This window comes from Agrobacterium sp. SUL3 (assembly GCF_001263295.1).
GTDB classification, from domain to species: domain Bacteria; phylum Pseudomonadota; class Alphaproteobacteria; order Rhizobiales; family Rhizobiaceae; genus Agrobacterium; species Agrobacterium tomkonis.
Map to the genome: position 1 here is coordinate 57149 of NZ_KQ414503.1, position 56817 is coordinate 113965.

Annotated in this window: 52 protein-coding genes and 3 pseudogenes (2 of these 55 only partly in view); 22 read left to right on the forward strand and 33 right to left on the reverse strand. The window is 58.9% G+C overall.

Translation table 11 applies throughout. The features are described 5' to 3' along the window. The 6 genes from AKG12_RS13035 to AKG12_RS13060 form a co-directional block, all read right to left on the reverse strand. A protein-coding gene (locus AKG12_RS13035) for a carbohydrate ABC transporter permease (RefSeq protein WP_052819128.1) crosses the window boundary here: on the reverse strand, positions 1–786 show its 5' portion. It extends 57 nt beyond the left edge of the window; only the first 786 of its 843 coding nucleotides appear in the window; it begins with the start codon at positions 784–786; the stop codon falls past the left edge of the window. Then, on the reverse strand, positions 776–1702 hold the full coding sequence (locus AKG12_RS13040) for a carbohydrate ABC transporter permease (protein WP_052819129.1): 927 nt from the start codon (positions 1700–1702) through the stop codon (positions 776–778). Before AKG12_RS13040 ends, AKG12_RS13035 begins: the two co-directional genes overlap by 11 nt. Positions 1703–1757: 55 nt before the next feature. Next, positions 1758–3017, reverse strand: coding sequence for an ABC transporter substrate-binding protein (locus AKG12_RS13045; protein WP_052819130.1), 1260 nt, complete (start codon positions 3015–3017; stop codon positions 1758–1760). A gap of 29 nt (positions 3018–3046) precedes the next feature. Further along, on the reverse strand, positions 3047–4657 hold the full coding sequence (locus tag AKG12_RS13050; protein WP_052819131.1) for an FAD-dependent oxidoreductase: 1611 nt from the start codon (positions 4655–4657) through the stop codon (positions 3047–3049). A 16-nt stretch (positions 4658–4673) separates the two neighbouring features. After that, entirely contained in the window at positions 4674–5717 is a 1044-nt protein-coding gene (locus tag AKG12_RS13055; RefSeq protein WP_052819132.1) for a LacI family DNA-binding transcriptional regulator, read from the reverse strand. A gap of 207 nt (positions 5718–5924) precedes the next feature. Then, the gene (locus tag AKG12_RS13060; protein ID WP_046801081.1) at positions 5925–6383 is read right to left on the reverse strand and encodes an Lrp/AsnC family transcriptional regulator; all 459 of its coding nucleotides are present in this window, start codon (positions 6381–6383) and stop codon (positions 5925–5927) included. 123 nt (positions 6384–6506) lie between these two features. Between AKG12_RS13060 and AKG12_RS13065 the strand changes: the two genes are divergently transcribed. Then, positions 6507–7790 carry a cystathionine gamma-synthase family protein gene (locus tag AKG12_RS13065; protein ID WP_052819133.1) on the forward strand — a complete coding sequence of 428 codons (1284 nt, stop codon included), beginning with the start codon at positions 6507–6509 and terminating at the stop codon, positions 7788–7790. 117 nt (positions 7791–7907) lie between these two features. Here the strand turns inward: AKG12_RS13065 and AKG12_RS13070 are convergent, their stop codons facing one another. The 5 genes from AKG12_RS13070 to ggt all read right to left on the reverse strand — a co-directional run bounded on the left by AKG12_RS13070 (position 7908) and on the right by ggt (position 14043). Then, positions 7908–8636, reverse strand: a complete 729-nt coding sequence (locus AKG12_RS13070) for an ABC transporter ATP-binding protein (RefSeq protein ID WP_052819134.1) — start codon at positions 8634–8636, stop codon at positions 7908–7910. Next, the gene (locus tag AKG12_RS13075; protein WP_052819135.1) at positions 8633–9502 is read right to left on the reverse strand and encodes an ABC transporter permease; all 870 of its coding nucleotides are present in this window, start codon (positions 9500–9502) and stop codon (positions 8633–8635) included. The genes AKG12_RS13070 and AKG12_RS13075 overlap by 4 nt, the downstream gene beginning before the upstream one ends. Next, positions 9499–10494 (reverse strand): aliphatic sulfonate ABC transporter substrate-binding protein, encoded by a 996-nt coding sequence (locus AKG12_RS13080; RefSeq protein ID WP_052819136.1) that lies wholly within the window; start codon positions 10492–10494, stop codon positions 9499–9501. Before AKG12_RS13080 ends, AKG12_RS13075 begins: the two co-directional genes overlap by 4 nt. A 152-nt stretch (positions 10495–10646) precedes the next feature. Continuing rightward, positions 10647–11972, reverse strand: coding sequence for an LLM class flavin-dependent oxidoreductase (locus tag AKG12_RS13085; RefSeq protein WP_052819137.1), 1326 nt, complete (start codon positions 11970–11972; stop codon positions 10647–10649). Between the two features lie 313 nt (positions 11973–12285). Continuing rightward, entirely contained in the window at positions 12286–14043 is a 1758-nt protein-coding gene (gene ggt / locus AKG12_RS13090; protein ID WP_052819138.1) for a gamma-glutamyltransferase, read from the reverse strand. A 282-nt stretch (positions 14044–14325) separates the two neighbouring features. Between ggt and AKG12_RS13095 the strand changes: the two genes are divergently transcribed. Further along, complete coding sequence (locus AKG12_RS13095) at positions 14326–15237, forward strand: HNH endonuclease (RefSeq protein ID WP_052819139.1); 912 nt, start codon at positions 14326–14328, stop codon at positions 15235–15237. Positions 15238–15362: 125 nt separating this feature from the next. On the opposite strand, the gene AKG12_RS13100 is transcribed toward AKG12_RS13095, so the two are convergent. Further along, positions 15363–15668: a hypothetical protein gene (locus AKG12_RS13100; protein ID WP_052819140.1), complete on the reverse strand. Its 306-nt coding sequence runs from the start codon at positions 15666–15668 to the stop codon at positions 15363–15365. A 209-nt stretch (positions 15669–15877) separates the two neighbouring features. On the opposite strand from AKG12_RS13100, the pseudogene AKG12_RS13105 reads away from it, so the two are divergent. From AKG12_RS13105 to gst, 4 genes and pseudogenes are all read left to right on the forward strand, one after another. Continuing rightward, a pseudogene (locus tag AKG12_RS13105) lies at positions 15878–16204 on the forward strand (DAK2 domain-containing protein); the annotation flags it as partial. Positions 16205–16242: 38 nt separating this feature from the next. Further along, complete coding sequence (locus AKG12_RS13110; protein ID WP_052819142.1) at positions 16243–16425, forward strand: hypothetical protein; 183 nt, start codon at positions 16243–16245, stop codon at positions 16423–16425. Between the two features lie 34 nt (positions 16426–16459). Further along, on the forward strand, positions 16460–16756 hold the full coding sequence (locus AKG12_RS13115; protein WP_052819143.1) for a hypothetical protein: 297 nt from the start codon (positions 16460–16462) through the stop codon (positions 16754–16756). Between the two features lie 237 nt (positions 16757–16993). Continuing rightward, positions 16994–17692, forward strand: coding sequence for a glutathione transferase, Atu5508 family (gene gst, locus AKG12_RS13120; protein ID WP_052819144.1), 699 nt, complete (start codon positions 16994–16996; stop codon positions 17690–17692). A 126-nt stretch (positions 17693–17818) separates the two neighbouring features. Here gst and AKG12_RS13125 read toward each other — a convergent pair whose 3' ends face one another. After that, positions 17819–18223, reverse strand: a complete 405-nt coding sequence (locus tag AKG12_RS13125; protein ID WP_052819145.1) for a VOC family protein — start codon at positions 18221–18223, stop codon at positions 17819–17821. Between the two features lie 27 nt (positions 18224–18250). After that, positions 18251–18586 (reverse strand): cupin domain-containing protein, encoded by a 336-nt coding sequence (locus AKG12_RS13130; protein ID WP_052819146.1) that lies wholly within the window; start codon positions 18584–18586, stop codon positions 18251–18253. Between the two features lie 148 nt (positions 18587–18734). Between AKG12_RS13130 and AKG12_RS13135 the strand changes: the two genes are divergently transcribed. Together AKG12_RS13135 and AKG12_RS13140 are read left to right on the forward strand one after the other, a co-directional pair. Continuing rightward, entirely contained in the window at positions 18735–19274 is a 540-nt protein-coding gene (locus tag AKG12_RS13135) for a MarR family winged helix-turn-helix transcriptional regulator (protein WP_046801066.1), read from the forward strand. Between the two features lie 113 nt (positions 19275–19387). Then, the gene (locus AKG12_RS13140) at positions 19388–21337 is read left to right on the forward strand and encodes an ABC transporter ATP-binding protein/permease (RefSeq protein WP_046801065.1); all 1950 of its coding nucleotides are present in this window, start codon (positions 19388–19390) and stop codon (positions 21335–21337) included. A gap of 33 nt (positions 21338–21370) precedes the next feature. Here the strand turns inward: AKG12_RS13140 and AKG12_RS31395 are convergent. After that, a pseudogene (locus AKG12_RS31395) lies at positions 21371–21481 on the reverse strand (Lrp/AsnC ligand binding domain-containing protein); the annotation flags it as partial. Positions 21482–21767: 286 nt separating this feature from the next. On the opposite strand from AKG12_RS31395, the pseudogene AKG12_RS13150 reads away from it, so the two are divergent. Next, a pseudogene (locus AKG12_RS13150) lies at positions 21768–22449 on the forward strand (DUF2161 domain-containing phosphodiesterase). A gap of 204 nt (positions 22450–22653) precedes the next feature. On the opposite strand, the gene AKG12_RS13155 reads toward AKG12_RS13150, so the two are convergent. From AKG12_RS13155 to AKG12_RS13170, 4 genes are all read right to left on the reverse strand, one after another. Further along, entirely contained in the window at positions 22654–23172 is a 519-nt protein-coding gene (locus AKG12_RS13155) for a hypothetical protein (protein WP_046801063.1), read from the reverse strand. 158 nt (positions 23173–23330) lie between these two features. Then, positions 23331–24281: an MYG1 family protein gene (locus AKG12_RS13160; protein ID WP_046801062.1), complete on the reverse strand. Its 951-nt coding sequence runs from the start codon at positions 24279–24281 to the stop codon at positions 23331–23333. A gap of 309 nt (positions 24282–24590) precedes the next feature. Continuing rightward, positions 24591–25808: a glycerate kinase family protein gene (locus AKG12_RS13165; RefSeq protein WP_082178840.1), complete on the reverse strand. Its 1218-nt coding sequence runs from the start codon at positions 25806–25808 to the stop codon at positions 24591–24593. Positions 25809–25950: 142 nt separating this feature from the next. Further along, complete coding sequence (locus AKG12_RS13170; RefSeq protein ID WP_285277739.1) at positions 25951–27429, reverse strand: SLC13 family permease; 1479 nt, start codon at positions 27427–27429, stop codon at positions 25951–25953. A 217-nt stretch (positions 27430–27646) separates the two neighbouring features. Here AKG12_RS13170 and AKG12_RS13175 point away from each other — a divergent pair, with 217 nt between their 5' ends. Beyond that, positions 27647–27958, forward strand: a complete 312-nt coding sequence (locus AKG12_RS13175; protein WP_156316048.1) for a hypothetical protein — start codon at positions 27647–27649, stop codon at positions 27956–27958. A 101-nt stretch (positions 27959–28059) separates the two neighbouring features. Here the strand turns inward: AKG12_RS13175 and AKG12_RS13180 are convergent, their stop codons facing one another. Continuing rightward, positions 28060–29469, reverse strand: a complete 1410-nt coding sequence (locus AKG12_RS13180) for a S8 family serine peptidase (protein WP_285277740.1) — start codon at positions 29467–29469, stop codon at positions 28060–28062. Positions 29470–29582: 113 nt separating this feature from the next. Here AKG12_RS13180 and AKG12_RS13185 point away from each other — a divergent pair, with 113 nt between their 5' ends. After that, positions 29583–30125 (forward strand): RNA polymerase sigma factor, encoded by a 543-nt coding sequence (locus tag AKG12_RS13185; RefSeq protein WP_046801061.1) that lies wholly within the window; start codon positions 29583–29585, stop codon positions 30123–30125. Then, a complete protein-coding gene (locus AKG12_RS13190; protein WP_052819148.1) occupies positions 30122–30874 on the forward strand; it encodes an anti-sigma factor family protein in 753 nt (250 codons plus the stop codon). The genes AKG12_RS13185 and AKG12_RS13190 overlap by 4 nt, the downstream gene beginning before the upstream one ends. 87 nt (positions 30875–30961) lie before the next feature. On the opposite strand, the gene AKG12_RS13195 is transcribed toward AKG12_RS13190, so the two are convergent. Beyond that, positions 30962–32215 carry an MFS transporter gene (locus tag AKG12_RS13195; protein WP_052819149.1) on the reverse strand — a complete coding sequence of 418 codons (1254 nt, stop codon included), beginning with the start codon at positions 32213–32215 and terminating at the stop codon, positions 30962–30964. A 90-nt stretch (positions 32216–32305) separates the two neighbouring features. On the opposite strand from AKG12_RS13195, the gene AKG12_RS13200 reads away from it, so the two are divergent. Then, complete coding sequence (locus AKG12_RS13200; protein WP_052819150.1) at positions 32306–33157, forward strand: LysR family transcriptional regulator; 852 nt, start codon at positions 32306–32308, stop codon at positions 33155–33157. 63 nt (positions 33158–33220) lie between these two features. On the opposite strand, the gene AKG12_RS13205 is transcribed toward AKG12_RS13200, so the two are convergent. The 12 genes from AKG12_RS13205 to AKG12_RS13260 form a co-directional block, all read right to left on the reverse strand. Further along, the gene (locus AKG12_RS13205) at positions 33221–34468 is read right to left on the reverse strand and encodes a glucarate dehydratase family protein (protein WP_052819151.1); all 1248 of its coding nucleotides are present in this window, start codon (positions 34466–34468) and stop codon (positions 33221–33223) included. Between the two features lies 1 nt (position 34469). Beyond that, a complete protein-coding gene (locus AKG12_RS13210; protein ID WP_052819152.1) occupies positions 34470–35267 on the reverse strand; it encodes a sugar phosphate isomerase/epimerase family protein in 798 nt (265 codons plus the stop codon). Continuing rightward, positions 35264–36298, reverse strand: coding sequence for a hydroxyacid dehydrogenase (locus tag AKG12_RS13215; protein ID WP_052819153.1), 1035 nt, complete (start codon positions 36296–36298; stop codon positions 35264–35266). The genes AKG12_RS13210 and AKG12_RS13215 overlap by 4 nt, the downstream gene beginning before the upstream one ends. Continuing rightward, complete coding sequence (locus tag AKG12_RS13220; RefSeq protein ID WP_052819154.1) at positions 36295–37464, reverse strand: SGNH/GDSL hydrolase family protein; 1170 nt, start codon at positions 37462–37464, stop codon at positions 36295–36297. Before AKG12_RS13220 ends, AKG12_RS13215 begins: the two co-directional genes overlap by 4 nt. A gap of 16 nt (positions 37465–37480) precedes the next feature. Further along, positions 37481–38230, reverse strand: coding sequence for an SDR family NAD(P)-dependent oxidoreductase (locus AKG12_RS13225; protein WP_052819155.1), 750 nt, complete (start codon positions 38228–38230; stop codon positions 37481–37483). 17 nt (positions 38231–38247) lie between these two features. Beyond that, the gene (locus AKG12_RS13230) at positions 38248–40578 is read right to left on the reverse strand and encodes an alginate lyase (protein WP_052819156.1); all 2331 of its coding nucleotides are present in this window, start codon (positions 40576–40578) and stop codon (positions 38248–38250) included. 71 nt (positions 40579–40649) lie between these two features. Next, complete coding sequence (locus AKG12_RS13235) at positions 40650–42179, reverse strand: extracellular solute-binding protein (protein WP_052819157.1); 1530 nt, start codon at positions 42177–42179, stop codon at positions 40650–40652. Positions 42180–42239: 60 nt separating this feature from the next. Then, a complete protein-coding gene (locus tag AKG12_RS13240) occupies positions 42240–43121 on the reverse strand; it encodes a carbohydrate ABC transporter permease (RefSeq protein ID WP_003517572.1) in 882 nt (293 codons plus the stop codon). A gap of 11 nt (positions 43122–43132) precedes the next feature. Continuing rightward, positions 43133–44062, reverse strand: coding sequence for an ABC transporter permease (locus AKG12_RS13245; RefSeq protein ID WP_046801050.1), 930 nt, complete (start codon positions 44060–44062; stop codon positions 43133–43135). Next, entirely contained in the window at positions 44059–45174 is a 1116-nt protein-coding gene (locus tag AKG12_RS13250; RefSeq protein ID WP_052819158.1) for an ABC transporter ATP-binding protein, read from the reverse strand. Before AKG12_RS13250 ends, AKG12_RS13245 begins: the two co-directional genes overlap by 4 nt. Positions 45175–45204: 30 nt before the next feature. Next, positions 45205–45915 carry a GntR family transcriptional regulator gene (locus AKG12_RS13255; RefSeq protein WP_052819159.1) on the reverse strand — a complete coding sequence of 237 codons (711 nt, stop codon included), beginning with the start codon at positions 45913–45915 and terminating at the stop codon, positions 45205–45207. A 318-nt stretch (positions 45916–46233) separates the two neighbouring features. After that, the gene (locus AKG12_RS13260; protein ID WP_052819160.1) at positions 46234–47460 is read right to left on the reverse strand and encodes an MFS transporter; all 1227 of its coding nucleotides are present in this window, start codon (positions 47458–47460) and stop codon (positions 46234–46236) included. 121 nt (positions 47461–47581) lie between these two features. On the opposite strand from AKG12_RS13260, the gene AKG12_RS13265 reads away from it, so the two are divergent. From AKG12_RS13265 to AKG12_RS13305, 9 genes are all read left to right on the forward strand, one after another. Next, the gene (locus AKG12_RS13265) at positions 47582–48175 is read left to right on the forward strand and encodes a TetR/AcrR family transcriptional regulator (protein WP_046801046.1); all 594 of its coding nucleotides are present in this window, start codon (positions 47582–47584) and stop codon (positions 48173–48175) included. Between the two features lie 176 nt (positions 48176–48351). Continuing rightward, positions 48352–50106, forward strand: a complete 1755-nt coding sequence (locus AKG12_RS13270) for an alkaline phosphatase (RefSeq protein ID WP_052819161.1) — start codon at positions 48352–48354, stop codon at positions 50104–50106. A gap of 114 nt (positions 50107–50220) precedes the next feature. Next, the gene (locus AKG12_RS13275; protein ID WP_052819162.1) at positions 50221–50685 is read left to right on the forward strand and encodes a hypothetical protein; all 465 of its coding nucleotides are present in this window, start codon (positions 50221–50223) and stop codon (positions 50683–50685) included. 4 nt (positions 50686–50689) lie between these two features. Continuing rightward, entirely contained in the window at positions 50690–51379 is a 690-nt protein-coding gene (locus AKG12_RS13280; RefSeq protein ID WP_052819163.1) for an ABC transporter ATP-binding protein, read from the forward strand. Beyond that, positions 51376–52809, forward strand: a complete 1434-nt coding sequence (locus tag AKG12_RS13285) for an ABC transporter permease (RefSeq protein WP_052819164.1) — start codon at positions 51376–51378, stop codon at positions 52807–52809. The genes AKG12_RS13280 and AKG12_RS13285 overlap by 4 nt, the downstream gene beginning before the upstream one ends. A gap of 263 nt (positions 52810–53072) precedes the next feature. Further along, entirely contained in the window at positions 53073–53531 is a 459-nt protein-coding gene (locus tag AKG12_RS13290; RefSeq protein ID WP_052819299.1) for a DUF1801 domain-containing protein, read from the forward strand. A gap of 252 nt (positions 53532–53783) precedes the next feature. Next, positions 53784–54821, forward strand: a complete 1038-nt coding sequence (locus AKG12_RS13295) for an NAD(P)-dependent alcohol dehydrogenase (RefSeq protein WP_052819165.1) — start codon at positions 53784–53786, stop codon at positions 54819–54821. Positions 54822–55197: 376 nt separating this feature from the next. Continuing rightward, the gene (locus AKG12_RS13300) at positions 55198–56082 is read left to right on the forward strand and encodes an AraC family transcriptional regulator (RefSeq protein ID WP_052819166.1); all 885 of its coding nucleotides are present in this window, start codon (positions 55198–55200) and stop codon (positions 56080–56082) included. Positions 56083–56179: 97 nt separating this feature from the next. Further along, positions 56180–56817, forward strand: partial view of an ABC transporter substrate-binding protein gene (locus AKG12_RS13305; protein ID WP_080842915.1) — the 5' portion only. The gene runs 274 nt beyond the window's last position; 638 of the gene's 912 nt are visible here — the first part of the coding sequence; the start codon lies at positions 56180–56182; the stop codon falls past the right edge of the window.

Here is a 56817-nt window from a genome sequence, read left to right on the forward strand (position 1 = left end):
GAAGACGATGAGTACGGGGATGGCAGTCATCGTTGCTGCGGCAAGCTGGATGTTCCACATCGGTCCGCCATAGGCGTCGGTAAATTGTGTCAGTGCTTGGGGCAGGGTGAACCTGTCGGGGCTGGAAAGAAAGACGATGGGTTCGAGATAGAGGTTCCAGCTGCCGAGAAATGTGAAGATCGCAACGGCGGCCAGCGCCGGACGGGAAAGCGGCAGTGCGATGGTCCAGAATATCTTGAACCGGCCGAGGCCATCGACCCGGGCGGCCTCCTCCAGCTCCACGGGCAGGGAGATGAAGAACTGACGCATGATGAAGGTGGCGAAGACCGCCGGCGCACCGAAGATCGGCACCAGGATGAGCGGCCAGTGTGTGTTGACCATGCCCCATTTGAGAAACATCCGGAACAGTGGAACCAGCGTCACTTCGGACGGGATCAGCAGCCCCACCAGCACCACCATGAAGATGGCGTTGGCGAAGGGGAACCTGATGCGCGCAAAGGCATATCCGGCCATCGACGCCACTGCCATGGTGCCGATGGTGACGATTGCGGCGATATAGGCGGAGTTCCAGTATTGCAGCGCGAAGGGCTGTATTCTGAAAACTTCGGAATAGGAGGAAAAATCGAAGGCGCGCGGCCAGATATCCGGCGGAAAGGCAAATATCTGGCTGACGGGTTTGACCGACGACGTCACCATCCACCAGGTCGGAAAGACGAAGGGGACAAGCAGCACGCAGAGTATGAAATAGATCAGCGCCTGCGCGCGTGGGCTGAGTTCAGTTTTCATAGAATACGAACTTTCTGCGCAAGTGCCATTGGATGAAGGTGAGAGCGCCGACGATGACCAGCAGGATGATGGAGAGTGTCGAACCGTAACCGAAGAGGTAGAACTGGAAGGCCTGCTGATAGAGGTAATAAACGAGAACCGTCGTGGAAAAACCCGGCCCGCCCTGAGTGAGGATCATGATCTGCGCAAAGACCTGCAACGCGCCGACGATGGTGACGATGGAGGCGAGCAGGATCGTCGGGCTGATCATCGGCAGGGTGATGCGATAGAACTGCTTGAAGCGCGGTACACCGTCGACACGCGCGGCTTCGAACAGTTCCCGCGGCACGCCCTGCAGTGCTGCGAGAAACAGGATCATGTTGAGGCCGAGATTCTTGAGCGCCTGCACGACGATGACCGAGATCATCGCCGTTGTGGGGTGGCGCAGCCAGTTGGGACCCTCGACGCCGATCATTTGCAGGAGGCCGTTGATGCCGCCATTATTCTGCAGCAAAAAGCTCCAGACGATTGTCCAGGCGACCAGCGACACCACCACTGGCGAAAAGAACAGCGTACGGAACACGGTCATGAAGGCCAGCTTCTGGTTCAACAGCAACGCTAGCCCCAGCGCCAGGCTCATATTGAGGAGCGCAAGCCCGCCCGAGAACACGGCGGTCACGGCCATCACCTCGCCTATGGCCGGGTCGCTGAGCAGCTTGTGGTAATTGGCAAGACGGGTGAACCGGAAAGATCCCGCCAGCACGTTCCACTCATGCAGCGAATACCAGAAGACCAGCACCAGCGGAACGAGCACGAAGACAACGATGCCGATGAGTTGCGGCGCTATGAACAGATAACCGGTGGCGGCGTCCCGCCGCGCCATGGTCCAGAAGCTGCGCCGGGCCTGTGTTTGCGCCGTCTGGAGGGCAAGCGTCATGGCTTTTCTTCCTTCTGCTTTTCGCATCCACACAAAATCGGATGACTACGAAGCGTCAATTGGCCGCCAGCAATGGGTCGAGACGGCCGCAAAGCGCTTGCAGGACAGCCGCAACGTCGGCATCGGGACGCCAGAGACCGTCCAGGCTGGCACGAACGGTTTGTTGCAACCGGGCAAAATTGAGAACCTGCTGCGTCGACTGACCGGTGGCGACGCCACGAATGACTACGGCCTCTATCTGTTTGCGCGACAGCAATGGGTTGGCGGCCGCGAGCACATCGGCGGTGAGCAGGCTCTGCCGCGCCGGCGGGAAAAACCGCGCGAGCTTGGCTACATTAGGCTTGGAGGAGAAAAATGCCAGGAATTCCGCCGCGAGCTTGGGATTTTTGCCGCTGGCCATGACGCCAATGCCCGCCCGACCTGTAACGGCATAGTCACCTGCAGGCCCTGTGGGCAAAGGCACGAGATCCCAGTCGAAGGCCTTGTCGCCTTTCGGCAGCAGCGCTGCGCGGCTGATCTGGGTGGTCGTCATCGCCGCATCCCCGGCAAAGAAATCGGCCGAAACACCAGGCCCCGGCATGGCTTTCTTCACGAAGATCGCATCGTGGATGAAGCGCATGGCGTCAACCATTTCCGGGCTGGCAAAAGCACAGGACTTGGTGTCTTTGGACCAGGGATAGGCATTCCAGCCGGTATAGACTTCGGCAAGGTTCTCCCAGGCCTTGTATTCAAAATCACGAATGATCAATCCCTGTTTGCCGGTGGCCGCGACTTTCGCGGCCGTCGCAATGGCATTGTCCCAGTTCCATTCGCCGGCAGCGATCATCTCGGCGGGCGTCTTTGCGCCTGCCGCCCGGATCAGGTCGTTGTTGACGAAAACGCCGAAGGGCGATGTGGAGAACGGATAGAGATATTGCACCCCTTCATGCGACCAGGCGGTGAGCGTTGCCGGGGGGAAGTCGCCCATGTCGTAACCTTCGGTGTTGGCAAAGGTTTCGGTGAGGGGATAAAGCGCCCCGGCCGCCATGAAGTCGGGCGCGGTCGTGTCGAACAGCCAGGCCAGATCGGGGGGATTGCCGCCGGCGATCTGGGTGGTCAAGGTGGTGGCATAACCTTCGTAGGCAAGCGAATCGTAGGTGATCTTGACGCCAGGATGGCTCGCCTCGAACTCATCGGCGATCTCGTTGAACAGGGCCAGATGGGCTTCGTTGGCGCTCCAGATGGCCATCCGCAATTCCTGCGATAAAGCCGGTGAAACCAGCCCGGATGTGACCAGAAAACCGGCCATTGCAATTTTCACTATACTCCTGCGCATAAATAATCCTCCCAGATTATACGTATTAGCTAGTAGCCGCGAATATCAGGCCAATGGCGCTCCACCCCTTGGCGTTCAATATGGGTGTGGAACTCCGCCAGCCGCTTTTCATCGGCATGCACGCCATGCGGGGTCTCGCCCTTGTCGAGGCAATAGGCGGCCAGCATGCCGGCCACTTCGCCGATGTTCCATTCGACCGGATGCAGCCTGTAACAACCATTGGTGATATGCGTGGTGCCGATATTCTTGGAAGCGGCCAGCAGATTTGTTTTGTGGCGGGGAATAAGGGCACCCAGCGGAATTTCGAAAGGGCAGGCGCCGACATCGATATAATTATCGCCGCCCGTCGAGGGGTGCAGGTCGATGCGGTACATGCCGACGCCGATGCTATCAGGGTAATGCACCGCGCCGCGATCGCCGCGCACCGCAAGCGACAGATCCTGCTCGACCACCGTGGTCAGGGCACGAATGCGACGGCTTTCACGGATATAGGGCGCCATTGCCAGGCCATGTTCCGTGCCGGTAATGTCGCCGCGCAGGCGCAGGCCCGGAAAGCCCTGGCCGCCATCCGGGCGAGGCGCCTCGGTCTGCATCCAGTAGAACATGGAATAGGACAGGCTTGCCGCATCGGCCAGCCGCTCGGCATATTGTTCGGGGGTAACGTCGATGATCGGCGCTTCGAAATAATCGATCATCGGCCAGTTCACGAGGCAGATATCGCTGGCATAGGCGCCGGGCCGAAATGTATGGCGGGCGGCAATGCGGCGGAATATCCACAGGCTCATATCGCCGGCACTGTGGCGCTGGTCGGCGACATCGCGTGTTGCGTTGTCGACCGGGTTGGGATCGAAGAACCGGCGGCTGCGCTCCAGTGTACGCGGGTTGGGCGAGTCCCAGCTCAACAGTGGGCCGCCCCAGAATTCGGGGGCAACCTGACGCCAATGGTCGTACCGGGCGGGTTTGTCGATGACATGATTGCCGTCAACCTGATCGACGGCGAAGCAGATCGAGACGGCCTGCTGATTGTGCGGTTGCGCCTCCGCCGGTGCGCTCGGCTCGCCGGTTTCGGATTGGGCTTCGAAACCAATGACATAGTCGGTTGCGGTCAGCGGCAGCAGATCGCCCAATTCGGTCGCGTCGATAATGTAGCGGGCCGAGCAGGAGATGAGATCGCCCGTATTGCAATGGCGCAGCGTCACGGCCCGCACGGTTTCGCCGTCGGCCTCCGCTGCGATCGGCTCATAGGGCTTGAGGATGGTCAGCTTGCCGCCGGCCGCGTAAGGCGCAAGCATTGCCTCCATCACCGCCAGCGAAACGCGTGGTTCGTGGCACAGGCGAGATACGTTGCCGTCACCGGGGTTGAGCGTCAGATCCGCCCGGGCTGCATCCGTCAGCGGATAGTGGTCGCGGTAATATTGCCGCACGCCGGTGCGCAGGGCGCGATAGCTGGCCGTGATCCCGAACTGCTCGACCCAGCTGTGCTCATCGGGCGGCACGGCCTGGCTGGTCAGCTGGCCGCCAATCCAGTCGAATGCTTCTGTCAGGATAACGCTGCGGCCGTTGCGCAGGGCCCCAAGCGCTGCGGCCACGCCGCCAAGTCCGCCGCCAACCACAAGAATATCTGCATTGTATTCTCTCACGTCAGGTTCTCTTTCCTTAAGTTGGGCCTTGATTTGGGGAGCCAAGCGTTTCGCCTGCCACGATGTCGCAGCCCAGCAGTATTTGCCGTACGGGGCCGGGGGGGCTGGTGAGGGTTTCGACCAGCATGGAGGTCGCCTGCCGGCCCATCTCTTCGCGGGGGATGGCATAGGAGGTGAAGACGCGTTGCGACCGGAATGTATGCGTTCGTGTGCCGCTGCCCAGCACCACGATGGAAAGATCGTTGGGGACGCTCACTCCCTGGGCGCGGGCATGATTGTCGAAAACCATCGCTTCGGCCACTTCGGCAAAAAAAACGACGCTCGCTCCGCTGGCGCGAACGGCGGCCAGTTGCTCGGCCGGATCGCCATTTTCACTCTCATGGGAATAGACCAGTTCCGCCGCGCCCTCGATTGCGGCCAGAAAACCACGCCAGCGGTCGCTGATGGATTCCGCCGGACCCGTCGCGCCGATAAAGGCGAAGCGGCGATGGCCGGCGACAAGCGCCTCTCGGACAAGAGCATGCGTGGCTGTCACGTAATCCGCGCCAACATAACGCACCGGCCCGCCGGCATCGTCACGACGACCGACTGCGACATAGGGATAGTCACCGGCAACCAGCTGGGCCAGTTCATCGCGGTCGAACTGACTGCCCAGAATGAGGCACCCGTCAGCAAGTCGAAGCCGACCTGTTTCCCCGAAGATGCGCTTGCGGCCGTTATCGTCGCGCGCCGCAGCCGTCATCAGCAGGAGGTCGTAGCCCAGCTTCTCCGCTTCCTCCTCTATCCCCATCAGAAAGGGCGTGTAGAAATCCGCCTGCGCAATCGGGAAAGCCGGCTGATAGGTGAATACGCCCAGAATCCGGTTGGCGCCCTTGACCATGCTGCGCGCGATGGGATCCGCCACATAACCGGTGTCGCGAATGGCCTTCAGCACACGCTCCCGCGTTTCAGGCGGGATACGACCTTCAGCGGATTTCGCCTCGTTGAGCACGAGCGAAACCGTTGCCTGGCTGACCCCCGCGAAGATCGCAATGTCCCGTTGCGTCAAGCGCCTAACCATCGAAACCTCATTTCCTGTCGCTTGCTAATTCGTATTAGCTGCTTATGCGTATAAACAAGGTTTGCGAGAGGATGTCAAGAGTGAGGCACTCCACGATGATGTCGGGAGACGTGATGCGCTCCAGGCAGACCCTGCCGAACCTTGGGATCAGCGCCATAGAGCATGAGGGCCGGGTGAAGGAAGGAATTGCAACAGTCGTGGCGAGGTTCAGATGCGTCGTGCCTTTATCGTGTTCATGACGAAGCTTGTCTCGATGGTGTCGACGCATTTCAGCTTTGCGATCTTGTCCTTGATGAAGCGCTCGTAGTCCTCCAGCCCGCCACACATGACCTTGAGCATGTAATCCCTCGAGCCGGTGACCAGATGACATTCGAGAACCTCATCCCAGTTGAGAACGGCCGCCTCGAACATTCGGATTTCGTCGTCGTGCTGGCGGCTGAGGCGGACGGATGCAAGGGCGGTCATCGTCCATCCCTCGATTGCCGGATCGATAATCGCGGAATACCCTTTGATCGCCCCCACTTCCTCCAGCCGCCGAAGCCGCCGCAGACACGCGGATGCCGACAATCCGACCCGCTCGGCAAGTTCGTTGTTTGTGACCCGCGCATCGGCGGACAATTCCCTGAGTATCCGTTTGTCGATCTGATCCGCAATTTTCTGCGACATAAAGGAAAATTCTCCGCAATATATTGCGTCATCAGACATGTCTGCGCCTTAAAATGCAAGTTATTTTGGCCTGATTGCATGTAACCTGCAGACAGTTCAACGCCAGCCAAGGGATCATCGGAAATGACCGCGCCGCATCCGTCCAAAACCCACATCGGCAATCACGCTCTCCATCCTGAAACCCAGATGCTTAATTACGGATATGATCCGGAATTGTCGGAGGGCGCCGTAAAGCCGCCTGTGTTTTTGACATCGACTTTCGTCTTCAAGTCGGCAGAAGACGGGCGTGACTTCTTCGACTACGTCTCCGGGCGAAAGGAGCCGCCGGAGGGCAGGGGGGCGGGCCTCGTCTATTCGCGTTTCAACCATCCGAACAGCGAGATCGTTGAAGATCGTCTTGCCGTTTACGAACGTACGGAGAGCTGTGCGCTCTTCTCATCCGGCATGTCCGCCATTTCAACGACGCTTTTTGCTTTCGTCCGGCCCGGCGATACCGTGTTGCACTCCCAGCCCCTGTATGGTGGCACGGAGACGCTGCTGGCCAAGACCTTCCATAATTTCGGCGTGTCTGCCGTGGGTTTCGCCGACGGCGTCAGCGAATCTTCGGTGATGGCTGCGGCAGAGGAGGCGATGGCGAAAGGCAGGGTGTCTGTCATCCTTGTCGAAACCCCCGCCAATCCGACAAATAGCATTGTCGACATCGCGATAATGGGCCGCGTCGCTGACGTGATCGGCCAAAAACAGGGGCACAGGCCGATCATCGCCTGCGACAACACGCTTCTCGGCCCGGTGTTCCAGCGACCTATCGAGCACGGTGCCGATATCTCGCTCTATTCGTTGACGAAATATGTTGGCGGGCACTCCGACCTCATTGCCGGGGCTGCGCTCGGTCGGAAAGATGTCATGAAGCAGGTGAAGGCCTTGCGTGGCGCTATCGGCACGCAGCTTGATCCGCATTCATGCTGGATGCTTGGCCGCTCCCTTGAGACGCTGCAGATCCGGATGGAGCGGGCGGACAGCAATGCCAGGGTCGTGGCTGAATTCCTGAAGGCGCACCCGAAGGTCGAAAGAATCCACTACCTGCCGTTCAGCGAGCCGGCGTCCGCTGTCGGCAAGGTGTTTGCGGCTCAATGCACCGGCGCGGGATCGACATTCTCGTTTGATATCATCGGCGGCCAGGCCGCATCCTTCAAATTCCTCAATGCCCTGACCATATTCAAACTCGCGGTGAGCCTTGGCGGTACGGAGTCTCTTGCTTCCCACCCGGCAACCATGACGCATTCGGGAGTTCCCGCCGATGTTCGCCAGCGCATCGGCGTGCTGGATTCCACAATCCGGCTGTCAATTGGTATCGAACATCCCGATGATCTTGTCGCTGACCTGGCTCTCGCCTTGGATAAGTCATGACGCGGAGAAAGATGTAACCTCGAACGGATGGAGGAACGGCGAATGCTGCGGCAGACTTTCGGGCTGCTCAGCTTCGCCTGCCAGCTTCACGCCGACTATTCGGGTGAGGCGTAGCCGTCAGATGACATGGGCGTTGTGCAGGGCGGTCAGCACCTCGTTCTTGAGGCTGGCAAGTTGCGGCGACCTTCGGTCACGCGGGCGCCGTACGTCCACCTCTATCCGCTGCTGGATACGGCCGTCATGGGCGCCCATCATGTAAATCCGGTCACCGAGATAGAGTGCTTCGTCGATATCGTGGGTGACGAGCAGGAAGGAAATTCTGCGCTGTTCGACGATTTTCAGCACCAGGTCCTGCAATTTCATCCGCGTGAAAGCGTCCACCGCACTGAAGGGCTCATCCAAAAGCAAGATGCGTGGCCGGGTATAGAGCGCCCTTGCGATGGCCACCCGCTGCGCCATGCCGCCTGAAAGGGCCTTTGGCAGCGCGCCAGCGTGGCCGCTCAGGCCCACATCGTTGATCAGGCCCTCCACCCGCTCGACGTCATATTTCTTGCCGGCGGCGTAACCTATATTCTCGGCAACCGTCAGCCAGGGCATCAGGCGGGGTTCCTGAAATACGAAGGCGATGGGCGGCGAGGCCTCATCTCCCTCTGCCGGCTGAACCTTGACCGTACCGGAAAAACGCCGGTCGAGACCGGCGGCAATGCGCAGCAACGTGCTCTTGCCGCAGCCGCTGGGGCCAAGAAGAACCGCCGCTTCACCATCACCCAGCGTCAGGTGGATATCCTGAAGGACGACCGTATCGCCGAAAGCTTTTTCGCGCACATCGACATTGAGCAGGCTCACCGCAGCGGCCCTCCTTCTTGAAGGGAATAGGTGTCACGCCAGCGCAGGCAACGCTCCTCGACGATCTTGAACAGGCTGTCGGAAATCTTGCCAAGCACGGCGAGGCAGATGATGGCGATCATCACCAGATCGGGCCGCGAAAGCTCCCGCCCATCGGAGAGCATGTAACCGATGCCTTCGGAGGCGGCCAGAAGCTCGGCTGCGACAACGCTCAGCCAAGCCAGCGACAGCCCGTAACGCAGGCCGGTGAACAGATGCGGCAAAGAGGCGGGAATGAAGATCCGCCACACCAGAACGGGCAGCGGTTGGTGATACATCTCGCCCACTTCCACCAGCTTGCGGTCGACATTTCTGATGCCGGAGAAGAGGTTGAGGTAAACCGGGAAAAACGCGCTTTTAGCGATCAGCACGATTTTTGAAGTTTCTCCAATGCCGAACCAGATCATCAGCAGCGGCACCCATGCAAGGCTGGGCACGGCGCGCAGCGCCTGAAATGTCGGCTCGAGATATCGCTCGGCGGCAATCACCAAACCGACCAGCGAACCAACGACGACCGCCAGCAGCGAGCCGATGACGAAGCCGACAAAGACGCGCGCTGTACTGGCCGCAACATTCGTCCACAACGGACCTTCGGCAAGCCGCAGAAACGTCTCGTAAAGTTCGGAAGGCGGCGGTAGCACATAGGGGCTGACCCAGCCCAAACGGACGAAAAGCTCGAGCAGGACCAATGAGCCGACCGGCACGATCGCGCCGCGCAGATCGAACCGCCCAAAGAAGCTTCCCGCCCGCCGCAAGAACGGCAAGCGGGAGGGGAATTGTTTGGCAGTCTTCTTCACGCGCTGGAATTCGCGCGGATGGGAATTCATGCGCCAAGCACCTTTTTCGCCGGCGCCGGATCGATCAGCGATGACAGGACATTATCGACATTGACGCCCGGGCGCAGAACATCATCGCCGAGCAGTGGCGTGACAATGCGGATCGAGTTCAGCAACTCCTCACCCGGAACGGGATCCTTCCAGTCGCGCTTGTTGATTGTCAGCTCGGTGATCTTGGGATCGTTGCCGGTAACCTTGGTGACGAAATCGATGAATTCGCGGTTATTCTCGCGGATCCATTTCTGCGTCTCCACCCAGACGCCGAGCAGGCGCTCGACCGCTTTCGGGTGCTTTGCCAGAAACTCTTCGGAAACGCTGAAGACGCTGCCGTCGCGCCAGCTGCGCTCGTCGAAAATCGCCCTGTCGCCGGCAAGCTCCGCCTGGGAGGTATGCGGATCGATACCGACCCAGGCATCGACCTGACCCTGTTGCAGCGCGTTGAAGCCTTCCGGATGTTGCAGGTTCACGACCTTCAGATCGTCGATCGACAGCTTGTTCTGGTCAAGCGCGCGCACCAGGGTGAAATAAGGAGCCGTGCCCTTGGTGACTGCTATGGTTTTGCCCTTGAGATCGGCAACGGTCTTGACCGGCGAATCCGGCCGCACCTGAATGATGGAGGAACCGCCCCAGCTTGCCACATAAATAACTTTCAGCGGCACGCCGTTGGCACGGGCCAGAAAGGCCGACAGTGCGGCCGAACCGGCAAAATCGGTCGAGCCGACCTTCAGGAATTCCAGTGAATTGTTGCTGCCACGGGACTGCACCCAGGTGATCTTGGTGCCGACATCCTTAAAAGCGTCCTCAAGCCAGCCCTTGTTCTTTATCAACAGCGTGTGCGAGGAGTAAAATCCCCAGTCCAGCTTCAGCTCCGCAGGGAAATCCGCAGAGCCTTGAGCGAGCGCGCGGCCCGTGACCAGCGGTGCTGCGAGAGCGCCGGCAAGGCCGAATTTGAGGATCTGGCGACGGGAATGTTCAGCCTTCATATTAATTCACCTAATTTATGTATTTTGTGTAATTAAAAGGTAAGGGCGGGGGTTTTTGAGGTCAATCCGCCCTTCTGGAACCTCATGCCAAACTTCGCGGCGGGCGTGGAAAATCTCCCTAGCTTTGTCGCAATCGGCGCGATGGCCCTTTATCAGGGGAAAAAACGATTGGCTGGCCGTTGCAGCCCCAGATGGTCGCGCAATGTCGGCCCCTCATAGTCCTTTCGAAACAGACCTCGCCTTTGCAGTTCTGGAACCACCTGCGTGGTGAAGTCATCAAGGCCATCGGGCAGGAAAGGGAAGGTGATGTTGAAACCGTCAGAACCTTCTTCGTGCAGCCATTTTTCCATCTCGTCGGCGATGGTTTCTGGCGTGCCGACGAAGGCGAGGCCGGCATAACCGCCCAACCGCTGGGCAAGCTGGCGCACCGTCAGACCTTCGTTTCTGGCGAGTTCGATGACCCTTTCACGGCTGGATTTGCTGGCATTCGTCTCGGGAATATCAGGCAGGGGAGCATCGGGATTGAAGCCGGAAACATCGTGGCCGAGCGCAATCGAAAGCGAGGCGATCGCGCTGTCATAATGGACGAGGCTGTCGAGCCTGGCGCGTTTGGCCTTGGCCTCCTCCACCGTATCGCCAACCAGAACGAAAGCGCCGGGCAGGATGACAATTCCGTCGCGGGAGCGGCCAGCGGCGACAGTCCTGTCCTTGACGTCCCTGTAAAAGGCCTTTCCCGCGGCAAGCGTGGGTGTCGCTGCAAAAACCACCTCGGCTGTTTCGGCCGCAAGCTGGCGTCCCGGCTCGGATGCGCCTGCCTGAACGATGACAGGCCAGCCCTGCACCGGACGCGCGATGTTCAGCGGCCCGCGCACGGAAAATTCGGGTCCCTTGTGATTGAGGACATGCATTTTTTCCGGATCGAAGAACAGCCCGCTATCGACATCGCGTATGAAGGCGTCGTCGGAGAAGGAGTCCCAGAGGCCGGTGACGACATCGTAAAATTCACGTGCCCGCCCGTAGCGCTCGGTGTGATCAGGCTGTTCGTCGCGGCCGAAATTCCGCGCAGCATCCGGGTTGGACGTGGTGACGATGTTCCATCCGGCACGACCATTGCTGAGATGATCGAGAGACGCAAAACGCCGTGCCACATGATAGGGCTCATCAAATGTGGTGGAAGCGGTGGCGACCAGCCCGATGCGCGAGGTGACGGCGGCGAGTGCTGAAAGCAGGGTAAAAGGTTCGAAGGACGTTACGGTGTGGCTGCGGCGCAGGGCTTCCGTTGGCATGTTCAACACCGCCAGATGATCGGCCATGAAGAATGCGTCGAATTTCGCGGCTTCCAGCTGTTGTGCAAAGCGCGCCAGATGGGCGAAGTTGAAATTCGCGTCCGGGAATGCACCCGGATAACGCCATGCGCCCGTGTGGAGGCTGACGGGCCGCATAAAGGCACCGAGATGCAGTTTGCGATCATTTGCCATTCGGCTTTACCCTCTCGTCGATGTTTTTGATCCGGGCTGCTGGCCTTGCCGTGGAAGAGCAAGGCAGGCCCGATCTTCATCACGACGATATCCCTGCCGGGGACCGGGCGCGGCAAAGACCATTCCGATTATTGGTGGCAAACCGAAAGATTTTTTCTACGGGGCTGGATAGCCGGGTTCAGCAGCGTGTGAGGTCAACCACGATATTGAAACGACGCCCGTTGGCGCAGCCGAGATTTTGAAAGATGCGAGCAGTCACGATGGAGACAAGGTCCTCACCCTTTTTGCGCCGGTGTCCGTCGCGCGCCGTTTCTCACTCCCCCACAACCACTCCTTCGCGTCGTGGATCGGCACTGCCGGCCAAACCTCGGGCGGTCATCTCGATAGCATGCAAACCGGAATTCATCTCACCCGGTTTCACCTCGTAACCCAGTGCCTTCAGCGGACCGACCAGATCTTCCGCGCTGGTGCCGGCCTCTATGTCATAGGTGCCGAACCGGTTGATGAGATGCGGCTGGGCGACGATCACTTCCACCGGCATACCCCAGTCAATGTAGGCGATGAGCGCCTGCGCCACATAGCCGATGATCTGGCTGCCGCCGGGCGAACCAATGGCGAGCAGCGGTTTTCCATCCTTCATCACGATAGTCGGGGCCATGGAGGAACGCGGACGTTTGCCGGGCTCGACACGGTTGGCGATCGGCAGGCCGCCATCATGGGTCTTGAAAGAAAAGTCCGTCAACTCGTTATTGAGCAGGAAGCCATTCGTCATAAGCCGCGAGCCGAAGCCGCTTTCGATCGTCGTTGTCATCGAGACCACGTTGCCCTCCTTGTCGGCAATGACAAAATGGCTGGTGGAGGGCAATTCGAGCGCGGCATCCCGGCCGAAAAGGAGCGCGTGGTCCCATTCCGGCTCACCGGCCTTGACGGCATCGGTGGCCAACGCCTTGTCGCCGTCGAGCAGCTTTGCCCGCTCGCCCAGGTACGTTTTGTCCAGCAGGCCCTTGATCGGTAATGGCACGAAATCGGTGTCAGCGACGTAACGCTCGCGGTCGGCGAAGGCGAGACGCTGCGCATCGCCGATAATGCGCCAGCTTTCGACATTTCTCGGCCCCAGGGACTTGAGATCAAAATTCTCCGCCATGCCGAGCATCTGGCCGATGGCGATGCCGCCCGACGATGGTGGTCCCATGCCGCAAACATCAAGTGCGCGATAGATAAAACAGACCGGCTCGCGCTCGATGATGCGATAGTTGGAAAGATCGGAAAGCGACAGCACACCGGGATTGTCGGACGCCTCGCGCACGGTCTTGACGATAGCCTCGGCAATTCGCCCCTTGTAAAAGGCATCGGCGCCACCTTTGGCGAGAGCGGCAAGCGTCTCGGCATAGGCTGGGTTTTTCAACAGCGTGCCGGTCTGCAGGGCGGCCCCTGATGTGTCAAAGAAATAGGACCGGGGCTCTGAATATTTCTTCAACCGATCGCCCTCGGACGCGATCAGGGAGGCAAGACGCGGCGAGACTTTGAAACCATCGGTCGCCAGCTTTTCCGCCGGCTTCAGCAGGCTTGCCCATTCCGCCTTTCCATAGCGTTTGTGCGCTTCCTCTAAAAGTCGCACCGTTCCCGGCGTGCCAACGGAACGGCCGCCGATGACTGCGTCCATGAATTTAAGCGGCTGACCTTTGTCATCCAGGAAGAGCTTTGGCGCGGCTTCCATCGGCGCCGTCTCCCGGCCGTCCAACGTCGTCAGCTTGCCGCTTTTCGCATTGTAATAGACGAGGAAGGCACCACCGCCGAGACCAGAACTCTGCGGTTCAACGAGGCCCAGCACGGACTGCACCGCCACCATAGCATCAATGGCGTTGCCGCCCGCGGCGATCACGTCGCGCCCAGCCTCGGCCGCCAGCGGATTGGCAGCCGCGACCATGAAGCTTCCTGACTCGACACGTCTGGCCGTCGCGACATCAGTCGCCTTCTCGGGCGCGACCATGTCGGACGCCTGCTGGGCAGAGGCGATAGCGGTGGAAAGCATGAGGGCGAGAAAAGCCTCAGCGAGAAATCTTACTTCCATTCGATTTATCCTCCGGAGGCGCGCAATCGGTAATGTAAGCAGGGCCAGTAATGTAAGCATGGCATCCAACTGAGCCAACAGGTAGATCGAACCCGCAATGACTGAGATACGGATGACTTCCGAACTCGTCCTTCCCTCTCCGAAAAGACGCCAGCCTCTGGCACTATGATGGCTCCGGCGGCATGCGAAGTCTATGCAATACACGAGTTGGTGCTCAATGATTTCGCTTTAAGTGAGAAGGCGCATTGCGCTGTTGTATCCTGGTCGTGCTAATATTCGGGCATGGGATTCGGAATTTTCATTCATCGCTCAGATTCAATTTACGACGACAGTCCGGCTGAACAGTACCAGTTTCCGAGCCAATATCTCGGTCGTGTACAAGCTTGTCTCGGTGATTGGATCATCTATTATGAGCCGCGCAAGGTTGCAGCGACGCGTGGTTATTTTGCTGTCGCCAAAGTTGCCCAGATCATTCCGGACACTAAGGCGGCCGGCATGTATCTGGCGTTGATTGAGCCGGGAAGTTACCTTGATTTTATCAATCCTGTTCCGTTCGGTGGGCCAGACGGCGTCATCGAGCGCGGTCTGTTGAATGAAGAGGGCCGGATTTCTGGTAGGGCACAGGCGGCAGTACGCCCGATATCAGCGGCGGACTTCAATCGCATCGTGTCGATTGGCCTGGATGAGCTGGAACCCGAGTTGCCGCGTTTGGACGAGCCGAGAGAGATGCGGCTTTCTGACGGATTTGACGACCGGGTTCAGGCGCCCTTCGTGGTCGAAGAAGAGCGTGAGCGTGTTGCCCAGCTTTCGTCACGAATTGTGAGAGATCGCCTGTTTCGCCGGCTCGTTTTGCAGGCTTACGACAAGCGCTGTGCGATCACGGGCCTGAAGCTTATCAATGGCGGTGGACGTGCGGAAGTCGATGCTGCGCATATACGTCCGGTGGAGGCAAATGGCCCTGATATACTTTGCAATGGCATCGCCCTTTCAGGAACGGCGCACTGGATGTTCGATCGTGGGTTAATCGGTCTCTCCGATAAACTTGAGATCCTGATTTCACGGCAGGCCAATGATCGAGAGAGCATCCGCGGTTTGATCAACAAGACAGGGCGAGCGATCGTGCCGTTTCGATCGATTGAGCAGCCACATCCACATTTTCTCCAGTGGCATCGTGAGAATTGCTTCAAGGTTTGAATATTTAGTCATGGCGGCGTGTAGGCCGCTCAGTCAGGGGCCGCAGATACTCTATACCGCCGGTCGGCCATCGAGAGACGACGATCGACAATGCTCTCTATATCGGAATATGGCCGTACCCTCTCTCAAATCCCCGATCCATCGAGTTCGCGATCATCCTCGCCTTTCCAGGGGGATGGCATTGCGAGACCATCGGCATTGGCCAGGGGAACCGGCATCCAACACTTCAATTCCGGCTCGGCATATTCGATGATCCGGCCCGGTGACGAGTCTGAAGCGCGCCAGCCTTCCGAGCCGAACCGGTCGCTCTTCGCCCAATACGCAAGATCTACCTGGGCAGGCCCCTGTTCTGACGAGTGTATCGTTACGAGGATCCGGTTGCCGTTTTTGGGCGCACTTGCCATGTGACGCCATTGCTGTGCTTCATCCATCATCTTCCTCCCTGTCCATGGCTGCAAGTGTCACCTCACCATTTAAAACGGTCAACTCAAACTTTGCGCATGATGCGCTGATTGGTTTACAAACCAGCAGCCCATTTATGCGGGCCTTTTCTTGCAACATTTTATTGGGCAGCGGTTCGCAAGTGGCGAGCGCCCGAGCTTGAAATTGGCCGGGAGATCGTGCTTGTTCAGGGCCAGCAGGGGGTACGGCTCAGCAGATGGCGGAAGCATTTGTAGCGGCGGTTATCGCGGTCTCGGAACTTGGCGGTGCGAAGCCAGGTGACCGCACGATGATAGATGCGCTTCATCCGGCGGCAGAAACGTTTCGGGATAAACTTGCCGCGGGAGCTTCGACGGAAGAGGCCTGGCGGTCCGCAGTCGCGGCGGGCGTTGCGGGCGCCGAGGCAACGACATCCATGAAGCCCCGGCTCGGGCGCGCAAGTTATCTCGGCGAACGGGCTGTCGGGCACCCCGATGCGGGCGCAGTCGCCGTCAGTATCTGGCTTGAAGCAATCGGGAAGGAATAGCCGGTGGACGACATGTCCACTCGTCGCTGGGGGAAGTTATGATCGCTGCTTATATCGACGAATTCATCATGTTTTGCGCCGGTCTGTGGATGACCGCCGTAGGTTTCGGTCATCTACGCCTATCGAAAAATCCGACACAGCAGCTGCCGGTGGTCCGGCACTTCAAGTGGATGGGGCCGTTACTGCTCGCTATTGCGATCATTTTGGCCGCGGCGTCATAGGTCGCCGTCAGATGCGCTCGGGATATGTTTTGCAATGAACACCATGCTGGCCTGCACCGCGTGCGGATTGGAGGAAACCGAATCTGTTGTCCATTTCGGCTCGTATATTCTGCGATGCGCCGCTTGCGGCCAGCACCTTGTCGCGACATCGTTCATGGCGATGCTGAACTCGGATGACGAGTGTTCAGCCTTTATCGATCCGGGCCCTGGAAAAAAACCTTTGCCGGAAACGCTCGTCGCGCGCAGACCGCTCCGGTTGACCGCAAAGGCAGTCAGTGCCGCGGCCGCTGACGGAACCCTGATACGCGTGATCTTCGAACCAATGGATTGAAGTCGCGGCTGACATCTGCGCAAACGCCTAGCAAATGTAATGAACCGAAAGCGCTGCGGGGCTGACAACTTTGAGCCCAGGCGCGCCCGGTTGTCATCATCCGCAACGCGTTAAAACATCGAACCAACAGTTGCGTGCAGCAACTCTTCAAAACTCCGCGTTTGTTTCCAGCGCGACGCGGTGGAACTGGCAATAGCCAGCCCCGTTAGAGGTTTGCGTAACGAACAGGAGGACGATATGAGCGACTTCGACCTTTATTACTGGCCAGTTCCGTTTAGAGGTCAGTTCATCAGGGGAATTCTGGCCCATGGCGGATGCTCCTGGGATGAACATGGTGTCGATGCGATAGACGATATTATGCATCGTGAGGTGGGGAAGCAGCCGATAGCTTTCATGGGGCCACCGGTCCTGATTGATCGCGAGCGCAATTTCGCCATCTCGCAGATGCCGGCAATCGCCCTCTATCTGGGTGAGCGGCTGGATATCCTGCCGGCGGCGGTCGAGGGCCGCGCGCTCAGCGCCAAAGTGGTAAACGACGCCAACGACGTCCTTGATGAGCTGACGCTCAGCGGTGGGCGAGAGATGTGGACGCCAGAAAAATGGGAGGAGTTCGTCCCTCGTTTACGGAAGTGGCTCCGCATTTTTGAAGATACCGGGGCAAGAAACGGTCTGACCGCTCACTCCGGATTTATGCTCGGATCGGAAAAACCCGGCGTCGCAGATATCGTTACCGCCTTGCTGTGGACGACGATGGCTGACCGCTTTCCAGTCATTAAAGGCATTATCGAAGATACTTCGCCAGTCATCTGGGGCCTTTCCTGTCGGGTGGGGGCTACAGCTCAGCTGGCCGCCTTGAACCGCCGGAGTTTTGAAGACTACGGTGATGCTTATTGCGGAGGAGAGATTGAAAGATCACTCCGAAAAGTTGCGGGCTAACCGTGAATGTATGAGACAACCTGCTGCGCGGTCTGATGCCGCGCGGCAGAGTTTTTTGAGTGCCATGTGGTTCGTCGCGATTGAGCCGGCAAAAGCGTTATAGCGCCCGAAATGCCGATCATAAGGTCAGCCGTCTTTGCCTAGATTCATGTAGGCCGGCTCGAATACGTGACCATCGGGATCGGCGAAGGTGCGAAGATACATGAAACCTAAATCCTGCGGCTCTCGAACATCCGCTTGCCCGCCGGCCTTTGCCGCGGCCTCAACCATGGCGTCGACCTCGTCTCGGCTGTCGCGCGAAAGGGCGATCAGCATGCCATTTGTTGTGTGGGCATCGGCGATCGGTTTGGTGGTGAAGGTTTTATAATAATCAAGCTGCAGAAGCTGGAATGTGATGGTCTCAGACCACACCATCGAGCTTGCATCTTCGTTGGAGAACTGCTCGTTCTTCACGCAGCCGATTGCCTCGTAGAACGCGGTTGAGGCAGCCAGATCTTTCACCGGCAGGTTCAGGAAAATCATCTTGGCCATTGTCTTTCTCCTCATGGTGGAACGGGATTACAGGAAAGTCTGCTGGAAGGTCTCACTTGGATGAATACAGATGATCTCCAGCCGTTCGGTGCCGATGTTTTCGAAGCGGTGGGGAATATTGGCAGGTCCGACAATGATGTCGCCGGATGAACCATGCGCCCGGCGATCGCCGATGGTGAATTCGGCCTCGCCTTTTCGAACGACCCATGTTTCCGCATAGGGGTGAACGTGCAGTTCAGGCCCGCGACCCGGATCGGCGTTGACGAGAAAGATGGATACGGCGCTTCCGTATTCGCATCCTTCATAACGTACCGTTCGGCTCTCGCCAGCTTTCGGTTCCTGATGACGGCGGATGGAAAACATCTGATCTCCTCCCTGAGATAGAATTATCTTCGCGAGAAGATATATTTCCAATTTATCTTCTCGTCAAGACATTTATCTTCCTGCAAAGATATATTCACGGCGCAGGCGAAGCCGTATATGGTTTTCAGGTTGATGATGGGGTGAAGAGATGAAGCAGGCGAAGACGATGACGGATCGCACGGTCGAAGCTGACAAGGGGGATCATGTCGATCGTCTCCGTGGCCAATGGGCGCAGGAATTACCGGATATCGATACGGAGCCGATGGCCATTTTCGGAAGAGCCAAACGGCTGAGCAATCTTTTGGCACCGTCTATCGAAGACACGTTTGCCCGTTTCGGCCTTGATCGTGGGGAGTTCGATGTTATCGCAACATTGCGCCGGTCGGGACCGCCCTACCAATTGACGCCAACGGAGATGTACACAACGCTGATGCTCTCGTCGGGTGGCCTGACGCACCGGCTTGACCGATTGGAAAAGGCCGGTCTCATCGAGCGCAGGAAATCGAGGCTTGATGGGCGCAGTATCGTCGTATGTCTTGCGCCGGCCGGCATTGATCTGGCCGAAAAAGCGTTTCGCGAAGACATGGCAAGCGAAGTGGGTTTCCTGCAAGGCCTCAGTCCTGAGGAGCGCAAAAATCTTGCGGCGCTGCTGAAAAAGCTGGTGTTGGATATCGAGTCTCGATTGTAGCTTTCGGTGTGGATTTTGGCGGGTGCCGCTGAAGATATGTATTGGCGAAACCATTTGTTGCGACCCGTCACGCAGCCGTGAAACCTTTCAAACCGCCGTTCGTTTAAGCATCCATGACCGATGCTGATGCAAACCCGAAACCGGTCGATGGCACCGGCCAGAATGGTGCGAAAAACGCGCCCATGACGGAAGATCGTGACATTGATGATCCCCTCCCGCCCGAGGAAATAGAGCCTGCTTCGGGGTTGACGCCGGAGGAGGCCGAGCAGGCTCGAAAGAGATATCTGCTGAAGCGCTTCTGGATCAGCGCGCGAGGTTACTGGAGCCGCCGTGGTGATAGGCTGGCGTGGCCGTTCTCGCTCGGGCTGCTGGCGATGATCGGCATAAATGTCGGTTTCCAATATGGCATCAATGTCTGGAATCGCGGGATTTTTGATGCGATTGAAAAAAGGGACGCATCTACCGTCTATTTTCTCGGATCCGTCTTTCCGCCGCTGGTCCTGGGAAGCGTCTTGATCGTGACGTCCCAGGTCTATGCCAGAATGCTGATCCAGCGCCGCTGGCGCTCATGGCTGACGAAGTTGCTGGTCGCACGATGGATTGCAAATGGCCGCTATTATCAACTCAATCTGATCGACGGCGATCATCAAAATCCTGAGGCGAGGCTGTCGGAGGATATGCGGATCGCCACCGAGGCGCCGGTGGATTTTGTCGCAGGTGTCATCGCCGCGTTCGTGTCTGCTTCCACCTTTATCGTTGTCCTGTGGACGATTGGCGGGGCGTTGACGCTGTCGGTGGCGGGAGTGTGGATTACAATACCCGGCTTTCTCGTGGTTGCGGCGGTGATCTACGCCGTCGTTACATCTAGTTCCATAGCTTTGATTGGCAGGAACTTCGTTCGAGTGTCCGAGGTCAAGAACCAGCTGGAGGCGGAATTCCGGTACACGCTTACGCGCGTCAGGGAAAATGGCGAGAGCATCGCCCTGCTTGGCGGGGAAGAGGAAGAACGGAGCGACCTCGACAAGAGGTTTGTCAATGTGCGCCGGCAGTGGCGGCTGATGGCGCTACAATATATGCGCACCACGATCGTGTCGCATGGATCGATGCTGATTGCTCCCGTCGTGCCGGTTCTGCTTTGCGCGCCGAAGTTTCTCGATGGGAGCATGTCGCTCGGAGAGGTCATGCAATCCGCATCGGCATTCACCATCGTTCAATCCGCCTTTGGCTGGCTGGTCGACAACTATCCCCGGCTGGCCGACTGGAATGCATGCGCACGACGCGTCGCATCCCTGATGATGTCGCTTGATGGTCTCGAGCGGGCCGAACAGAGCGACACCCTCGGTCGGATCGTGCGCGGTGAGACGGAAGGCGAAACAATGCTCAGCCTCAAGGATGTTTCCGTTTCGCTGGGTGACGGTACCGCTGTCGTCAAAGAGACGGATGTCGAAATCGGGCCGGGAGAAAGGGTACTGGTCGCAGGGGAATCCGGATCAGGCAAAAGCACGCTTGTCCGCGCTATCGCCGGCCTGTGGCCGTGGGGCGGTGGCGACGTGAGTTTTCGCGCTGGCAGTCGACTTTTCATGTTGCCGCAGCGCCCATACATTCCGTCAGGTACGCTGCGTCGAGCGGTCTGCTATCCGCAGGCGGCCGAGAGCTGGACTCTCGAAGAGATAGGGGCAGCTCTCGACAAAGTTGGCCTTGGTCACCTCAAGGACAAGGTGGAGGAAGAGGCGCCGTGGGACCAGACGCTGTCGGGTGGTGAAAAGCAACGGCTTACCTTTGCTCGCCTGTTGCTGAACGATCCTGACATCATCGTCATGGACGAAGCAACCGCAGCCCTGGACGAAAAGAGTCAGGACAAGATGATGCAGACGGTAATCGATGAATTGCCCGATGCCACGATCGTCAGTGTGGCGCATCGTGCCGAGCTTGAAGCTTTCCACAGCCGAAAGATCACGCTGGAACGTCGGGAGGGTGGCGCAAAACTCGTCAGCGATATCCACCTTGCTCCTCGCAAGGGCAGGGCCGGCTCCCTGCTTCGGCGTATGGTCAAACGGAAGTGAGGGCATTCTGCCTCCAGATGCCGCCTTGATGAGATAATCATATTCGCCGGTGGTCAGATAGGCTTCCAGCACCTCCGGAAGCGCGGCCATGGCTGCGCCGAAACGTTCCAGAACCTCGTCGTCGTGGCGCTCCATAATCACCATCCCGGTCAATCCCAGACGCGCCTGATCGAGAATGGCGGTGTAGCCGCGAATGATCAAAGGTCCATATAGTGGATCATACTTTGAAATAGAAAGATCGACGGATCGCGTGTTCGCCCTCGTCAAGGGCGCAGCGTCGTCGCAACGCCGAATGTCGATCTTCCGGGAAATTTATGGGCGGTTGTCTCCAGCGCTGACGATTTGTAACGGCGTCGGCGGCTATAAAGGTTGTCCTGAGCACGTGGAACGATGTATTCGGGGCTGGATAATCACTTGATCCTGCAGGCACATGGAAACTTCGCTTTATCTGCCCGTCAAAGGCTTTCTTGAAAAGGCAGGTTACACCGTCAAAGGTGAGGTCGGCGGTTGCGACCTTGTCGGTTTGAGCGATGATGATCCGCCTGTTGTCGTGATCTGCGAGCTAAAGCTCAGCTTTAACCTGGAGCTCATTCTGCAGGCAGTCGATCGCGCAGCTATTGCAGATGAGATATGGATTGCGGCCCGAATTTCAGCCAAGGGCAGAGGCCGGGAGGCCGACAAGCGCTACCGCGATCTTTGCCGCAGGCTTGGGATCGGCATGCTCGGGATTTCTGATAGCGGCGACGTCAGCGTTGTTGTCGGTTCCGTATCACCGATGCCGCGAACCAATCCAAAACGGCGTTCGCGGCTCATGCGTGAACACCAGAGGCGACGCGGAGATCCGGCAGTCGGCGGGCAGCACCCGGGCGCCGATCATGACCGCTTACCGCCAGCAGGCGCTCGGCTGCGCTTTGGCGCTGGCATCAGGGCCGCTGCGTGTGCGCCAGGTCAGGTCCAGCATACCGGATGCCGGAAAAATTTTGCTTTCGAATGTTTACGGCTGGTTTGAACGGCTCGATCGGGGAGTTTATGACCTGACCGACGCCGGGCGGGAAGCGCTGCAGCGGTGGCCACAGCAGGATATGCCTGCGACAGCCGCCGTTCCAGACTGATTTCATTCAGTGACAGACCCAAGCTGAGACGCCGATGGCGATGTGCAAGAGGTATGGCGCTATGGCGCAGCCATCACGATGGAACCGCCGCCTAAGTCGAAGCCTGAAACGGCATCGACGTCGGCTGCCGCACGGGTTTAAGGCTCATTCACTGCCGTGATCGCCAGGGCAAGGCAATGGCATTGGCAGGTCGCCCGGTGATATTCAGTCCGGTGCGAATTCACAGGCCAACAGGGTTTTGCCGCCAAGAGCGTCACCTTCCCGGGCCACAATGGAGACTTTTCCGGGGCCCGCCAGACCTTCCGGGGGCTGCAGATCCTGCGAGAGTTCCCGTGCATAACCTTTGCTGGACGTGCCCATCAGGTCGGAAGTTTCTGGCTTCAAATCATATTTCGCCGCCAGATCGTCGGCACGCTGGCCCTTGATCAGAACGCCGACCGCACCATTGGCGAAGAACACTTCATCGCTTTCAAATCCATCACGGCCGATCTGAAAGGGAAGTGTGTAGATTGCCGCGCCCAGTGACGATGTGTCGGGTTTTGCAAGCTTTTCCGCTGCATCGTAAATCTCGGTCGCAGATGTCATCGAGTATGGCGGATTGCACAGCGCCGCATCATAAAATGTAGGATCGGTTTTGGCTGCCACAGCGCTTCCGGCTTGGAGCATAGCGAAAGTGATGCACATTACGGTCGTGCCGTGACGAAGGTGTGTGAGAGCGAGCATAGGCGATCCTTGAAATTTGCCTGTCGTTTATTGGTGGAAATGCGTCAGGTATCATCTTTGCTTGGAGCACCAAAGTTTGCGCCTGTCGATATCCGATGGAGCCTTTTCCCAAAACAGCCGGCTGGTGAGCAAACAACGCAGCAGGATAGGCCGCTATGTCACGGCTTTATCGCTGTGGCCTCCTTGCCGAGGGAGAGAGCCTCTTTCACCGCTAACTCCGCCATGGCTAGCGCAGCATCGCGGGTTCTGGCCGCTGCGACAAACCGGCCGTTGTGACAGAAGCTCGCTCCTTCGACGCCACAAACCGCTTCCAAATCCTTGTCCGTCAAACCGGCCCAGGCGGCTGGCAGATCCGCGCGCAGCTCAAATCCTTCATCGGCGCGACGGATACCGGTCAGGCACCAGTCGTTGTTGCGGGGGTGAACGACAAACAGTAGATGGTCGGCGCCCGACTTCACGATGGCGGGCCGGAACGGCATTCCCACAGGCAATTCCAGAATATGCCCTTCGCCGGCATCCACGATAGCCCGGTTCACAAGCGCCTCAGCCCGCAATTTTGCAGCGCTGTTGGCAATCTTCGCCTCGATGAAGCTGCGGGCAATGGCGAGCGCCGCATGGAAACTGCGATTGTCCGCGTCAGGATCTGTTTCGTCAAAAACAGGTTTCAGGGTTTCCAGCAAAACAGGCAGCGTTAGCCCGGCAAGTGGCCCGGCGATGGAAGGGCTGAGCGCGCCATTGTCGACCAGATCGACCGGCAGCACAAAGCTGGTATCGAACGCGGCATGGACGGTCTCGATATGATCTTCTGGAACGCCCGAGGCGACAAGATAGTCCCGGCCGAAGTGCTTCCAGATCAGACCGAACGAACTATAGGGCTGACCATCGTCCCGTAATGGCGCGCCGCGCTGGTGGTGGTCGAAGATTCTCCCCTTCGGGTCATAAGCGCCGCCGACGTCGTAGATGATGCGGTCCGCGCCGGGCGTGATCCATTCGGCTGCCCTGCTGCGAACGAGGCGGGCCTGGGGGAAAAGTCGGGTCAACACGACGCTGGACAGAAGCTCATCAGCATGGAAGCCACCGGAATGGGTGACGAGGAAGTCCGGGATCATGTCAGGATACGCCTTGTTGCTTGCGGAAGGCCCGCTTTGGGGCCGGGCAACTGATACCCTGTGCCGGACGCCATCTCAACCCGCCATTTTCCACGGAGGCCAAAAGCAATGATATGCTGTACGTTCTCGGATAGATGTGGTCTTCCTGCGCGAGTTATGGCATCAATGCCGCGCGAAAGCGCCAGAAAACGTCATGATATCCTCCCCGGAGGGCGCTGCCGCGTATTTCTCAATACACATTTGGCAGCGCCGGTTTAGGCGGATATCGGGAGAGGTTGCGTGCTTAAGGGCGAGCGCCTGCGAATTTCCTCAGGAGTACCGGGAACTGGACATGCCGGTTCCAATTGCGGACGGAGCACGAACTCTTCCCCTTATGCGCAAGGTTGTCCCGATCATGATCATCCTGACGGCATCCTCCGCCGCGCGGGCCAGAAGCTTCGGTGCCGATGATATCGCGTCCTCCAGGGAGCACGGTCGGGTCAATATCGAGGCGAAGGCATCAATCCCGTATTCGAGATTAAGCCTGACGCCCTTGCCGATCGTACCAGCAAGCGCGACCACCGGAACGCCGGCCTCCTTGGCCCGACGGGCGATTTCGGCTGGAACCTTGCCGAAGGGGGTCTGGCCGTCGAGGCTTCCTTCGGCAGTGATCACCAGATCGGCGTTACGCAGATAATCATCAACATCGAGATATTGCATGACGATGTCGTAGCGGGGGTGAAGCTTGCCGCAGAGCAGGCCCAGTACAGCTGCTCCCAGTCCGCCCGATGCGCCAGCGCCCGGTGCTGAGCCGACATCGAGACCGGTGGCGTCTTCTATGCGCTCTGCGTAGATTTCCATCGCCGCAGCAAGCTCTTCCACCTGTTGCGGCGTCGCTCCTTTCTGCGGCCCGAAAACGCGGGCGACACCTCGCTCCCCGAGAAGCTGGTTATGCCAGTTCACAGCGGCATCAATGCGCACTTGGGACAGGCGCGGATCTCGGTTGCTGAGATCGATGCGGTTCAGCTTCGCCAAGGCTGCACCGCCACGGTCGAGGTCGCGGCCGGCGGCATCGAGCAGTCGGACGCCCAGCGCCTGCGCCATGCCGGCGCCGCCATCATTGGTGCCGCTGTCGCCGCAGCCGAGCAATATCCGTCTTGCGCCACCGTCAAGTGCGGCGCGCACGAGTTCGCCGACACCATAGCTCGTGGTGAGGCAGGGATTGCGGCGATCACGCGGAACAAGGCTGAGACCGGCAGCCGCAGCCATTTCGATGACCGCCGTCGGCTCAGGGCATCCGCCGAGAAATCCGATAAATGCGGAGACGGGTTGTCCAAGCGGGCCTGTCACCGTTACCGGGTGGATCGTGCCATTGGTGGCGCCGGTCAATGCCCGGGTAAAGCCTTCGCCGCCGTCGGCCATGGGTGCCTTGACGACCTCGGAGCCGGGAAATGCACGCAGAACACCTTTTTCAATGCAATCGGCGGCCTGTTCGGCTGAGAGACTTTCCTTGAAGCCCGAGGGGGCAACAACAACGCGGAAGGGCATGGGAAGATCCTTTCATGACAAGTATGTGACATTGGGGAAACGTGGCCGATCAGCACTTATTCCAGCGATTAAAAAATTTAGTCGGATAAATAAAAAAGGCCGCGTGTTGCGGCCTTTTGTTCATTGCAATTCATTGTTTATTTTAGATTTTTTGCGAGAGTCCCTGCATCGGCCAAAGAAATATTGCCGACAGGATGAGCAGGAATATGAATGGCGGCAGGAGGAAATAACCAAGCTTGCGCAGGTCGGCTTGAGTGAATGCTGCGGGCTCCATTCCACCGAACAGAACGACCGGTTTTGCCGATACGATCGTCATCTGGCAAAAGCCGCTTGCCAGTGTCACCACCATCACAAGCGCGGCCGGATCCACGCCAAGGCCAGACAAGGGTAATGCAAAGGCGGGAACGAGAACCGTAACCCGCGCCGTGCGCGAGGTGATCACCAGATGGGAAAAGGTGGCGACAATTACGGCAAATGAGATGACGATATAAGGTGCGGTGATCAAGCTCTGGCGGAAAACAACCACCAGCCGATCGGCCAGCATCTGTGCCGTGCCCGTCTCGATCAGCGCTTCGCCGATGACCAGCGTGCCGGCCATGAAAAGGAGCAGATTCCATTCGACGGTTTTCAAGGCTGTTTTCAACGTCATGCCGGAGACATCAGGCACGCAGAGGACAAGAGCTGCCACCATGCCGATCAGCGCCATTCCGACACCGTGAATGGACTGGGTGGAGAACATCAGGACCGTGCAGAAGACCACAGCCGCGACGATGATCTGTTCTCTGGAAAAGGGGGCGATGCGCGCCAGGCCCGCTTTGCTGTCCGGGACCATGTCGCGTTCCTCTCTCGTGAGAAACACATGCAGCAGGATGGTGCAGGCAATCAGGCAGGTGATGAGCGAAAACGGTCCGGCCAGCACCAGCCAGCCGATGAAATCCGGCTGAGTTCCGGTCAGGCGGGCCAAGAACCCGGCAGCAACCAGATGCGCCCCCGCGCCAATCAGGGATGCGCCGGCGGAAAGGAGAATGATCGTGGGAAAGAGCAGGCCGAGGGCACGGGAAATGCGGCTATTGCCGATTGCGCCTGACAATCCGAGATACACTGGCATGAGAATGGCGGCCCGGGCTGAGGTGGAAGGAATGACGAAGGCGGTCGCGAAGGTCACAAACGTCAGCATCCAGAACATCGAGCTTATGCTGCGCATTCTGGGCATCAGTCGTGCCGTCAATTGCTCGATGAGACCCACATGCCGCAATACGCCGGCAATCACGAAGGCGGACAGAAGAAGCCAGATGATGTCATTGCCCAGCGACTGGTAAACCAGATTTTCCGGTATCGCGCCGACGACGGCAAGCGCGATAGCCCCGGTCAGGGCAACCGGCGTTTCAGGCAGTTCGAGGACCGTCCAGGCGATGATGGCCGACAAAAAAATGAAGAGTGTCGCCCGCATCGGCATTGTCAGGTCGTCGATCGCCAGAAAGATCAGCACAGCGGCGAAGGCAGTCAGCAGCATCGCAACAATATGTTTGAGGCGCCGGACGGAAACCGTAGCCTCGGTCATGGCGGTTGTCGGCAGGTCTTTCTTCAGATTTGCCGTGGGCAAGGACATGAGATGTGCCACCAGTGGCCTCCTTTGGATCGCGCCGTCATCAGAGGGCAGTTTCGGATCGGGAGAGCCGCCCGTGCGGCACAAATTTTCCCCTATGTCCGATTATGAACGTTCGATGACGGTAAATATTCCCAGCAGAGGCAAGTTTTTGAGGGGCAGGGGTGGCCTGAGGAAAATGTCTTTGCGCGGAATAAAGTCGCGTCAGCCGCGTTCCTCGCCAGGTACCGACATGGCAGGTACCGACATGAAACATGAAAGGAGAAACGTCATGAGGCATATTTTTGCCGCAAGTGCCGTGGCGCTGTTTGCCACGGTAACCTTCACGGTTGCAGCATCTCCGGCATACGCCACGGCGATACAGCCGCAGCCACCGCTTCGCGCGCATTCTCACATCGTTTTGGTGGATGATGATGGCGATGACGACGATGATGACCGTCGCTTCAGTCGCCGCTATCGTTATGACAACGACGGGTGGCGGAACTTCCGCGGCGGTTCCCGCGACGACGACGATGATTTTGACGACGATGACGATGACGATTGATATCGTCCATCAAGATCTGACGTTCATGCCCGGCCTCGCGCCGGGCATTTTTATTAAAGCTGCACATGGATAACGCAAAAAATAGAGTGACGCTGGCAAGCTCAACTCTGGCACAATGTTCGTGCGTTCAGCAGACCCCAACCGAAAATCGCGTCCTTACCCGGCGCGCCCATGTCGCTTGCCGACTGCGCCAGGGCATTTGCGACGTCGTTCGGCCGCATGTCCGGGTTTGCGCCCAGCAGCAGCGAGGCCGCAGCCGTTACAAAGGGCGCGGCAAAAGACGTGCCGCTCTTCTGTCTGCCGCCGGAAATGGAGGCGGCCGTCCACACGCCGACGCCTGGCGCTGCGATGTCGATATGCTCCCCGCGAACGGCGCGCCGATATGGCTTCATGCTTCTGTCCACGGCCGTGACCGCGATAACATCCGCATAGGCTGCGGGGTAAACCGGCTTGGCGTTCGGACCTTCATTGCCGGCTGCGGCGACCAGTATCGTGCCCTTGTCGATCGTCGCGCGCACTGCCTTTTCGAGCAATGTGTTCGCGGGCCCGCTCAGGCTGAGGTTGATGATCCGGATTTTTCTGGCGGCGAGTACGTCGAGCGCCTGGATGAGATCGTATGTTTCGGCAATATCGGCCGTCTTGCGATAGCGCTGGAAGGCATCTATCGCCACGAGGTGCCCGGCGGGGAGGAGGCCGGGCGCACGGCTGCCTGCGGCTCCGACCAGAAGGGCGGCGACTGCGGTTCCATGCTGTTCACCCGATGGCGCTTCCGCACCATTACCAAGCTGCACGACCTCAATCGCGGCGTCGGTGAATGATGCGTGTCCGGCGTTTATGGCGGTATCGATGAGGCCGATCGGCAACGGAGCGGCGCAGCTTACCGGTTGTTCCTGATCACCATCGAGAGGCCAGCCGACCATATGTCTCACGAGCCTGCAGCCATCACCAGAACAGGAAGAGGCCTCCTGCTGTTCCGGCTGATAGAAATGGTTGAAATCCACGGATGCGGAAGGCGCTGTCGCGATGACGGCCTGTCGCGCGGTATCCAGGGTCATTCCCCGCGGTATCGTCAGCTTGATCAGTTCGCTGCCGGTAAGCGCTATGGTCGTTCGTTCATCAACGACAAATCCTTCCTGCGTCAGGTTTGCTATCGCTGGATCGTCGAGGCCGAGCGCCAGTATTTTGTCGGCTGCGCGTTCCGGAACGGCGACGGTCCTTCGCTGCGGCGACCTTTGTTCCGCTCGCTGGAACGGCCAGCCAAAAAGCGAACGCAGATCGCCACGGGGACGCCGGTTGTCGCTCCCGCGGTCTCCCCCTCCAGACGAGCCGCCATACCCGCTACCGCCACCATCGTCGTCATTGCCGCCGCCATCGTCATCATCGTCTGCGCGCGCTGCGGAAATACCGGGAGCAATGCCTGCCGATTGCAGCAGCGGCAACGCTGCCTGTGAAAAGGTGGCGGTGAGGATAACGATTAAAAACCCGAAACGAAGCGGTGCAGTCTTCGACAAATGTCTATCTCCGGTAGAAATTACACTCGAAACATTCCGAACATATGTGGGAATGTTACCTCAGGTAGACGTTTGGCTCGACAGATTATTCCGTTCCGTGCCAAACAAATCGCATGACGAATGAAACGCCCACAGTGCCGCAGCGGCTGGTCGAGTTCCTGCCGAACCTGCGTCGATTTGCGATTTCGCTCTGCCATTCACGCGAATTGGCCGACGATCTGGTGCAGGCCGCCTGCGAGCGGGCAATCGTTGCTGCCGACAGTTTTGCACCCGATACCCGATTCGACGCCTGGATGTTTCGTATCCTGCGCAACCTCTGGATTGATCATCTGCGCCGTGCCCGGACCGCTGGTCCGCAGGAGGAGATCGAGAAGGCGCATGATGTGTCGGTGCCTTCGGGAGAAGCAGCGACGCATGCGCGCATGGAACTGATGGAGGTGGTGGCGGCCCTGCAGAAACTGCCGGAAGAGCAGCGCGAAGTGCTGGTTCTGGTCTGCGTCGAGGAGCTCAGTTACCGCGATACGGCCGATGTTCTCTCCATTCCCATCGGCACGGTCATGAGCCGGCTGGCGCGGGCACGCAAACATCTGGCGGAACTGACGGGAATAAGTCTGGGGGAGAAACGTTCGTCAGATAGGAAAGGCGGCGTTGCATGAGCATGGAACATTTTGACGACGAGACATTGATGGCATTTGCCGATGGCGAACTTGACGAGGCGACCAGCCTTCGTCTTGAAACCGCGCTCGAAACGGATGACGCGCTTGCCGAACGCCTTGCCGTTTTCCTCGACACGCGGACGGCGCTCGCCTCGACGCTCAAGCCGCTGATCGATGAGCCGGTGCCGGATGCGCTTGCTGCATCGGTACGTCGCATGGTTGAGGACGCCGAAGCGAACAGTTCCGATACGGAGGGTGCCAAGGTCATTGCTTTCCGCGGACGGGAAAAGCCGGAGATATCCCGCTTCAGGCAGCGCTGGCTGATGCCGGTTGCAGCCTCCGTCCTCGCCGTCATTACCGGTGTTGGCGGTTTTGTCGCCGGGCGTAGCGGTCTCGAATCAGGCACATCGGTCAAGGGCGCATTGTCTGCTGCGCTCGATCGTCAACCGTCCGGCAGCGATATCGCAGTCGGTCAATCCGAAGTGCTGCGCATCGTCGCAAGTTTTGTCGATGGCCGGGGCGCACTCTGCCGCGAATACGAATTGAAACGACAGGAAGAAAACACCCTGGCCGTTGCCTGCCGGTCGGATGGCACCTGGGTAACACGTCTCGCCCTATCGTCACCAAGGGCCGACGGTTATGTTCCGGCGTCTTCACAGGAGACAATTGACACCTATCTGACGTCTATCGAAGCCGGCGGCCCACTTTCCGCGGCGGAGGAGCAACGTGTGCTTTCGAAGGCCGAATGACGTGCTGCACGTGTCGGCGGAATTGCCTTACCTTTTTGACCAAGGCACTTGCTTCGGCCTCATTCCCTGTCAAAGCAGTAAGCTAGTCTACGATGAGCTAATCTGAGTTCTGGAGGGGCGCAGCGAGATTGCCAGGGGCAGCGCTGTCACAACCACCGGCAAGATGAGTACCGACCACGCTGCCCCGTAGCCAAAACTGTCGACCAGCAGCCCGAAGATGTAAGGGCCAATTGCCATGACAGCCAAGCAGATCGTGGACGCGAAGGCGATTGTCGATGCTATCGAACCTTTCGGTGCGCTCTCGGCGATCTGCAGAAGATAAAGCGGAAACCAGCCGATGCCAAATATCCCCAATATGACGAGCACCGGGAGGATCACCAGCGGCGGAGTGCCGGTGGGAAGAAGCGCCAGGATTGTCGCAGCGCCGGCGGCAATGACGGATACCAGGCCAAAGGATTGACCGCGAAGACCGGGCCGGAAACGATCGCTGAGCCAGGGCAGGAGAATACGGCCGGGAATGCCCGCAAGCTGCGTGGCGGCAAACATCGAAGAAGCGGCAAAAAGGCCTAGCCCCAATCCATCCGCCATGAAGCCGATCGCGTGTGCGGTCAAGGTGAATTGAAACGCAGACATGGCGATACCGAGCCGCAATACAGGCCAGAAGCTGCGATCCTGCCCGACGATGCGAACGAGTTTGCCTAGAGATAGTGGACGCTCGGTTTTTGCGGCCAAATCGCCTCCCTCGCGATACAGCCCCCAGAAAAGCGCCGCGCCGACGATGGAAACACCGGCGCAAAGCCATGCGGCGGCATGCCACCCGTAACGGACCGCCATGAAAGGCAGGAGAGCGGCTGCAATCATTGTTCCAAAGGGAACCGCCGCCTGTCTGAACCCTGTGGCAATGCCGCGTTTGGCAGGTGGGAACCAGCGCATGATCGCCCGCGTGCCGCCCGGTTGGACGGCCGCATAGGTGCCGCCCAGAAAAGCGATGCAAACAAGCAGCGCGGGCAGGCTGTCTGCGAATGCCGCAGCACAGGCCATGGCGATCGCCATGCCGAGCATGGCAATGCCGACGATGCGACGTTCACCGTGAATATCAATGGCGCGGCCGAGCATGAACATTGTCGCAATCTGGACGCCGTTCATAACGGTCACGGCAAGCGATGCAGATGCGAGGGAGACCCCGAATGCTTCCCGCCAGAAGGGCACGAGAATGTAAATTCCCTGCGATACGAATGAGCCTGCGGTTTGCGTTCCGACCGCCACGGCAAGGACTGCCCAGATCCGGGGATCGGTCTCGGACGTGGGTGTGGGCGAGGACAAAGAAATCTGTGACGACACGAAAAGCTCCTATCAGGGTTTTCGTGAGATAACCTTTCTGGTCAGCCGACAGAATTAGGAGCTTGCAAGTTTCAGCGATAACAGCTTGTTATGCAAGCCATGCGCTCATTGGATCCTGAAGCCGTCGAGGCTTTTCTTCTTGTTGCCGAATTGCAGTCGTTCACGCGGGTCGCAGGCGTTATGAATACGACGCAGGCGGCCATATCCCTGCGCTTGCGCCGGCTCGAAGACTTGCTGGGGCATCGCCTCGTCGAACGGACGCCACGCCGCGTGCGGTTGACGGCTGCAGGCGAACGCTTCCTGGAGCCGGCGCGGGCCTATGTCGCTGCCGGTCGTCGCGCGCTTGATGTCTTTGAACAGGAGCCAACGCGTCTGGCGATCGGCGTTACCCATCATCTGATCGGGGCCGACCTGCCTCGGATACTTCGGGTCGTCAGCGAGCGCGAGACGAGCGTGACGCTTCATCTTCGTACGGCCGGCACAAGAACCCTGCTTGACCTCTATGATGCCGGAGAACTCGACGCGATCGTGGTGCTGCGGCACGATGATATCCGCCGGGATGGGGAACCTCTGTTTCAGGAGAGCTTTGGCTGGTATTGCAGCGAGGATTTTGATCAGCCTTCAAACCTCCCGGTGCCGCTGGTGCTTCAACCGGAACCCTGCAATTTGCGCGCCATGGCGCTTCGGGCGCTGGAAACAGCGGATATCCCCTGGCGTGAGGCGTTTGTCGGCACCGGCGCAACGGCGGTCGGAGCCGCGGCTGAAGCCGGGATTGGCATAGCGCTTCTGGCACAAAGCGCAGCCCCCGCCGGTGTGCGGCAGGTCAGGGGCCGCGCGCTCCCGGAACTTCCGAAACTGGATGTCGTGATGATTTCGACTGTCACCGGCGACAGCGCGAATGCCGTGCTTCGACGGATCACCGGGGCATTTCGATCATCCTGATCTAGCGTGTGGTTGGGCGGAAGCGCTGAGAAATCGGCCAGTCGAGTTCTGGCGCATGCAAGATTACCAACGCGGCACACGCCTTTCATAAGCGGGGTCGAAGAGCTTCATGTAGGCTGTGTCATCGCGCTCCTTCATCGCGGTCTGCTCATAAAGAGCCGCAAGTTCGGTGAGCTTCTGCCGATTGAGGCTGACGCCAAGTCCGGGCGCTTTCGGCACATCCAGACGACCGTTTCGGAATGTGAAAGGCGTACCCTCGATCACATCGACGCCCGTCCATGGGTAATGTGTGTCGCAATCGAAACTAAGGTTCGGCGTCGCGGCGGCCACATGCACCATCGCCGCAAGGGTGATGCCGAGGTGGGAATTGGAATGCATGGAAACACCAAGCCCCAGTGTCTCGCAGGTCTTTGCGAGATGGGTCGAAGCGCGCAATCCGCCCCAATAATGGTGATCTGACAGCACGATCTGTACCGCATTTTTACGGAAGGCGGTGGCGATCTGGTCGAACTCCAGAACGATCATGTTGGTGGCGAGCGGGATTGAGGTTGCGGCCGCCACCTGCGCCATCTGGTCCATGCCGATGACCGGGTCCTCAAGATATTCGAGAATATTTTCAAGCTTGCGGGCAATGTAGATGGCCGTTTCCACTGTCCAGCCGCCATTCGGATCAATCCTCAGGGGGTGATGGGGAAAGGCTTGCCGCAGCTTCAGCATCGTCTCGATCTCGAGATCGGGATGCAGCACGCCGCCCTTCAGTTTCAGCGATTGAAAACCGTAGGCGTCGACCATTTTCCGGGCTTCGCCGACCATCTGGTCAGGGGTCATAACCTCTCCCCATTCATCCGCCGCTTCGCCGATATGGCCTGCAAATTTGAAAAACAGATAGGCGCTGAAAGGTACGCTTGTGCGAACCGCCCCGCCAAGCAGGTCTGAAACTGGCCGCCCAAGCAGCTTGCCCTGAATGTCGAGGCAGGGGACTTCGAAGGCCGAGGCAACCACATCCGTCAGCTTGTGATCGGCGACAGCCGATTTGGCATTGATGCCACCGCCGCCCGGCAAAGCCGTAATGATACGCGATTTCAGTTCGTGAAGATGAAAAGGGTCCAGTCCGATGAGGGCTGGTGCGGCGCGACGCAACCCGTCCAGCGCCTTGATGCTTCCGTAACTTTCCCCAAGCCCGGTCGTGCCGTCGTCGCATATGACTTCGATGATGGTGCGCAGCGCATGGGGCTGATGGACACCCTTGCAATTCAGCAATGGCCGGTCGGGAATGGCGACCGGAGTGAGGTGGATTTCGGCTATGCGCATATCAAGAAACTCCTTGTCGCCACCAGTGGCGCGCAGCCTTCAGCGCATCTTCCAGTGGTGGCAGTTGGGGGTGCCAGTGGCGTTCCCATTCGAGGCTGAGGGAGACTTTCCGTTCGTCCGGCTGGAGCAACGAAAGCAGTTCCGCGATGGGAAAGTTGCCCTGGCCGGGCAGGACGTAGCGCCGTTTTCCGTCTTTATCCGTCGTGCTGTCCTTGACGTGCAGATGGACGGTGTTTTTAGCGATGTGGCGCCAAAGGGTTTTGAGATCGGTGCCTTTGGCCCATGTATGATGGGTATCCCACAATATCCGGGCCGTCGGCACGTATTCCAGAAAAGCGAGCAACTGATCGAAGTCGGCCAGCGCATCGTGGGTTTCGATCATAAGCTCGACATTCAGCCCGCGTGATTGCCGCAGACCCTGCCACTTGTCCAGCAGCGTCGCTGCGCGATCCAACTCCTCCGCCCCAATTTTTTTGCCGCCATCGAATATTCGCAGATAAGCGATGTTGGCGGCTTCTGCCCAGATAATGAAAGGGTCGAGCTCGGAGAGACTGCTGCTTCCGAACAGCCGCATGGATGTGTTGAGAGCGGCAATTCTGATGTTGCGTTCGGTCAGAAAAGTGGCAAATCGGGCAGGGGTGCCGAACTCGGCAACGAGCGCGGAGATCAGGTCTATGGTGCCGGATAGTGCGCGCAATTCCACGCTTGTTATGCCATGGCGCTCTGCCAGATCGGCCGTCTCATGCAGGCTGAGGTCGGAGCAGCCGAGGGTCGAAAAGCAATAGTTGGAACCGCTCATGCCATACGCTCCATATCCTGCTTGTGGACCGGGTGGAGCGGCGCAAGCCCCGCCACGAAGCGTTCAATCTCGGTAATGGCCAGATCGGAAAGTGCGCGCAATTCGTTGCCCAGCGCCCCGGCTATATGAGGGGTGAGCACGACATTGGGCAGATCGTAAAATGGGCTGTCCGTTGGCAAGGGTTCGGGTTCGGGCGTGTCGATCAGGATGCGCAGCCGTCCGGAAAGCGCCTCGGCCAGCAATGCCTCGTGATCCACCAGCCAACCCCGCGCGGTGTTGATGAAGATGGCATGGTCGGCCATCAGCGCCAGTTCACGGGCGCCGATCATATGGCGCGTTTCCGGCAGGATCGGTGCGTGCAGCGAGACCACATCGGAGCAGGCGAGAAGTTCATCCAGCTCCGTTTTCCTCGCGCCGAGGGAGGCTGCCTCTTCCGCCGAAAGAAAGGGATCGTAAACGGCAATCTCAAATTTGCTGCGCGCCAGCATCTCCATCACCAGCCGCCCGATGCGTGAGGCGCCGACAATGCCAACCTTGCGGGCATGATTGCCGAGATGCGGCAGGCTTCTGCCACGCCTGCTGCCAAAAACGCCGGTGCCGCGCTCCGCCCTGTGTTCATCCCGCAACCGAAAGACATCCTTGCCGCACATGATGATCGCCGCATAGGTGAATTCGGCAACCGGCACGGCCATGGCGGAAGCTGCTGTCGTGACGAGAATATCGGACGTTTCCCAGAATTCTGCGGGCGCAACCATCCGCACCGATGATGCCGCATAGGCCAGCATTTTCAGCCGTGGCGCGCGGGAAAGTCGTTCGCGTGTGAGGGATGGCGTACCCCAGGCAGCGAGCAGAATGTCAGCTTCGGCGAGAGCTTCGGCACCTTCAGCGGTGTCGAAATCCGTATGGGGAAAACCCGGAATAATGTCCGCTATCGCATTCAGCCGCGCCCATTCGCGCGAACCGAAGAACGCTTCGGGAAGCTCGCTGCGCATGGCGATCAGCAGGCGTGGTTTATTCTCGGAATGTTTCATGCGCGCACCGGATTTGAAATGGGGCGGATGTCGATGCTGGAAACATCAATCTCGATCGGTTGAGAACCGGGTTGCAGGATCACATCGAGAAAAAGTTCGGGCGGTGTCTTGCCCGACCGTAGTTTCAGGGGAGGGGTCCTTAACGCGCCTTGCCACTGCGCGGACGGAAAGGAAAAGAGCCTGCCGTCATCCGCGCGGAACGGTGCGAGCGCCGTCATCGTCTGTCCCTCGGCTGCGACATCTTTCAGCCGCAGCGATATTCCCAGAACGCCATCATGGGCCGGTATCTCCACATTACAGATCGCTTCCACCCAGACGCCGGTGCCGGGGTGGACAAGCTGCCCGCCAAGACGATGGTTCTGCTCACCCGTTTCGGTGACGGTCCGGGCCGAGAGATCCGATGCGAGATTGCCGGCTGGATTGTTTGCCGGATCGAAGCGATCATCCTTTGACAGGAGCCGGGCAGGCGCACGGGGCACGATCGTTTCGAGGTAATCCGCCAGCAATTGTCCGACGGCAAAGGCGCCGGGTACGGAAAAATGGGTTCCGTCATCGGAATAGGCTGGATAGGGCTCGCCGAATTCGCTGTCAGGATCGACCCACGCCGCGTTCCAGTCGAAGATATGGCAATTGGCGTTGTTTGCCGCAAATTCGATGCTTTGCCGGTTGATCCAGTGCGCCTTGGCTCGCTCCGCACCGCCTGCGGGCCATTTCCCGACGCTTCGCGCTAGAATGGGAAGCAGGATCACGGTCTTGCCGGCGGCGAGCAGGACTGAGGCGATCCTTGCCCGTGTGTCGGCAATCGTCTGGCGCGTTTCCACCATCATGTCGTTGGTGCCGGCATCGACAATGATCAGGTCGAAATCCGATTGCAGCAACCGAGGCAATCGCCGTTCGATCTCGACCGCCTTCTGGCCGGAAACCCCGAAATTGAAGCCGGAAAAGAACCGGCTGACACCGGGCCGGTTGCTCGGCTCCCACCCAGACGGCACGGATGGATCGTGGTGGACCGGGCAACAAAGCCTGCCATGTGACAGGACCTCGGCCCAGCTCATCCAGCCGCGTGCCGATGTGGCAAGCGAGCTGGCGTCACCAATATGGTTCTGCTGGACGAGCGAGGTGCCGAGAATGGCAATCCGGCTCGCCCTTGGTAACGATACGGACATGGTTTTTACCGGGATATCAGGAGAACAGGACGCCGCCATTGATGTCGTAGCAGGCGCCGGTGACATAGGCGGCATCGTCAGATGCAAGGAAGGCTACCAGACCGGCAACGTCTTCGCTCGACCCTTCGCGCTTGAGCGACGTCGCGCCGGCCACCCGTTCGCGCACTTCCGGCTTGGTGAATGTGTCGTGGAAGGTGGTCGAGATCATGCCGGGGCAAACGGCATTGACGCGGATATCAGGGCCGGCTTCCTTGGCAAGGCCACGGGTGAAGGTCATCACGGCACCCTTGGAGGTCGCATAGGCAAGAGCGCCCGGGCCGCCGCCGTCACGGCCAGCCTGCGACGAAAAGGTGACGATGGCCCCGCCCTTTGCCATTTTCGGCAGCGCGGCCTTGGTAGTCAGGAACAGCGATGTCAGATTGACGTCGAGGACCTGATGCCAGAAGGCTTCATCCATCTCTGCAATTGTCTTGCGGGCGATCAGGCCGCCGGCGACGTGGACGAGGCCATGGATATCGCCGAATTTCTCGGCAGCTGCGGATATGGCCGCCTCTACCTCGGTTGCTTTCGTGAGATCCGCTCTGATCGCCAGAGCCGAACGGCCAAGTTTCCCGATTTCGGCGACGGCCGCGGCCGCGCCTTCTGCCGCACCATTATAGGTGAGAACGACATTGGCGCCTTCCTGCGCAAAACGGAGGGCACATGCCCGGCCGATATCCCGGCCGGCGCCGGCGACAACAACGGTCCTGTTGGTAAAACGCTGCATTGGAAAACCTCGTATGGTTAGAACTGCTTGGGAAGTGAGAGCTTGAAACGCTCGTCATCGACATCGCTGAAGTAGATGTCGGTCGAAAAACCCTGATCGTCGATGAAGCTGAAGATGCGCTTCGGCTCCTTCAGGCTGTAAGGCACGAGGAGGGTGACAAGGCGATGCCGGGTGGCGGCCGGAGCCGTGGCGCAGACATGGTGGTGAATATCGAGCCCCTCGAATTCCTTCGGGTCGATATCGGGAAAACCTTCCACGGCGCTGATTTGTGGCGTGCCGGCCGAAGAGTAGACGAACTGCCCGTAGAAGCCGGCTTTCTGGCCATTGTAGCGGAAGCTTGACCTGCCGGTCTGCGGCGCTCCTAGTGTATGGCAAAGCCATTGCAGTTCCTGGGGTTCGGAACATTCCACCTCGTCGACAATCACGAAATAGCTGTCATTGACGAAATGGGTTTCGCGCAGCACCTTTTGAACCAGCGGGTTCGCAACCCGGTAGGCGGCGGTCGCATCGCCCACGATGCGAACATGCCCGGGCTTTTCCTCCACCGAGGCGATGCGGCCGGCGGCGCGGCGCGCAAGCGCCTTGTCCTTTTCCGCATATTGGCCTTTGCCGCCGATCAGCACGGCGTTTTTCGACCGTGTCTGACGGCGCCAGTTCAGGTGCATCTGCGAATTGAACGCCACGTAATAACCGGACTGGATCGCCAGATCTTCGCCATGGGCATAAAGCACAAAGGCGTTCTGGTCGCCATGGCTGTGGCTGAGCGAGCCATAGGGGCTGGATTTGAAGACGAACTGCAGGTGCCGGTCCGGATCTTCCATATTTTTCTGGATCGTGGCCCAACCGATATCATCGAAAACGGCGAGTGCCGGCAAGTCGGCAGGCGGCACGGCTTCCACCTGCCGGTAATCGTGGCGATAGACGAGATCGTCGAAGTTCAGGTCCCACCAGCCGTAATTGTAAAAGGCCATTTCCGTGCCCGTCGCATCGGCCTTGATGTGATCGAAATACCATTGGTAGTGGCCATCGCCGGTGACGCCGGCGAATTGCCGGACGTTGTAGCCGAGTTTCAGGCCGGGAAGATCACCGAGCGTGGAGTCGTCGCCGAAGTTGGCGCGACGGGTGCCGGGCGCCTTGGTGTAAAGCGGGAAGCGGCCGGTATTCTGGAAAAACGGCCGCTGATAAAGGTCGTAACCCATATAAGAGCGGATCAGGTTGGCGGCCTCGATGAGATAGGCCATGCCTGTCATCCAGTAGTGCGGACCTTCCGCCCAGCCGCCGTCGGTTCCGGCCCATGGCGAATAGAGCGTGGCGAGGAATTCGACGGTATAGTCGAGCCATTCGCCCGCCTCATCGCTTTCGCCCGTGAGCGCGATGCAGGCCGGTGTCAGGACAGCCGAAAGCGAGCGGACCGCATGGCTGTCATAGGGAAAGACGTGAATGCGGGCGTGTGCAATGACATGGTCGGCAACTTCCCGCGTCCGTTCGAGAAGAACGGACCGCACGGTCTTGCGTTCGTCTTCGCTCAGATGGTCGTACAGCCAGTCATAACCCCAGGCGAGTGCAACAACGACACGGAACCCCGCCTCGTCATTATAGGCGCGCGAGGTCGCACCTTTCGGGTCCCAGGCGGCGACGGCCAGCAGCCATTTGCGGGATGCATCGAGAAGATCGTCGCGCCCGAGCACGCGGCCGGCGATGGCAAGGTGCCGGATCGCATAGATCACTTCCTGGCAATCAATATACATCTGCCGCCAGAGCGCGGCGACCCGCATGTTGTTGGGATAGGGCTGCGGTTCCGGCATGACCGGCCGCTGCAGCCATGGTTCAACCGATTTTTCGTAAAATTCGGCCCAGCCGCAATGATTGGGGTCCTTTGCAACGGCATCGGCGAAGGTGCTCAATTGCTCGGAATTGAGCCACAGCCGAGGGTGGCTGGTTTGCGCGGCGGCGTGGCGGGCAGACCTGCCGGGCAGCGGCGTTTTCGGCAGCGTTGCACCGATCTCGAAACTGCGCACGGTGCTCCAGTTGGAATGCGCTGTCGCGGATTTCTGATCCCAAAGCGCATAACACCAGTGATAGTGGCCCTCCGGCAGCGCTTCATCCGGTGTGAAGAAATTCCAGGCGAGATCGTCGAAGACGAGCGTTTTTTTGTCCGCAAAGCCGGGATCGGCCGAAATGCGCAGCACGTAACGCGCGCCGTCGTCGATATCCGGTAGCCATGAAAAGCGCGGAGGGTTCTCCGTCGGCTGTGCTTCTTCGCTCGGCTCGTAGCCAATGGTCAATGAACCCGGACGGGGTTCGTCGAGAAGTGTCTGTCTGGAAATGGCCGGGGCAGAGGGACGCATTGCGCTCTAACTCCTATGAAAACAGATGGGAAAGGATGGCGGCAACAAAGCCGCCATCATGGTCGGAGGGTTTATTGCGCCGCCTTGTACTGGCGGTCATAGGCCGATTGCATCATCTTGATGACCTCGTCGTAACCAAGGGCAGTGAGACGCTTTTTGTAGGCGTCCCAGCCGGTATCGACGTCCTGCGCCCCGAGAATCCAGGTCTGCTGCATTTCGGTCATGTAGGTGAGGATGCTCGGCCAGTAGCGGTCGAAGGTCGCTTTTTCCTCGGCGTTCAGGGAAACGCCCATGAACTCGTCCTTGAGGCAGTTGCACTTCTCGTACATGTCGATGCCTTCAAGCGCGATCTTGTTCGTCCACTGGCGCTCATATTCGTAGTCCATCCAGTATCCGCGCGGGATTGCCGCACCGACTGCCCATAGCTGGGCATTGACCGGATCCTTGTTGTCGAGAATTTCCTTCTTGAACTGCGGCTTGCCGTCGACCATTTCGTAAGTGAGACCCTCGACACCGAAGTTCGACAGGATGCGACCCTGCTGCGAGAACCAGAAGTCGAAATATTTGATGGTTTCGACGGGGTGTTCGTTGGTCGCCGAAATAGCCCAGCCGACGGGCTGGACACGCAGCCGGCGGGAATCTTCGAAGCGCTGGCCGGAGACCGTTTTTGGCGGCAGCATCGGCTTTAGCGCAAAGCCCTCGATCTTGGGCGACAGCGCATCATTGTAGGTCGAGGTGCTGGCGAACCAGTCATGCGTCATGCCGCCGAGATTGTTGCCCAGAAGATATTCGCGCGAGCGCGCGCCACGGGTGAATATCTCCTTGTCGATCAGGCCTTCCTTGTACCACTTGGCAACATTGGAAATCCCGGTCTTGTAGTTTTCCTCCGCCCAGGGGTGACGCAGCTGTCCGTCATATACGGCAAAGTCGCCATAACGTTCGGATCCGGACACGCGCGCATCCCACAGATTGATGAGGCGGACGGCATCGATTTCCTCACGGGCGAAATAGGGAACCTCATCCTTGAGGCCGTTGCCGTTGGGGTCCTTGTCGCGGAAGGCTTTCAGAACCTCGTAGACCTCTTCCGGTGTCTCCGGCTGCTTCAGGCCAAGCTTGTCGAGCCAGTCCTGGCGGATGAACCAGCCGCGCGAGAACTTGCCATCCGGCACATAAGGAATGAAATAAAGCTTGCCGTCCGGTCCGGAGATGGCGTTGCGGATGTCCTTGTGGCTGTCGAAGAAGGCTTTGAGGTTGGGGGCGTTTTCCTCGATCAGATCGTCGAGTGGAATGAACGCGCCTTCCAGCCCGTAGCGAATGAAGTCTTCCTTCAGCCCACCGGTGGCGTCGCCGCCGACGATATCGGGAAGGTTGCCAGAGGCGATCAGAAGGTTGAATGCATCGCGGCTGCTGGTGGTCGCCAGCGACGCCACGTTGCGGACATGGATGTTGGTGATTTCCGCGGCCTTCTGCTCCACCGGCCATTTTTCCGAATAGACGTATTTGTCGCGGAAGTGGAAATGGATCGTCAGTTCCAGCGGGTCTTCGGTGATCTTGCCCGCATCCTGCGCCAATGCCGGCAAGGCCAGGGTTGCGGCTGTCATCAACGCCAGTAGGGGCGCGCCTTTTCGTAGTGCTCTCACAGGTTCTCCTCCCTTGTGCTGCTACTCTTTCACTCCGCCCAGCAGAATTCCTTTGGTGAAATACTTCTGCGCGTAGGGGTAAATGATGAGGACGGGAATGATGGAAGCGATCATGATCGCTGACGTCACCGTCTCGAACGAATAATGGGCGGTGAGCAGGCTCGAGGCGAATTCGTCGTTCGAGTTGAGGTCGACGATGACGCGCTTGAGATAGACCTGAAGCGGGATTTTCTCTTCGCCGCGCAGCAGCACCATGGCCCAGAAATAGCCGTTCCAGCGTGAAACGATGCAGAACAGCGCAACGGTGACGATTGCGGGCTTGGAAAGCGGAATGAACACCTTCCACAGCAGCTGCAATTCGCTGGCGCCGTCCATCTTGGCGGCCTCTTCGAAGGACTTGGGCACGGCTTCGAAGAAATTGCGCAGCAGAATGACGTTGAAGGCGTTTGCCGCAAAGCCAAGGATGATGCCGAAGCGGCTGTCGAGAAGTCCAAGGTCGCGCATGTTCAGAAAGAAGGGAATCATGCCGGCGTTGAACCAGAGCGTAAACGCGATGGCGATGTTGAAGAAGGTGCGGCCGCGCAGGCGCTTGCGCGAGAGGGCATAGGCTCCGGGGATCATGATCAGCAGGCTCATCAGCGTGCCGCCGAAGGTGTAGATGAAGGTGTTGCCATAAGCGACCCAGAACATCCTGTCGGACAGGACCCGGTCATAGGCGGCAAGCGTGACGTCTACCGGCCAGAGCGTGACGCGACCGGCCGTGACGGCGGCACCGGAGGACAGCGAGACCGACAGCACATAGATGAAGGGATAAAGCGTCGACAGGACGAACAGGCCGAGAAGAATGGCGTTTGCCCAGCCGAAAATCCTGTCGCCGCGGGAATAAAGATTGAAGTTTGCCATGTTTCAGCTCCTCACCACAGCGATGTCGACGAGACTTTTCGGCTGATACGATTTGCCGAATAGACAAGGACGAAAGCGATGACCGCGTTGAACAGTCCGGCGGCAGTCGCCAGATCGTATTGGGTGCCCTGCAGGCCGGTGCGGTAGATGAAGGTGGAAACGACGTCCGCCGTCTCATAAGTGGATGGGCGATAAAGCAGGATGATATATTCGAACCCGACCTCGACCAGATTGCCGATGCGGATGATCAGCATGATCACGATTGTCGGCAGGATGCAGGGCAGGGTGATACGCCACATCATCTGCCAGCGCGATGCGCCGTCCACGCGGGCGGATTCGTAAAGTGTCGGGCTCACGCCGGCGATGGCGGCGAGATAGACGATGGATTCGAAACCTGCCTCTTTCCAGACGGATGAGCCGATGTAGACGGGGCGAAACCATTCCGGCTGGGTCAGGAAGTAGATCGGCTCAAACCCAAGGCCTTTCAGCATGAGATTGACGATGCCAATCGATGGCGAGAGGAAATTGATGACGATGCCGGCGACGATCACCACCGAAATGAAGTGCGGCAGGTAAACGACCGTCTGCGCCCAGCTGCGGGCAATGCCGCTTTGAATTTCATTGAACATCAGGGCCAGAATGATCGGCACCGGAAAGGCGAAGATCAGGCCAAGGCCGCTGATGGTGATGGTGTTCCAGAAGGAACGAATGAACATGTCATTCTGGAAAAGCTCCACGAAATTCGCAAATCCGACCCAGGGGCTTTTTTCGATGCCGCGGAAGATCGAAAAATCCTGGAATGCGATGACCAGCCCGTACATGGGTTTGTAGAGGAAAACCGCAAACCAGATGAGCATTGGCGCGAGCAGGAGGTAGAGCTGCCAGTCGCGGCGCACGTCTTCCTGAAGGTCGTGAAGGCGCCCTTGAAAATCCTGTTTCATGGCCGCGCTCCACCCCGGGTTTTGAGTGATCTTCCGGTCGCCGCATCAAAGATGTGGACGCGTGCAGTATCGATGGACAGCCGGTTGATGCCGTTAAGGGCGTGGTCGCCATAAAGCGTTTCGGCTTTGGCGATAAATGGCTGGCCATCGGCCTTTCCATGCAGCAACGCTTCAGCGCCCAGAGGCTCCACGAGGTCGATGCTGCAATTTAGAACGTCACGGCCGTCGCCAGCCTCCACCGACATGATTTCCGCCCGAAGGCCGAGCTTGACGGCCTGTCCTTGCGTCGCGTTCTGCGCGAAGGCATCGGGAATGTTGAAGCGCTGCCCGGAGCCGCCACCGAGGACAACGGTGACACGGCCGTCATGGCTTTCGATCGTCCCGTCCAGAAGGTTCATCGGCGGGGAGCCTATGAAGCTTGCGACAAATGTGTTCGCCGGTTCGAGGAAAACCTCCATCGGCGAGCCAACCTGTTCGATATGGCCGCCATTCATGATGACGATACGGTCGGCAAGCGTCATCGCCTCCACCTGGTCGTGGGTGACATAGATGCTGGTAGCCTGCATCCGCTTGTGCAGCAGCTTGATCTCGGCGCGCATATGGGTGCGCAGCTTGGCGTCGAGATTGGAGAGGGGTTCGTCGAACAGGAAGATTTTCGGCCGGCGCACGATGGCGCGGCCCATGGCGACGCGCTGACGCTGGCCGCCGGAAAGATCTGCCGGCTTGCGGGCCAGATATTCGGTAAGTCCCAATATCTGTGCGGCTTCCGCAACGGCATTGTCAACGACGGCGCGCTTCTCGCCCCTGACGCGCAGGCCGAATGCGATGTTCTCGGCCACGCTCAGATGGGGATAGAGCGCATAGTTCTGGAATACCATGGCGACATCGCGGTCTTTCGGGGCGACCTTGTTGACGATCCGGCCATCCATTGAAACGGTGCCGTCCGAGATGTCCTCCAATCCGGCGAGCATGCGCAGCGTGGTGGATTTTCCGCATCCCGAGGGACCAACGAGGACAACGAATTCCTGCGGCTGTATGGAAAGATTGATACCGTGGACGACTTCGAGAGCGCCGTAGCGCTTGACGACATCGTTGATTTGAACTGCAGACATGAAAGGCCCCTCCTCAAAAGCCTTGAATGTTCAGTCAGGCGTCTTCGACCCCCGTGAAGCGCGCTTCCTCGTGACGCGCGTGTTGACCTGTTCGATGAAGGTCCAGATCTTCGGGTTCTTGGAGAGTTCTGCGATCTTGGTTTCGAGTGATCCGAGATGGCGCTGGACGGCTTCGCGTGCGGCTTCGATATCGCCTGACTCGATGGCGCTCACGATCGCTTCGTGCTCCTCGATCACCTTTTCAGTGCGACGGACCGCAAAAACGCGCTTCAGATGGCGCATCCGGTCCATTTCGCCTTTTGCCTGATTGACCACGCTCCAGGCGCCGGGAAGGCGGGCTGCCGCGAAGATGGTGCGGTGAAATTCCTCGTCCAGCAGGAAGAAATCCGTGAATTCCTCGTCTTCGGCTGCGGTGCGCTGCTGGGAAATGCAGGTTTTCAGACGGGCGATGTCTTCCAGCGAGTGCCGCTTGGTCGCCTCGATGACGGCGCCCTCTTCCAGCTTGAACCGGATGAAGCAGGCTTCCATGTAACGCTGCACGTCGATCGGCGAGATATAGGTGCCGCCCTGCGGTACGACAGTCACGAAACCTTCTTCGGAAAGGCGAATGATCGCCTCGCGCACCGGCGTTTTGCTGACATGCAAGAGCGCTGCGATTTCCTTTTCCGACAATGCGCGCCCGGGAAGCAGCTTCACCTCGACAATCAGTTTGCGAAGCAGGGCATGGATCCGGTTCGTCATGTTTCCATCAGCCGGCAAGTCTCGCGGGGTGACGAGTTCGGACAGTGGCAACGATGGAAATTCAAGAGCGTTAGACATATCAATAACCAAACTGAGATATCAGATTATGTAGTGACATATCTATTGTGTTTTTGAGAGTCAAGCGCGAATGATCGGTTGGGAAGCGCCACGCCGAAAAACCGGCGCGATCTTTTGATCGCACCGGTGCAAGGGTTTTGATTTTGAAGGGAGTTTCAGCGGCGGCTAAAAGCGCCTTCTGGGCATGATAATGCCAGCTATTTTGCCGCCAATACCATGTTCACCGGGTGCTTGCCGGTACTATTCGGCGGGCTGTGCCGCACATGCCTGCCCGGAAGCTCTCTGCTCTCCGGAAAGGCTGCGCTGACCGATGCCAATGATGGCGACTGTCGAAAGGCTGGCAGTAACGGACATCCAGAAGCCGTTGGTGGGGCCGAAATTATCGATGACCCAACCGGAGATGAAGGCGCCGAGCGCCATGCCGATACCGATGCCGGTCATCACCCAGGTCACGCCTTCCGTCAGCATCGATTCCGGCACGCGGCGCTCGATCAGGCCGAATGCGGTGATGAAGATGGGCGAGATTGCAACGCCGCTGAGGAAAACGGCAAAGGCGAGCAGGGCAACGGTTGTCGTGGCAAAGAGGAGCGGCAGGGCGGTAAGCGCAAGGACGCTGACGGCAATCAGCAACTGGCGATGTAACGGCATTTTCGGGTTGATCGCGCCGAGCAGCAGGCCGACAACGAAGGAGCCGATGGCATAGACACCAATGACGAGGCTCGCGGCCTCCGGCTGGCCGAGTTGCTTGGTGATGGCCACAGCGCTTACCTCGGCCGTGGCGAAGGTTGAACCCACGAAGATCAGGGCGAGTGTGATGATCTGGACCGGCCGTAGCCGTATCGCTGATTGCTGCCGTGTCCCGCTTTCAACCGGGCGCACCTTGGGTTCTGTCGACCGCTGCAGCAGGAAGGCAAAGGTGCCGAGCGCCAGCGAGGCCGTGCTGATCATCATGCCCGCTTCCGGAAAGAACGAGACCGCAAGCCCGACGGAAAGCGAGGCGCCGGAAATATAAACCAGCTCATCCGCGGCGGACTCAAAGGCAAAAGCCGTATTCAGCTCTGGCCGGTCGCGGAAGATTTCCGTCCAGCGGGCACGCATCATGGCGGGGATGCTGGGCATGGCGGCGGCGAGGAAGGCTGAAAGGAACAGGGTCCAGACCGGCCACTTCTGGTTCGTGGCGAGGATCAGAACCACAAAGGCCATGACCGATATGATGGTGGCCGGGATGAGGACCTTGCTCTGGCCCTTGCGATCCACCAGACGGGAGATCTGCGGTGCCGCAGCCGCATTGGTCAGCGCGAAGGTTGCCGAGACGGCGCCGGCAAGCCAATATTCTCCATGGGTCTGGGAAAGCATGGCGACGATACCGATCGGCGCCATCGCAATTGGCAGGCGGGCAAAGAAGCCCGCGGCGGAAAAGCCCTTCGCGCCCGGAGCCCTAAAAATTTCTCTGTATGGATTAGACATCGGGATGCACCTTGTTCAGGGAGTATCTACCACACACATACGTGGCGTATGTGAATGAGATAATTGCATACGTCGCGTATGTCAACTAATATACGTGGTGTATGTGGACGACGGAGAAAAAATGCGCAAACCCCGCAGTGAAATGATTGCCGAGACACGGGCAAAGCTTCTGTCCGCCGGTCGTAAGGCGTTTGGCAGCATCGGTTATGCCGAAGCGTCGATGGACGACTTCACCGCCGAGGCGGGGCTGACCCGTGGCGCGCTCTATCACCATTTCGGTGACAAAAAGGGCCTGCTGCTGGCGGTTGTCGCTGAGATTGACGCGGAGATGACAAAAAGGCTCTGTGAGATTTCGTCGAAAGCCGCGACCCGGTGGGACGGGTTTATCGATGAGAATGTCGGTTATGTCCGCATGGCTCTTGAGCCGGAAATCCAGCGGATCATGTTTCGCGATGGACCGGCCGTGCTCGGTGATCCCTCCCGCTGGCCAAATGCCAATGGCTGTATTTCCGCTGTTGCGCGGAGCCTTGAAATCCTGAAGCAGGAAGGGGCGATCACCGATATCGACCCGGAGGCATGTGCCCGTTTCATCAACGCGGCAAGCAGCAGCGCCGCCCAGTGGATCGCGAATTCCGACGATCCTGAAAGGACTTCCAAACGGGCGGTTGAAAGCTTCCGGACCTTGCTTGAAGGATTGCGCATTCACAAAGGCTGATCCGCACCCGTTTAGGCGGGCACCTCTCGACTGAAGGGAGAGCGGCGTGCCGGGTGCCCGCCTCACAGGTTCCCCGTCAGCGCCAGCTTTCACGACATGGCAATAGGTAAGTCATCCAACTGTCATATGGCGGGTCTAGGAGAGGTTGTGGTTTTCACATGTCTCGCGAGGGGAATATGCGCAAAATTGTTGCTGCTTTGGTCGCTACGACCTTTCTTGCCGGCGCCGCTCAGGCTGCCGAGGTCTATCCGCTTGATCGTGCTACGATCCTGACCGGTTCGCCGTTTGATTTCAAAGCGGAATTCGACGCGGTCGTAAAGCCGGAAGACGTCAAGATCACCGTCAACGGCCAGGATTACAAGGCTGTTCTCGGCAAGGACGTCGAGTTCGTTGCGGAAGAAAAGAACAAGGACAAGGTTCTTGGTTCGGCCGTCATCCTGCGCGGCATCACGCTCGCCAATGCCGGTGATTACAAGGTCGAAGTCTCGGCCGGTTCCGAGACCAAGAACGTGACCTGGACCGTTTATGGCACGCCTGCCCAGGCGAAGGCCAAGAATGTGATCTTCCTGATCGCCGACGGTCTGTCGGTCGCCCATCGTACTGCCGCCCGTATCATGTCCAAGGGCATGACCGAGGGTAAGGCCAATGGCCGTCTCAACATGGATGACGTGCCGCCGGTCGCTTTCATCGGCACCTCCGCCACGGACGCCGTCGCCACCGACAGCGCCAATACCATGTCGGCCTACATGACCGGCCACAAGACCGCCGTGAACGCTATCGGCGTTTATGCCGACCGCACTCCGGCCTCGCTCGACGATCCGAAGGTCGAAACGCTGGCTGAAGCCCTGCGCCGCCAGACCAAGAAGTCGATCGGCATCATCTCCACCGCCGAATTGCAGGATGCGACGCCGGCTGCCGTCGTTGCCCATACCCGCAAGCGTGGCGACAAGGCTGACATTAACGGCATGCTGTTCGACGTGAAGCCGGATGTGCTTCTCGGCGGCGGTTCCGCCTATTTCCTGCCGCAGGCGACCGCCGGTTCCAAGCGCAAGGACGACAAGGACTATATCGCCCTGTTCAAGGAAGCCGGTTACACGCTCGCGACCAGCAAGGCTGAACTTGCAACGGCTGCCGGCACCAACACCGGCAAGATCCTCGGCCTGTTCCACACCGGCAACATGGATACCACGCTTGATCGCGAGTTCCTGAAAAAGGGCACCACGGGCAAGTTCCCGGACCAGCCGGGTCTGGTTGAAATGACCAAGGTTGCGCTCGACAATCTGTCGAAGAACCCGGAAGGCTTCTTCCTGATGGTCGAAGCGGCGAACGTCGACAAGATGTCTCATCCGCTCGACTGGGATCGCGCCGTCGTCGATACGATCGAATTCGACAAGGCCATCGGCGTTGCCCGCGAATTTGCGGCCAAGAACCCCGATACGCTGATCATCGTCACCGGCGACCATACCCACGGCGTTTCCATCATCGGTACTGTTGATGATGACAAGCCCGGCACGGACATGCGCGAAAAGGTCGGCACCTATGCCGAAGCCGGCTTCCCGAATTACGAAGACAAGGACGGCGACGGTTATCCTGACAAGGTCGACGTTTCGCGTCGTCTCTTCCTGAACGCCAATAACGGTCCGGATCACTACGAAACCTTCCGCCCGAAGCTCGATGGCCCGTTTGCGCCGGCCATCCAGAACGAAAAGAAGGAATACATCGCCAACGAGCAATACAAGGATGTTCCCGGTGCCGTGCTGGTCACCGGCATCATTCCGAAGAGCTCCGACAGCGGCGTACACGCGGTTGATGACGTCGTGCTGCAGGCCGAAGGACCCGGCGCCGAAGGCTTCCGCGGTTACATGGAGCAGAGCGATGTCTACAAGGGTCTCGCCGAAGCTTTCGCTCTTGGCGCCAAGCAGACCAACTAAGATTTGAAACGGGGCAAGGGCGCGCCACCATGGCGTGCCCTTGCCGTCACTACGGTCCTGCGTTGCCGGCCATGACGGCTGACGATGAAAGACCTTTGAAGAAGGAAAATGGTCATGAGCAAGCCTGATCCGGCGCGGTTCAATCGCCGCCAGACCCTTGGTCTCATTGCTGGTCTGCCGCTGCTGGCCGCCGGCACGCGTGCACAGGCGAAAAGCGACATCACCTTCGACGAGCTTTATGGCAAGGTCAGCGTTCTCGGGCTGGAATTTTCCGAGAAGGTCAAGCAGTTGAACGGCAAGGAGGTCGCCATGCGCGGCTTCATGGCGCCACCGCTGAAGGCTGAAGCACAGTTCTTCGTGCTCACCGAAATACCCATGTCGATCTGCCCGTTTTGCTCCACCGATTCAGACTGGCCGGACAATATTGTCGTCGTCTATCTCGGCGAAAAGCAGACCTTTACCCAGCCCAGCCAGACGATCGAAGTGCGCGGCACACTGGAAACGGGTTCCTGGACTGATCCGGACACCGGCTTCGTCAGCCTGCTGCGCATTCGCCAGGCAGAATACGCGACGGTTTGAGACCATGCTGCCTCTGAAGATAGAAAATCTTGCCGTGTCCTTTCCCGGACTGGCGGCTCCGGTTCTTGTTATCGACCATCTGGAAATCGCTGCCGGAAGCCGCGTGGCGCTGACGGGTGGTTCCGGCTCGGGCAAGAGCACCCTCATCAACATCATCGCCGGCCTTGAGCGCGTTAAGACCGGCCGCGTCGTTTGGGGGAACGGGAACATTGCGGAGCTGTCCGAGGGCCGTCGCGACCATTGGCGGGCTGCCAATATCGGCCTTGTCATGCAGGAATTTCATCTTTTTCCCGGCCTGTCTGCGCTGGATAACATCCTGTTGCCCGCCCGCCTGTCGCGTGTGGCAAATGCAGAGCTTATAAAACGTGCGGAATCCCTGTTTGCGACCGTCGGCCTCAAGCGCCCCGGGCAGCATATCGAGACCATGTCGCGGGGTGAAATGCAGCGTGTTGCCATCGCCCGGGCGCTGCTGCGCAGCCCCGGCGTCATCATTGCTGACGAACCGACCGCCAGCCTGGATCTCGAAAGCGGCGAGGCTGTCGGCGATTTGCTGCTTGCCGTTGCCGCCGGCACCGGCAGTACGCTGATTGTCGCGAGCCACGATCAGCATCTGATCGGTCGCCTTGACCGGCGTCTGACCCTCAGTGGCGGCCGTGTCGTTGCCGATACTGAGTGGAAGGAGATCGCAGCATGATCGGCTTCATCCTTGCCGACCTGCGTCGCCTGTGGCTGGGCGGGGCCGTCGTGGTTCTGCTGGTGGCGCTGGCCACCGCGCTTGGTGTGGCGGTCACCTTGCAGGAACGGTCTTTGCGTCTCGGCAGCGCCCGCGCCGCCGATAAATTCGACCTTGTTGTCGGTGCCGCCGGCAGCGAAACGCAGTTGATCCTTTCATCCGTCTTCCTGCAGGCGGCGCCCCTGCCGCTCGTGGATGGCGCCGTCCTCACCCGGCTTGCCGCCGATCCGCGTGTCGCATGGGCGGCTCCTGTCGGATTTGGGGATTCTTTTGCCGGCTACCCCATTGTCGGCACGACGACGAGCCTTGTCAGTAACACCACGCCCGGCTTTGCCGAGGGCAGGATGTTTGCTTTGGAAGGCGAAGCGCTTCTGGGCGCTGCCGTCAACCTCTCCGTTGGTGCCGAGATCAAGCCGATGCATGGCACCGCCGAAACCGGCGGCCGCACCCATACCGAGATCGCCTACAAGGCCGTCGGGAAGTTGCAGCCGACTGGCACACCCTGGGATCGCGCCATTCTCGTGCCGATTCAGGCTGTGTGGCACGTCCATGGTCTTGGCCAGGAACATGGTCATGATCACGGTGAAGGCAATGGGGAAGGTAACGCGGCTGCGCATGATGACGGGCATCAGGAGGATGGCCATGATCACGCCCATGAAGGCGAGGCACATCATGAGGATGGCGATACGCATGCCGAAGGTGAGGTCGGCCAAGCCGATGCCATTATTCAGATCGGGATGCCGCAGGAGCCCAAAGCGGCTCTCGTGCCGGGCGCCTCTTCGGGGCATGCCGAGTCCGATCATCATGGCAGTATCGATCCCGATGCGCCGATCGTAGAGACCTTTGGTGAGAACATGCCCGGTCTGCCGGCCATTCTCGTCAAACCGAAGACGATTGCCGATGCTTATCGGCTGAGACAGGAATATCGCAGCGGCAATACGCTTGGTGTTTTCCCGGGCGAGGTGCTGACCGGTCTTTATGCCACGCTTGGTGATGCCAAGATGGTTCTGGGTGCGGTCGCCGCGGGTTCGCAAGGGCTGGTGGCGGCAGCGTTAATGCTGGTGACGGTGATCCATGTCGGTCAGCGGCGCAGGCAGATAGGCGCATTGCGGGCATTCGGCGCGCCTCGCGGCTCGGTCTTCGCCATCGTCTGGCTGGAGCTTTTCTTTCTGGTGGCGCTTGGTGTCGGTATCGGTTTTCTGCTCGGCCTGGGCGCTGTCCATATCGGCGCGCAGCTGTTTACCGCAAAAAGTGGCGTGATCCTGCCGGTTGGCTTTACCCGCGAAGATTTGCGTCTTGCGCTCTTCCTGCTGGGCTTTGCCGCTGTTCTGGCCGCGATACCGGCATTGCTTGCCTATCGCCAGTCTCCCGCAGCCGCGCTCCGCGCGTGAGCGCGCACAAAGGCCACGTTTTTAGATTTATTGGAGGCTGTGCCAGTCGGGGTGATTGGGCACAGTCGTATCCCATTGTTTCGATCGCCATGCCGACGGATCGGCTTTTGTCGCGTGAAACTTGGCTTCGAACATGCCCTCCGACCAGGGAAGCGGAGGACGTAGATAAAATATAGTTTTTTTACTGTGGTCGCTTTTTGTGGCAGGCTTTCGCCGATACCTGCGAAATCGGCAGGAAACTGCATGACATTGAGAGGGACGAGATGGCTGAAAGGAAACCGGAAAAAGCTGCCGAAAACGCGGAGGTTGGAGCTTCGGCTGCCGCACCGAAGCTTCTTTCAGGCGGCAATCCACAGATTGCCAAGGGTTATGGTGATGCGCCGGTGCAGGCCTATATTGCCGCGATGCCGGGTTGGAAAAGCCCGGTCGGAGCGCGTATTGACACGCTGATTGAAAAACTGGTGCCCGGCGTGCGCAAGGCCGTGAAGTGGAACTCGCCCCTCTACGGCATGGAGGATGGCGTCTGGTTCCTCGGCCTTCACTGCTTTGCCAAATATATCAAAGTCAGCTTCTTCAACGGTGCGTCCCTTGAGCCGCCACCGCCCGGTGCATCGAAGCAGCCGAAGGTTCGTTACCTTGATATTCACGAAGGCGTCTTCGATGAAGCGCAGTTCGCTGAGTGGGTGAAACAGGCAAGCCAATTGCCGGGTGAGAAGCTTTAGGAAGACGCGGTTCGTCGGGCTTGCAGGGAAGGCAGCTCCCGTCATGGGCAGACGAATCACGTCCCATTTCCCTCTCTGGAAAAGCCATGATACCCGGCCGGTGATGAGAAATCGCCGGCGCCTCGATACAGTTTTTCCGCCGCGAAGAAAAACCGGCCGATCCGGCGGATTTCTGTTTACTTTTGCCGAAGTTGCACGCCATCACGCTGATTGAATTCGCTGCCAGGCGTATCGCAAACCATGGAGGATGAGATGAAGGCACTGGTGCTGGAAGAAAAAGGCAAGCTCTCGCTCAGGGATTTTGACATTTCGGGTGAACTCGGACCAAAGGATGTGCGCATCCGCACCCATACGGTCGGCATCTGCGGCTCGGATGTCCATTATTACACCCATGGCAAAATCGGCCATTTCATCGTCAATGCTCCCATGGTACTCGGCCATGAGGCGTCGGGAACGGTCATCGAAACCGGTGCCGAAGTGACGCATCTGAAGGCCGGTGACCGTGTCTGCATGGAGCCGGGTATCCCCGACCCGACGTCGCGCGCATCCAAGCTCGGCATCTATAACGTCGATCCCGCCGTTCGCTTCTGGGCGACCCCGCCGATCCATGGCTGCCTGACGCCTGAGGTCATCCACCCCGCCGCTTTCACCTACAAGCTGCCGGATAATGTGTCCTTTGCCGAAGGTGCCATGGTCGAACCCTTCGCCATCGGCATGCAGGCGGCACTCAGAGCGCGTATCCAGCCCGGCGATGTCGCCGTCGTCACCGGTGCCGGTCCGATCGGCATGATGGTGGCGCTGGCAGCACTTGCCGGTGGTTGCGCCAAGGTTATCGTTGCCGATCTCGCCCAGCCGAAGCTTGATATCATCGCCGCTTATGACGGTATCGAGACCGTCAATATCCGCGAGCATAATCTTGCCGAAGCCGTGGCCGCTGCTACAGATGGCTGGGGCTGCGACATCGTGTTCGAATGCTCGGGTGCTGCACCGGCCGTGCTTGGCATGGCGAAACTTGCGCGGCCCGGCGGTGCGATCGTGCTTGTTGGCATGCCGGTTGATCCGGTGCCGGTTGATATCGTTGGCCTGCAGGCCAAGGAGCTTCGGGTGGAGACGGTTTTCCGTTACGCCAACGTTTATGACCGGGCAGTTGCACTCATTGCATCCGGCAAGGTCGATCTGAAGCCGCTGATTTCCGCAACCATCCCTTTCGAAGACAGCATCGCCGGTTTTGATCGAGCGGTGGAAGCACGGGATACGGATGTGAAGCTGCAAATTCTGATGCCGCAATAAAAGATCAGGCCAATTGCCTGCTGATGACTGAGCGGCAGGCACCCTGCGGAAAAGTATAAGCGCGAGCTGCCGGTGATCGGTAGTTCGCGCTCCAAAAATTCATCAAAACTCTCCCCGTCATGCATATTATATCGGCGTATCACGCAAAATTGCGCGAAAAAATCGGTGCAACTGCCAGCTTAATTGGCAGCGTCTGTACGCAACTATTCAATTTCCGACAAAAAACAGTCAAAAAAGTATCGGTAATTTCCCCGGCTTGATGTGGAAGTAAATGCGCGGCAGGCCATATGCTCCCCGTTAACGCCTGGGACGAGCCATAAAGAGGAATGGCCTTGCTCCGCAAATACGGCGGACGTGACCGATGGGAGGAATATTAATGCAGCCCGATCTGGAACTGGTACACATCCGCAAGGGCGAATCCTTCGCTGCCTGGCGGCATGGCTATCCGTTCCGTACCGTGCGCTGGCATTATCATCCCGAATATGAAATTCATCTGGTCGTTGCCACGTCGGGCACGTTCTATATCGGTGATTTCGTCGGTCGCTTCAGCCCCGGTCAGCTCATCATGACCGGTCCCAATCTCCCCCAGAACTGGATCAGCGAGATCGAGCCGGACGAGATCGTGCCGACACGCTCTCTCGTGATCCAGTTTCCGGAGACCTTTATCGAAGATGCCTGCACCTCCATGTCCGAAATGGATGTGGTGCGCGCCCTGCTGGATCGCAGCCGCCGCGGCATTCTGTTTGACGACGAGACGAGCGACCGGGTTCGCCCGCTGGTCCTTCGGCTGATCGAAGCGCAGGGGCTGACACGGCTTGCGCTTTTCTGGGAAATTCTCGATCTGCTGGTCAACGCGCCGTCTTCAGAAGTGCTGGCGAGCCTGAGCTACGAGCTTGATCTGACCGGCATCGGTGATAGCGGCATTAACCGCGCTCTGTCGCATCTGCGCCAGCATTTGACCGAACAGGTTGAGGAGATCGATCTGGCCGACATGGTGGGCCAGAGCCCGAGCGCCTTTTCCCGTGCCTTCAAGCGCCATACGGGAACGACGCTGGTGCGGTATCGCAATCAGTTACGCATTGATCTTGCCTGCCAGATGCTGCTGGCGGATCAGGAGGTGAAGGTGGCGGAGGTCTGCTACGATGTGGGCTTTTCCAACCTTTCGAATTTCAACCGGCATTTCCTGAAATTGAAGGGAATGTCGCCGTCGAGGTTCCGAACCATATTCGCAGCCCAGAAGGCAGCGGTCATGGCGGATTAAACCAGCGACACATCGCCGATTTTTTAGAATTCGGGCAGAGGGCTGTCCGGAAACGGGTACTTGTTGCCCCAACTTTCCAAACGGGAGGAATAGTAAGATGAAAATGAAATCCAAGTTTCTGATGGCGACAGCCGCAATTGCAATGATGGCCGCTCCGGCGCTGGCGCAGGAAAAGCTGAAGATCGGCATGACCTTCCAGGAGCTTAACAACCCCTATTTCGTGTCGATGCAGGAAGCGCTGAAGGAAGCCGCAGCAAGCATCGGCGCAGACGTTGTCGTGACCGATGCCGGCCACGATGTGGCAAAGCAGATTTCCGACGTTGAAGACATGCTTCAGCAGAAGATCGATATCCTGCTTCTGAACCCGACGGATAGCGCCGGCATCGAAGCTGCCGTGCACGCTGCCAAGGCTGCCGGCGTGACCGTCGTTGCGGTTGACGCCAACGCCAATGGCCCGGTCGACACCTTCGTCGGCTCTAAAAACCGTGACGCGGGCTACAAGTCGTGCAAATATCTCGGTGAAGCCCTCGGCGGCAAGGGTGAAGTCGCGATCCTCGACGGCATTCCGGTCGTGCCGATCCTGCAGCGCGTCGAAGGTTGCAAGGCAGCACTTGCCGAATTCGCCGACATCAAGCTCGTCGATACGCAGAACGGCCGCCAGGACCGCTCCGTTGCTCTCGGCGTCGTTGAAAACATGATCCAGTCGCGTCCGAACCTCGCCGGTATCTTCTCGGT

Excerpts from the sequence above, each read along its gene's own strand:
- AKG12_RS13185 (WP_046801061.1), top strand. The coding sequence starts at position 29,583 with ATGACGAATGAAACGCCCACAGTGCCGCAGCGGCTGGTCGAGTTCCTG.
- AKG12_RS13140 (WP_046801065.1), top strand. The coding sequence starts at position 19,388 with ATGACCGATGCTGATGCAAACCCGAAACCGGTCGATGGCACCGGCCAG.
- AKG12_RS13160 (WP_046801062.1), bottom strand. The coding sequence starts at position 24,281 with ATGATCCCGGACTTCCTCGTCACCCATTCCGGTGGCTTCCATGCTGAT.
- AKG12_RS13110 (WP_052819142.1), top strand. The coding sequence starts at position 16,243 with ATGATCGCTGCTTATATCGACGAATTCATCATGTTTTGCGCCGGTCTG.
- AKG12_RS13295 (WP_052819165.1), top strand. The coding sequence starts at position 53,784 with ATGAAGGCACTGGTGCTGGAAGAAAAAGGCAAGCTCTCGCTCAGGGAT.
- AKG12_RS13250 (WP_052819158.1), bottom strand. The coding sequence starts at position 45,174 with ATGTCTGCAGTTCAAATCAACGATGTCGTCAAGCGCTACGGCGCTCTC.
- AKG12_RS13210 (WP_052819152.1), bottom strand. The coding sequence starts at position 35,267 with ATGAGCGGTTCCAACTATTGCTTTTCGACCCTCGGCTGCTCCGACCTC.
- AKG12_RS13130 (WP_052819146.1), bottom strand. The coding sequence starts at position 18,586 with ATGTTTTCCATCCGCCGTCATCAGGAACCGAAAGCTGGCGAGAGCCGA.
- AKG12_RS13190 (WP_052819148.1), top strand. The coding sequence starts at position 30,122 with ATGAGCATGGAACATTTTGACGACGAGACATTGATGGCATTTGCCGAT.
- AKG12_RS13115 (WP_052819143.1), top strand. The coding sequence starts at position 16,460 with ATGAACACCATGCTGGCCTGCACCGCGTGCGGATTGGAGGAAACCGAA.
- AKG12_RS13230 (WP_052819156.1), bottom strand. The coding sequence starts at position 40,578 with ATGCGTCCCTCTGCCCCGGCCATTTCCAGACAGACACTTCTCGACGAA.
- AKG12_RS13055 (WP_052819132.1), bottom strand. The coding sequence starts at position 5,717 with ATGGTTAGGCGCTTGACGCAACGGGACATTGCGATCTTCGCGGGGGTC.
- AKG12_RS13280 (WP_052819163.1), top strand. The coding sequence starts at position 50,690 with ATGCTGCCTCTGAAGATAGAAAATCTTGCCGTGTCCTTTCCCGGACTG.
- AKG12_RS13100 (WP_052819140.1), bottom strand. The coding sequence starts at position 15,668 with ATGGATGAAGCACAGCAATGGCGTCACATGGCAAGTGCGCCCAAAAAC.
- AKG12_RS13225 (WP_052819155.1), bottom strand. The coding sequence starts at position 38,230 with ATGCAGCGTTTTACCAACAGGACCGTTGTTGTCGCCGGCGCCGGCCGG.
- AKG12_RS13135 (WP_046801066.1), top strand. The coding sequence starts at position 18,735 with ATGAAGCAGGCGAAGACGATGACGGATCGCACGGTCGAAGCTGACAAG.
- AKG12_RS13065 (WP_052819133.1), top strand. The coding sequence starts at position 6,507 with ATGACCGCGCCGCATCCGTCCAAAACCCACATCGGCAATCACGCTCTC.
- AKG12_RS13220 (WP_052819154.1), bottom strand. The coding sequence starts at position 37,464 with ATGTCCGTATCGTTACCAAGGGCGAGCCGGATTGCCATTCTCGGCACC.
- AKG12_RS13260 (WP_052819160.1), bottom strand. The coding sequence starts at position 47,460 with ATGTCTAATCCATACAGAGAAATTTTTAGGGCTCCGGGCGCGAAGGGC.
- AKG12_RS13080 (WP_052819136.1), bottom strand. The coding sequence starts at position 10,494 with ATGAAGGCTGAACATTCCCGTCGCCAGATCCTCAAATTCGGCCTTGCC.
- AKG12_RS13255 (WP_052819159.1), bottom strand. The coding sequence starts at position 45,915 with ATGACGAACCGGATCCATGCCCTGCTTCGCAAACTGATTGTCGAGGTG.
- AKG12_RS13235 (WP_052819157.1), bottom strand. The coding sequence starts at position 42,179 with ATGACAGCCGCAACCCTGGCCTTGCCGGCATTGGCGCAGGATGCGGGC.
- AKG12_RS13245 (WP_046801050.1), bottom strand. The coding sequence starts at position 44,062 with ATGAAACAGGATTTTCAAGGGCGCCTTCACGACCTTCAGGAAGACGTG.
- AKG12_RS13155 (WP_046801063.1), bottom strand. The coding sequence starts at position 23,172 with ATGCTCGCTCTCACACACCTTCGTCACGGCACGACCGTAATGTGCATC.
- AKG12_RS13205 (WP_052819151.1), bottom strand. The coding sequence starts at position 34,468 with ATGCGCATAGCCGAAATCCACCTCACTCCGGTCGCCATTCCCGACCGG.
- AKG12_RS13215 (WP_052819153.1), bottom strand. The coding sequence starts at position 36,298 with ATGAAACATTCCGAGAATAAACCACGCCTGCTGATCGCCATGCGCAGC.
- ggt (WP_052819138.1), bottom strand. The coding sequence starts at position 14,043 with ATGGAAGTAAGATTTCTCGCTGAGGCTTTTCTCGCCCTCATGCTTTCC.
- AKG12_RS13085 (WP_052819137.1), bottom strand. The coding sequence starts at position 11,972 with ATGGCAAATGATCGCAAACTGCATCTCGGTGCCTTTATGCGGCCCGTC.
- gst (WP_052819144.1), top strand. The coding sequence starts at position 16,994 with ATGAGCGACTTCGACCTTTATTACTGGCCAGTTCCGTTTAGAGGTCAG.
- AKG12_RS13125 (WP_052819145.1), bottom strand. The coding sequence starts at position 18,223 with ATGGCCAAGATGATTTTCCTGAACCTGCCGGTGAAAGATCTGGCTGCC.
- AKG12_RS13075 (WP_052819135.1), bottom strand. The coding sequence starts at position 9,502 with ATGAATTCCCATCCGCGCGAATTCCAGCGCGTGAAGAAGACTGCCAAA.
- AKG12_RS13265 (WP_046801046.1), top strand. The coding sequence starts at position 47,582 with ATGCGCAAACCCCGCAGTGAAATGATTGCCGAGACACGGGCAAAGCTT.
- AKG12_RS13300 (WP_052819166.1), top strand. The coding sequence starts at position 55,198 with ATGCAGCCCGATCTGGAACTGGTACACATCCGCAAGGGCGAATCCTTC.
- AKG12_RS13270 (WP_052819161.1), top strand. The coding sequence starts at position 48,352 with ATGCGCAAAATTGTTGCTGCTTTGGTCGCTACGACCTTTCTTGCCGGC.
- AKG12_RS13200 (WP_052819150.1), top strand. The coding sequence starts at position 32,306 with ATGCAAGCCATGCGCTCATTGGATCCTGAAGCCGTCGAGGCTTTTCTT.
- AKG12_RS13045 (WP_052819130.1), bottom strand. The coding sequence starts at position 3,017 with ATGCGCAGGAGTATAGTGAAAATTGCAATGGCCGGTTTTCTGGTCACA.
- AKG12_RS13095 (WP_052819139.1), top strand. The coding sequence starts at position 14,326 with ATGGGATTCGGAATTTTCATTCATCGCTCAGATTCAATTTACGACGAC.
- AKG12_RS13060 (WP_046801081.1), bottom strand. The coding sequence starts at position 6,383 with ATGTCGCAGAAAATTGCGGATCAGATCGACAAACGGATACTCAGGGAA.
- AKG12_RS13275 (WP_052819162.1), top strand. The coding sequence starts at position 50,221 with ATGAGCAAGCCTGATCCGGCGCGGTTCAATCGCCGCCAGACCCTTGGT.
- AKG12_RS13240 (WP_003517572.1), bottom strand. The coding sequence starts at position 43,121 with ATGGCAAACTTCAATCTTTATTCCCGCGGCGACAGGATTTTCGGCTGG.
- AKG12_RS13285 (WP_052819164.1), top strand. The coding sequence starts at position 51,376 with ATGATCGGCTTCATCCTTGCCGACCTGCGTCGCCTGTGGCTGGGCGGG.
- AKG12_RS13040 (WP_052819129.1), bottom strand. The coding sequence starts at position 1,702 with ATGACGCTTGCCCTCCAGACGGCGCAAACACAGGCCCGGCGCAGCTTC.
- AKG12_RS13290 (WP_052819299.1), top strand. The coding sequence starts at position 53,073 with ATGGCTGAAAGGAAACCGGAAAAAGCTGCCGAAAACGCGGAGGTTGGA.
- AKG12_RS13165 (WP_082178840.1), bottom strand. The coding sequence starts at position 25,808 with ATGCCCTTCCGCGTTGTTGTTGCCCCCTCGGGCTTCAAGGAAAGTCTC.
- AKG12_RS13175 (WP_156316048.1), top strand. The coding sequence starts at position 27,647 with ATGGCAGGTACCGACATGAAACATGAAAGGAGAAACGTCATGAGGCAT.